The organism is Hylemonella sp. P2_B10, assembly GCF_056404875.1.
The window spans coordinates 279,658-336,954 of sequence record NZ_JBFUDE010000005.1 but is presented as its reverse complement, the minus strand read 5'-3'; the positions used below and the strand labels follow the sequence as shown (position 1 = coordinate 336,954).

Below are 57,297 nucleotides of genomic sequence, written 5' to 3'. Positions count from 1 at the left end.
CGAAACGCAGGCCCAGCCAGAGGCCGGCTGCGGTGTAGGCAACCGCCGCCACCAAGGGGATGAAGGCCGACACCTGCCGACCTGACACCGGCGCAAACACCACCAGCGCGCAAAAGATAAAACCAAACAGGGCCCCTGCCAGGCCCGCTATGCGCCAGCCGGCCCGCCTGTCCACGCGTAGGAACTGGCGCCGGGCAACCGCGACGGACAGCGCCACGCCTGCCGCATCGAGCAGCAACCACACCGGGCCGCGCCAGGCCGGCAGCAGGTCGCTCGCGCCATAACCCAGCAGCCACACGGCCGCCCATACAAAGAAGAACGGTGAGGCCTGTCTGTAGCGATAAAGCGAGGTGCTGTGCGCGGCAGCCTGCTCTATGCCTTGCAGGGCTGCCCGGGCCTGCTCGGGCGTCAATGGCGATGCAGTGTTATCGGTCGTTCCCATATTTAGAGTACTCTGTGTCGCAGAGTATATGGGTTTGTTCAGAATACGGCAACCCCGCCAGCCCACACGGACGCCCACCATGCAACCCCCAACTTCCGATCTGACGCTATATGGCGCGCAAGCCTCGGGCTCCACCGCCATAGAGGCGGCGCTGACGCTGCTGGCCATCCCCTACACCTTGGTCGAGGGCGCCACCTGGGCCGAGGCCGCTGCGCGGGAGCGCGTGGCCCCGGTGAATGCGATGCGGCAGATTCCCACGCTGGTGTTTCCCGGCGGCGAGGTAATGACGGAAAGCGCCGCCATCCTGATCTACCTGGCGGACCTGCACCCGCAGGCGCGGCTGGCCCCTCTGCCCAGCGATCCCTTGCGCCGGCCCTTCCTGCGCTGGATGGCCTATGTGTCGTCGGCCATCTATGCGCTGCACTGGATCAAGCCCGACGTGGCACGCATAGGCGCACCGCAGTCAGCCCGCGAAGCGGTGGTAGGCGCCGTGCATGACCGCATTGCCTTCTGCTGGAGCCACATGGACGCGCAGCTGGTGCCCGGCCGCTACCTGTTGGGCGACGCGTTGACGGTGCTGGACCTGTATGTCACCGTGGTGTCGCGCTTCGGCCCGTGGCGGCAGCGCTTTTACGAGGCCGCGCCGCGCATGGCACCGGTGGTGCGCCGCGTGGACGACGACGCGCGGCTCACCGAGTTCTGGCGCGCCCGCTACCCATTCGACTGAGTGGCAGATTCGGCGGGTGGCTCGACAAAATACATGTCAATTTCCCCTTTGCCCTTGGCCTCCACCTTGCCTCGGTACTCACAATTGAACTCGCCGCGGATCAGGTCATAGGTGTAGGCCGAAACATTGACTTTACCGATGCCACCCGAGCTTTCCATCCGAGCAGCCACATTGACCGTATCACCCCAGATGTCGAAGGCGTACTTACGCTTGCCAACGACACCGGCCACCACCGGCCCTGAATGGACGCCGACCCGCAGGGACCACTTGAACGCGGCTGACTGGTTGCGCCATTTCAGGTAATCCAGCATGCGCAAACTCATGCGCACGCAGCGTTGCGCATGGTCGGCACAGGATTTTGGAAGGCCTGCGACGGCCATATAAGCGTCGCCAATGGTTTTGATTTTTTCCACACCGCATTCGTCGGCGATGTCGTCAAACGCTGCGAAGATCTCATTGAGTTCGGCCACCATGCGGTCCGGCGGCACAGTCGCCACGACATTGGTAAAGCCGCTGAAATCAGTAAACAAGATGCTGACGGACTCATGACGTGCCGGACGCGCGCGACCTGTGGTGGACAGTTCCTCAGCCAGCTCTGCCGGAAGGATATTGTGCAGCAACTCCTTGGTGCGTGCCTGCTCCAGTTGTAGTTCCAGTGTGCGCTGGGCCACCTTGGCCTCAAGCTCTCTTTCAGATTGCTGCAGACCTTGCAGCAAAGCGTGCTGCGCGGCCCGCTTCTCAAGGCGCAATTGGTAAAAACGATCGGCGATAGCCAGGCTCATCACGATGCTCTCAAACGAACCAGCAAGCATCAGTGGCTCCATTCGCAGAAACCCCTCAGCTTGGGTTTGGTAGGCAGCATGCAGCGTCAGGATCAGGATGGGAAAGAACGCAACGGCGACAAATTTGGCTGTGCGGTTTCCGCCAAGAATGGCTGAGACTATCCCCCAAATGGTTGCCAAGTAAGCTACCCCAAAAGGCAGTGTCCCCAGGGCATAGGCTTTTTGCAGTGCAGCACCTTGACCGGGAAGTTGCAGCGCAGTGACGACAAGTTGAAATCCAATTGGGACAGCCGATACGACGATCGACCAGAAGATCACGCGCGTGGTTACAGGATTGCTCTTTGGCAATTCGAGCAATCGAATGATGAACGCCGTCGGAAAAATCAAGGCTGCGAATATTGAGGCAACCCAAGCGGTTTGCTCGAATACCGGCGCGTTGGGCCAGAATCTTTCGAATGCTGTGCCGTAGCCACCAAGGGAAGAGCACATCCCAAAGGTCCACGCCGCCAGGGACATGATGTAAAACAGATTGTTCACGTCCCGGTTGTATAGGCCCAGCATCAGATTAAATAGCCCCAGCGCCAGGGCTATGCCCAGCAACAGGAAAAACGTAGTCTCTTCGTTTCGCGCGTTCAGGCGAAATGCATCCGGCTGCCACAGCATCGGTCGAACGATGGCGCCCAGATACCCGGTGGAACGAACGCGCAGAAACACGTGAATGGTCTGGCTGGCCGGTAGCTCCAGCGGAAAGACAAAAGTGGAGGTTTGAAGGGGTCGCTCTGCAAAGCGCTTTGTTGACCCCGTCGACACATGCCGATAACGCCCCTGGGCATCGGGCCAGTACAGATCAACTTCCTGCAAAGTCCGGTTGCCGGTATCAAACCAGTAGGTTGCTGGGTTCGCCGAGGGGTTTTGAAGTGTGATGCGAATCCAGAATGCCGAAGGGGAAACACCTATGCTGGGTGATCCCGGCTTGAAACTGCCGGCGCCGCGGACATCCGCAAATGTCAGCGTTCCAGCGGGGTCCTCCAATAGCAGGGTTGCCGCCGACAGGTCAGTATGACTTGCGGCCAGATCAACGCGCACTGTTTCGGTTGCAGCCACAACGCGGGGAAAAGCCAAGGCGGCCAGGACCCCCAGGAGAAAGTACAGCAGCGAACGCCCCATGTTTCCTCCTCCCTGAGGCGGCAGCCTCAGCCCGCCCGCTTCGTCAGTATCTCGAAGGCCGGCAGCGTCTTGCCCTCAAGCACTTCCAGAAACGCCCCGCCGCCGGTGGAGATGTAACCCACCTGCTTCTCGATGCCGTATTTGGCGATGGCCGCCAGCGTGTCACCGCCGCCTGCAATGGAGAACGCACTCGACTCGGCAATTGCCTGCGCGATCGCCTTGGTGCCGCCCTCAAAGGCGGGGAACTCAAATACGCCCACCGGCCCGTTCCACACCACGGTGCCGGCCTGCTTCAACTGGGCAGCGAGCTGCTGCGCGGTTTGCGGGCCGATGTCCAGGATCATGTCGTCGTCGGCGACGTCGGTGGCGGCCTTGGTGGTGGCAGGCGCATCGGCGGCAAAGGTCTTGGCCGTCACCACGTCCACGGGAATAGGCACGGCGGCACCGCGCGCCTTCATGATGTCAATCACCGCCTTGGCCTCGCCCAGCAAGTCGGCTTCCGCCAGGCTCTTGCCAATTTTCAGGCCGCTGGCCAGCATGAAGGTGTTGGCAATGCCGCCACCCACGATCAGGCCGTCCACCTTTCCGGCCAGGCTCTTCAGGATGGTCAGCTTGGTGGACACCTTGGAGCCGGCCACGATGGCCAGCAAGGGGCGCCTGGGCGCCAACAAGGCCTTGCTGATGGCGTCCATCTCGGCCGCCAGCAACGGGCCGGCGCAGGCGATGGGGGCAAACTGCGCGATGCCGTAGGTGGAGGCCTCGGCGCGGTGCGCGGTGCCGAAGGCGTCGTGCACGAAGATGTCGCACAGCGTGGCCATCTTGCGCGCCAGGCCTTCGTCGTTCTTCTTCTCGCCCTTGTTGACGCGGCAGTTTTCCAGCAGCACCAACTGGCCCGGCGCCACCGTGACGCCGTCCACCCAGTTGGCCTGCAAGGGCACCGCGCGGCCCAGCAGCTCGGCCATGCGGGCGGCTACCGGGGCCAGCGAGTCCTCGGGTTTGAACTCACCCTCTGTGGGCCGGCCCAGGTGTGAAGTGACCATCACCGCAGCACCAGCGTCCAGCGCCATCTGTATGCAGGGGATGGAGGCGCGTATGCGCGTGTCCTCGGTGATGCGACCCGCATCGTCCTGCGGCACATTGAGGTCGGCGCGGATGAACACGCGTTTGCCGGCCACTTGGCCTTGGGCACACAGGTCTGCGAAGCGGATGAAGTTCATGGTGGTCTCAGGTTGGAATGAAATGCGGCGCAACCGTGCATTGTAAAAAAACGTCGCGTGGGGTTTTGATGGCGCACAATTGGCGCCTGTCCATGCCCTGGCGGCACAACACCTCGGTGACCCTCATGAGACTTTCCGCATTCATCGAAGTGAACCTTGAAGAAATTCTTCGCGAATGGGATTCATTTGCCAGGACACTCTTTCCGGCCAAAGACCGGTTGAGTGCGCTGCTTTTGCGTGACCATGCGCGCGAGATGCTGGTTGAGCTCATGCACGATATCCGAACGCCGCAGAGTCCACAGCAACAAATTGACAAATCACAGGGGAAGCCCTCGGCGTATCACCTGGATGAAAGCGCTGCGAGTATTCATGGCGCCTTGCGGCATGACGAGGGCTTCAGCGTTTCGCAGGTCGCCGCGGAATTCAGAGCGCTCAGAGCTGTGGTTCTTCGTCTGTGGTTGCCAGAAATTTCGGTCCTGCCCAAAGAAGTGGCCGATGACATCGTGCGATTCAATGAAGCCATTGATGAAGCACTCGCTGACTCCATCGTCACCTACCGGGAGTTCTCGGCGCCATGATCAGGATGGCATTGCCAGCAGCTGATTGATTTGCGTTGAGCGCTGGGTAGCGCACAGACGGCTGGCTGAAATCAGCGTAGCCTCATCCAGCATGGCCACCGCAAATTCAACACCCACTGAAGCACCCCCTGGACTGCCGCTTGATGTGGAGCCCGAAAAGTCCCTGACGGCGGTTTTAGGACAAGCCGAACATGTGAAAGAGCTGGTGGATCAAAGTGCGTTGGAGCTGTCGTCGGTCAATGACAAGCTTGCACACGAGGTGCAACAAGGCGCCGAGCCTTCCGGGGTGCGCCTCGCGCTGGAAAAGAGTCAGGCCGTTGAGAGCAAGGTACACGACGCGGCAGACAAGCTGTCCGTGGTGAATCTGGCCCTTGAAGCCGAAGTCAGCGCGCGCCATGCACTGGAGGCGCAATTGGCCACCGTTGTGCAAGACGAAGAAGTGGCACGCCATGCCGCTTTCCATGACCCGTTGACGGGCTTACCCAATCGCGCGCTGTTTGAAAATCGGCTGGAACACGGGTTGGCGCAGGCCAAACGCCATGGCAGAACGCTGGCCGTCATGTTCCTGGACCTCAACGACTTCAAGAAGATCAACGACACCCATGGTCACGATGCCGGCGACGCCGTACTGCGAACCATCGCGCATCGGCTGAAGGAAAACACGCGCGACGACGACACCATCAGCCGCTTTGGTGGCGACGAGTTCTTGTACTTGCTGACCGAGATCGAGGTAGATCAGGACGCCATCCTGATTGCGGCAAAAATCGCGGCCGCGATCAAAGTACCCTGTCAACTGGGCGCGGTCCAACTGGTCGTCACGCCGAGCATTGGCATCTCGCTCTTCCCGAAGGACGGGAGCTCGGCTGCGGCCCTCATCAAGAGTGCCGACGTGGCCATGTACAAGGCCAAACGAGGCAAGTCTGGCTACGCATTTGCGGATTGACGCCAGCAACCCGTGACGGGTGTGCGCTACCAGCCCAGCCCCAGATGCAACGGCAGGTACACCGCCAACCCCAGCACGATGGTGCCCAGCACCGCATGGCCGGCACCCTTGCGCCAGACGTAGAAGGCGGCGCCGGCTACCGCGGCATACAGCCGGGCATCGCGCCAGGTGTGGATCAGCTCACCCTGGGTCATGACGATTTCCGGCACCACCACCGCCGCCAGCGCGGCAATCGGCGCGTACTGCAGGCCGCGCTGGGCCCAATGCGGCAGGTGCCAGGGCTTTTCGGAAATGAAGAAGAAGCCGCGCGTGATGACGGTGACCGCCGTCAGCCCGACGATGACCAGCAAATGCCACCAGTTCAGCTCAGCCAGCATCAGGGTGCGCTCCGGTGCGCCAGCGGCGTCTTTTCCAGCAGCAGGCACACCACCACAGCGGCGGCGATGGCCGCCAGGATGTTCAGGCGCAACGGCAGCGCGAAGCAGGCCACGGCCGCCGCCGCGGCCACGATGGCCGAGATGGCGCGCAGCCGGCTGGAGGCCAGCGAGCACAGCAGGCCCGTCAGCGCCAGGATGCCGGCAAAGCCCAGGCCCCAATGCGTAGGGATGAAGTTGGCCAGCACCACGCCCACCACGCTGGCGCCCACCCAGGCGAACCAGTTCAGGCTGGTGTTGCCCAGCAGGTAGGCGATCTGGCCCACGCGCTCCTGTGCGTCCACGTCGTGCTTGGGGAAGCGCTTGACAAACATCACGTAGCTCAGGTCGCCACATAAATAGCCCAGCAACAGCCGGTCCGGCCGCGCCAGATGGATCAGGTAAGGCCGCATGTGGGCGCTGAAGACCACGAAGCGCAGGTTGACGCAAAACGCCGTGGCCAGGATCACCCACATGGGCGCGCCGGCCGCCAGCAGCGGGATGGCCGACAACTGCGCGCTGCCGGCGAACACCAGCACGCTCATCAGCAGCGCTTCCAGCGTACCCAGGCCGGCCTTGACCATGGTGACACCGGTCATCAGCCCCCAGGCGGCAATGCCGATGGCCACGCTGCTCATGTCCGCCACGCCCTCACGGAATCGCGGGTGGTGCGTGTGGGTGCGGTTGAACAGTTGCAGCATGGCTTGTTGCTCAGGCTCGCCGCGGCAGATCCAACGGCACGCCCGTCTGGCCCAGCAACGCCCCCGGCTGCAATCCAGCCACGCCGCGCACGAAATCAGCCACCGGCAAGCGCTTGCCGCCGGCGCGCTGCAGCCCGGTCAGCGTCAGCACGCCGTCGCCCGTCGCCACATCCAGGCCAGCCGGGCTGACGGACAGCACCTGACCCGGCTGCGCATTCGCCCGCCGGGTTGCATCGGCACTGGCGGCCCAGACCTTCAGCGCCTCATCGCCCAAGGTGGTGCTGGCACCGGGAAACGGATCGAACGCACGCACACGCCGTGCGATCTGCTCGGCGCCATCCTGCCAGTTGATCAGCCCCTCGTGCTTGTCGATCTTGTGCGCGTACGTCACGCCCTGCTCGGGTTGCGGCGTGGCCTTCAGGCCACCGCCGGCAGCCAGCACCAGCACGTCCACGATCATGCGGCCGCCCAGCGCGGCCAAACGGTCGTGCAGAGCGCCGGTGGTGTCCGTGGGGGCTATGGGCGTTGCCTCCACCAGCAGCATGTCACCGGTGTCCAGCCCGGCGTCCATCTGCATGATGGTGATGCCGGTGACGGCGTCGCCGGCCTCGATGGCCCGGTGAATGGGCGCGGCGCCGCGCCAGCGCGGCAGCAGCGAGGCGTGGATGTTCAGGCAACCCAGGCCGCTGACCGCGCTGCCCGGCTGGGGTTGGCGCATGGCGTCCAGCACCCACTGCGGCAGGATCAGGCCGTAAGCGGCCACCACCATCACGTCGGCACGCGCATCTATCAGCGCCTGGCGGGCGCAAACGGCATCCTCGGGGTATTTGCCGTCCAGCCGCAGGCTGCGCGGTTGCGCCACCGGGATGCCATGGCTCTGGGCAAACTGCTTCACCGCCGAGGCCTGCAGCTTCATGCCGCGCCCGCCGGGGCGGTCCGGCTGGGTCAGCACCAGGGGGATGTCGAAACCGGCGCTGTGCAGGCGCTCCAGCGCCACGCGGGCAAACTCAGGGGTGCCGGCAAACACCAGCCTCATCAAAGCGGCGTCCCGTGGTGGGCGTCGTCACGCTTGCTGCCGCGTTTGTCGTCCTCGCGCTGGGCTTTCAGCATCTTGGTCTTGATGCGGTTGCGCTTCAGCGGCGACAGGTATTCCACGAACACCTTGCCCAGCAAATGGTCCATTTCGTGCTGTACACAGATGGCCAAGGTGCCTTCGGCTTCAACCACGCGGGAATTGCCCTCGGCGTCCATTGCCTTGACCTTGACCTTCTCGAAACGCTCCACGCCGTCGTAGATGCCGGGCACCGACAGGCAGCCCTCCTCATTGAGCTTGCGCTCTGCGCTGGTCCAGACCAACTCGGGGTTGACCAGCACCAGCGGCTGGTTGCGGTCTTCCGAGATGTCGATGACGATCAGCCGCTCATGCACATCCACCTGGGTGGCGGCCAGGCCTATGCCATTGGCGTCGTACATGGTTTCCAGCATGTCGGCAGCCAGGGTCTTGATGCGCGCATCGACCTGGGCCACCGGCTTGGCGACCTTGTGCAAATTGGGATTGGGGTACTGAAGAATGGGAAGTAAAGCCATAGATTTCGCTCGCAGATGTCGTTATTTTCGCCACTTTTTCGGTTTGGGGCACGGGCGAAGCCTAGAAAACGTTGCCCAATCAAGGGCTTGAGCGCAAAATCGCCAGTGATTTATCAAGATTTCTGCCTGTCCAGCCGTACTGGCCGGCTGGCGGTCGCCCAACGCAACGGCAGCACCTATGACGATACACATGATGGCGAAATCCTCGATGGCAATGGCCCTGATGGCGTTGGTGGCGGTGGCTGCCGCGCCCGCCCAGGCCCAGAACTACCCGATTTCCGCTACCCAGAAGGCCACCGCCACCCAGGTGGCGCAAACCGGTGTGCCGCTGACCGACTTGGCACCCAATGCCCCCGACAACTACACCGTCAAGAGCGGTGACACGCTGTGGGCGATTTCCCGCCTGTTCCTGAAGAGCCCCTGGCGCTGGCCGGAACTGTGGGGCATGAACATGACGCAGATCCGCAACCCGCACCTGATCTACCCCGGCCAGATGCTGGTGCTGGAAAAGCGCGACGGCCGCGCCACGCTGCGCCTGGCCGGCGAGGGCATGCCGGGCGACCCACCCACCGTCAAGGTGTCGCCGCGCACCCGCTACGCCACGCTGAGCGACTCCGCGTTGCCGACGCTGAACACCAACCTGATTGAGCCTTTCCTGGCCGAGCCCATCGTGGTCGACCAAGCCGGCCTGAGCATGGCCCCGCGCATCGTGGCCACCCAGGAAGAGCGGGTGTTGCTGACCCGCGGCGACCGCGCCTATGCACGCGGCCCGGCCAACGCGCCGCTGGTGGACGCGCCCGGTCAGCCGCGCGACTTCCGCGTTTTCCGCGACGCCACGCCGCTGATCGATCCCTCCACCGGCGAGGTGCTGGGCTACGAGGCCCAGTACGTGGGCAAGGCCCAGCTGGTGCGCAGCGAAAGCGTGCAGCCCTCCACCGACAAGGACAGCAAGGACGGCAAGGACATCATCCCCGCCACCATAGACATCATGCTGGCCAAGGAAGAAATGCGGGTGGGCGACCGCATGCTGCCCGAGCCGCCACGGCAATTGCGCAACTACACGCCGCACGCACCCAGCGGGGCGGTGGACGGGCGCATTGTCTCGGTCTACGGCAGCGCTGTGGTCAACGCGGCGCAAAACCAGGTGGTGGCGATCAACCGCGGCACCCGCGATGGCGTGGACGTGGGCACGGTGCTGGCCATCCTGAAGGACGGCCCGCGCCTGGTGGACACCACCAATGGCGAACGCACCCGCATCAAGCTGCCCAACGAGCGCACCGGATTGCTGATGGTGTTTCGCACCTTCGAGCGCGTTTCCTACGCGCTGATCCTGGACATCAACGACGGCGTGAAAGTGGGCGACCGCCTGACCAGCCCCCGTTGAACACGGCGCCAGCCCATCGAGGCCTCGACGACAGCGCCATGGACCATGAAGAACTCGCCGGCTGGCTGCGTTTGACGCTGACGCCCGGCGTCGGCAACGAGACCGCCCGCAAGCTGCTGGCCGCCTTTGGCCTGCCGCCTGACATCTTCAAGCAATCGGCCACCGCGCTGGCGCAGGTGGCGAATGGGGCCCAGGTCAGCGCGCTGCTGCAAGAGCCCAGGGATTTTGCCGCCCAGCTGGAAACCACCTGGGACTGGCTGCACGCCGGCAGCGGCAGCGCGCGGCGCGACATCGTGGCGCTGGGCGACCCGGACTACCCGGCCTCGCTGCTGACCATCGACGACCCGCCCTTGCTGCTGTACCTGCTGGGCCGGCTGGACGGTCGCGGCGCCGACGGAGAGGCTGAGCCCTACGCTCCCTACCTGATCACCGGCGGCCTGGCCAATGGCATTGCCGTGGTGGGCAGCCGTAACCCGACACCGCAGGGTGCCACCAACGCCCGCCAGTTCGGCAAGGCGCTGAGCCAGGCCGGGCTGTGCGTGGTGTCGGGGCTGGCGATGGGTGTGGATGGGCAAGCCCATGAAGGCGCGCTGGAAGGTGCCCACGAACAGGCCCCCGGGCTGGTCACCATCGCCGTGGTCGGCACCGGGTTGGACCGGGTCTACCCGAAAAGCCACCTGGAGCTGGCGCACCGCATTGCCCAGCGCGGTTTGCTGGTCAGCGAGTTCCCGCTGGGTACGCCGCCATTGGCGGAAAACTTCCCCCGCCGCAACCGCATCATCGCCGGGCTGACGCGCGGCACGCTGGTGGTGGAAGCGGCGCTGAAATCGGGCTCGCTGATCACCGCGCGGCTGGCCGCCGAGCAGGGCAAGGAGGTGTTCGCCATTCCGGGCTCCATCCACTCGCCGCAGTCACGCGGCTGCCATGCATTGATCAAACAGGGCGCCAAGCTGGTGGAGTCCGCCCAGGACATTCTGGAAGAACTGAAGATCGACGTCGGCCTGCAAGACAGCCTGCTGCCGGCATCCGCCAGCGACGAGGACGACGAAGCCAGCGCCGAACTGGACGCGCTGCTGACGGCGCTGGGCTTCGACCCGGTGGGGCTGGATGCCCTGCAGGCGCGCACCGGGCTGGACACGGCCAGCCTGCAAGCCCAACTGATGGCACTCGAACTGGACGGCGAGGTGGCCCGCCTGCCCGGCGGTCTGTTCCAGCGCATGGGCATGGCATGAGTGTTGCCCCCACGGTCGCTCACTTCGTGTAGCTCCCTGCCCCCCAAGGGGGCCGCAAATCCCCTTGGGGCGGCCCGGCGGGGATTTGGCCTCGCTGGCGCCCATGAAATTGTGAAATAAGGTGGGTTTTTCACCACTTTGAACTGACCGGCGGGCAAACTTCTGCGCTATATTGAAGGACATGTTCGAAGTTCTTGTGTATGTGTACGAAAACTACTGGCGTGGCGATGCCTGTCCAGAACTGGAACACCTGGAACGCAAATTGAGTGCGGTCGGCTTCGAGGCCGACGAGATTCAAGATGCGTTGGTCTGGCTCAACGGCCTGAACCTCGCCGCCCAGGGCCTGCGCAGCGGCGGCGAAGACCAGCCGGTGCCGCAGCAGCCGCTGCAAGCCCCCGACAGCATGCGTGTGTACTCGGTGGCCGAGCAGGACCACCTGGGCTCACAATGCCTGGGCTTCATCAGTTTCCTTGAATCCAGCGGTGTGCTGCCCGCGTCCATGCGCGAACTGGTGGTGGACCGCGCCATGGCCACGCCCAGCGACCCGATATCGCTGGATGACCTGAAGATCATCGTGCTGATGGTCTACTGGAGCTTTGGCGAAGAGCCAGACGCGCTGATTCTCGACGAACTGTGCGAGGACACCGAAGGCCGCTTGGCGCACTGAACGGTCACAATCCCCAAAAAAACGGGCGCCCTTGGCGCCCAATTTTTTGTCCGCGGACCCTGTCACTCCAGCAGCCGCTCCGGATTGGCTTCCAGCTTGGCCAGCGCATCGCGCGTGGCGCGCACCGTCAGCGTCTCTTCCTCCTGCGGCAGCAACAGGCCGGCCTGCAGGTAGGCGGCCAGGCGCCCGGCCTGTATCAGGTAACTGTGGCCACTGCTGGCGGCAAACAGGTTCAGGTGCTTGCGATCGCTGCGCCAGGCAAACTGCACCGGCGTCACATGCGAATTGTGGTCCAGCGTGAACCAGGCGCCCAGTTGCAGCTCTTGCGCCCAGGACAGCATGGCCGGCGTGGGCTTGGAGCCGCCATCGGCGATGACGTCGATGGTGGAGGCCTCGATGCCCAGCATCATCTCTATGCTTTCGGCGTCCAGTGGCAGGTCACCCATGCCATCTTCGCTGACGAAATCTTCCAGGTTGGCCAGGCGCTTGGCCATGTCGTCGATCTGCGCCTGCGGGATGGCCTGGGTCTTGGACAGGAAGGCGTCGGCCAGCGTGTCGCTGACCGTCTTGATGTGGACTTCCTGCTCGGCGGGCGGCAAGCCCAGCAGCGTCATGCCCGAGCGCAGGCGCTGCAGCAGTTGCGGCAAATCCTGAATGACGCGGGCGCGGTCGGCCCGGTTGGGCTTGGCGCTGGCGGCCCACACCAGGTCGGAGGCTGATTTCTTCAGCGTCACGGTCTCGGCATGCTGCGGGCCCTTGCGCACCGCCGCCACCGCCAGCACCTCGGCCCAGACCTTGAACAGGAACTCGCGGATCTCCTCGCGCACGGGGATTTCCTTGAGCATGTTGCGCATCTCAATGGTGTACTGGATCGCCAGCGTTTCCTTCTGCTCCACCTGCTGCGCGACACTGACCACCTTCTGGGTGGCCTGTTTCTCGGTCAGGAAGGTGGCCAGGAATTTCTGGAACTCCTCATACACCAGCTGGTACACCCGCTTGCCGGTCTCGGGATACTGCTCGATGACCTGCACAATGCGTTTGACTTCCTTTTCCAGCGCGCCGCCGTGCACGCCGGAGGCATCAAAGCCAAGCACCACCGAGCCCATGCGGTCGATCAACTGGCGCGCCGGGTGGTCCAGGCTGCTGAAGAAGTCGGGTTCTTCCAGCGCCACCCGCAGCACCGGCATCTGCAGGCGCGAGAACCACACGCGTATGCCCGGCGGAATGCGCTCCTCGGTCAGGATGGCCTGGAACATCAGCGCGACGATCTCGATCGTCGCTTTCTCGTTCTTGGTCTCGGCCTTTTTCTTCAGCTCGGCGGTTTCCGCGCGCAGCCGTCCGGCCACCCGGGCCACGCCGGCCGGCGTGAAATCGTCCACCATGGTGCCGGCATCGGTGTCCGCATAGGCCACGCCCGCCACACCGCCACCGCCGCCCGCCGGCACGCCTTCGGGCCGGGGCCGCCGGGCAATGGCTGCCGCCAGCGCCGGAGAGGCCTGTTGGTACGACGTGGCCTCGAAATCGGCATCTACGCGCCCCACCAGCAGGCGCTTCAACTGCCCCAGCACACCTTGCGCGCGGCTGCGCGCGCGCGCCAGCGGCGTGCTGGAGGTCATCATGCGGGTTTCGTCCTGCGCGCCGTAGCCAGCCTGACCGCCCGACGGCGGGGCGTCGCCGCCCCAACCCAGGCGTCCACCGAAAGCGCCGGACGGGCGGCCACCTTGAGGGTTGCCACCTTGGTGACCGGCGCCGGGGTTGCCGCGATCGCTGCCCAGCGGGGCACGCCCACTGGTGTCACCGCTGCCGGAAGAGGGGTGTGCCAGCGGCCCCCGGCCGCTGGGTGCTGTGGGCGATGCGCGCTTGACGCGGTCCTTCAGCTCGATGGTGGGCATCACGCCCTGGCTGATCAGGTATTCATTGGCCTTGGTGTAGGCCGGCACCAGCCGCTCGGTCATCAGCTTGTGCACCGTGTCGTTGACCAGGCCCCAGGCGTCGCGCGGCATGCCGGCGCTGGCCCATTGCTCCACCATCAACAGGATCAGCACCTCAGGCTGCAGCACGTCGCCGCTCTCCAGCTCCTCGATGCTTTCCAGGAACTTGATGCGCAGGCGCAAGTCGTCGAGTTGGCCGCTGACCTTCTCCATCACGCTGAGCACCAGGCGTGAGGCCAGGATCTTGTTTTCCACCACCTCGGTGCCCACCAACTCGAAGCTGGCGTCGCCAAAGCCACTGCTGCCGCTGCTCTTGGCGACCGGCTCGGCTTTTTTCTTGGGGTCGGGTCGCAGCGCATTGCGCCACAGCTTCATGGTGCCGTCCACCCAGGCGGCACGCGCGCGCTGGTAGGTGGTCCAGACATCGCGCCGGTGCTGCATGTCGCGCGCCGAGGCCACCTCATTCATCAGGGCGGTCAGGCGCTCCTGCACGATCGCACCCAGATCGTTCATGGCGCGGCTGGCCTCGGCCACGAAACGCTCACGCGTTTCCTGTGCCAATCTCGCGCGCTGAGCGAAGGAGGGGGTGCTGGCCATGCGCAATTCTATGATGCCGGGGCTGGTTCAGTCAGACTGTAGCACCAGCGTTGGGATCGTTGGGGTCATCCGCCTTCTTGGCGCCGCCGTCCCCCTTGATCAGGTCCTCACGCTTGATGCCCAGCCACATGGCGATGGCGGCAGCCACGAACACCGACGAATAGATGCCAAACAGGATGCCGATGGTCAGGGCCATGGCGAAATAGTGCAGCGTCTCGCCACCAAACAGCAGCATGGAGACCACCATCAGCTGCGTGCAGAAGTGGGTGATGATGGTGCGGCTGATGGTGGCGGTAATGGCGTTGTCGATGATCTCGCGCGTGCTGAGCTTGCGCAGTCGGTGGAAGTTCTCGCGGATGCGGTCGAACACCACCACTGACTCGTTGACCGAATAACCCAGCACCGCCAGCACCGCCGCCAGCACCGGCAGTGAGAATTCCCACTGGAAGAAAGCAAAGAAGCCCAGGATGATGATGACGTCGTGCAGGTTGGCGATGATGGCGGCAACGGCGAATTTCCATTCGAAACGAATCGCCAGGTAGATCATGATGCCCACCACCACGAAGGCCAGCGCCTTCAGGCCATCGGTGGCCAGCTCGTCGCCCACCTGCGGACCGACGAACTCCTTGCGCCGCAGTTCGGCCGACGGGTCAGCCGCCTTCAGCGCCTTGATGACGTCGTCGCTCTGGCGGTCGGCGGTGCTGCCCTTGGGCGCCGGCATGCGAATCAGCACGTCCTTGGCGGTGCCGAAATTCTGCACCTGCACGTCGCCAATGCCCAGTTTGGTGACGGTGGCGCGCACGGCGTTCAGGTCGGCCGGCTGCGAATAGCTGACCTCCATCAGCGTGCCGCCGGTGAATTCCACCGAAAAGTGCAGGCCGCGCGAGAACAGGAAGAACACGGCGGCCAGAAAGGTCAGCAGCGAGACGGCGTTGAACACCAGCGCATGCCGCATGAACGGGATGTCACGGCGGATTTTGAAAAATTCCATTTGGCTCGTCCCTCTCTCAATCGGCCTTGGCCGGGCTGGCCGTGTTTGCGCCGGCTGGTCGCCACACCGTGCCTATCGACACACTCTTGAGCTTCTTTTTGCGACCGTACCACAGGTTGACCAGGCCGCGCGAGAAGAACACGCCGGAGAACATGCTGGTCAGAATGCCCAGGCAGTGCACCACGGCAAAGCCACGCACCGGACCCGAACCGAAAGCCAGCAGCGCCACACCGGCGATCAGCGTGGTGACGTTGGAGTCGATGATGGTGGCCCAGGCGCGGTCGTAGCCGTTGTGGATGGCCTCTTGCGGCGTCTTGCCGTTGCGCAGCTCTTCGCGCACGCGCTCATTGATCAGCACGTTGGCGTCGATCGCCATGCCCAGAACCAGGGCCATGGCGGCCATGCCAGGCAGCGTCAACGTGGCCTGCAGCATGGACAGCACCGCCACCAGCAGCAGCAGGTTGACCACCAGCGACAGGCTGGAGAACAGGCCGAACAGCATGTAGTACACACACATGAAGGCGGCCACGGCAACAAAGCCCCAGGTCACCGAGTCAAAGCCCTTCTGGATGTTCTCGGCGCCCAGGCTGGGGCCTATGGTGCGCTCCTCGATGATGGTCATGGGCGCGGCCAGCGCGCCGGCGCGCAGCAGCAGCGCCAGGTCGTTGGCCTCGGCCGGGCCCATGGAGCCGGAGATCTGGAAGCGGTTGCTCAGCTCGCCCTGGATCACCGCGTTGGAGATCACTTGGCCCTTGCCCTTCTCGAACAGCACGATGGCCATGTTCTTGTGGATGTTGTCGCGGCTGAAGTCCTTCATGATGCGCCCACCCTTGGCGTCCATGGTCAGGTCCACCTTGGGCTGCTGGGTCTGCGAATCGAAACCGGGCTGGGCGTCGGTCAGGGCCTCGCCGCCCACGATGACCTGCTTCTTGACGATCACCGGGCGGCCGTCCTTCTCCAGGAAGCGCTCGTCGCCGAACGGCACGGCGCCGGTGCCAGCGGCGGCGGCCGAGGCTTCGGCGCTCATGTCCACGGCACGGAATTCCAGCGTGGCGGTGCGGCCAATCAGGTCTTTCGCGCGCGTCACGTCCTGGATGCCGGCCAGCTGCACCACGATGCGGTCCAGGCCCTGCTGCTGTATCACCGGCTCGTTGACGCCCAGTTCGTTGATGCGGTTGTGCAGCGTGGTGATGTTCTGCTTGAGCGCCTGGTCCTGGATGCGGCGCGCCGCCTCCGGCTTGATGCTGGCGGTCATCTTGTAGTCAGTACCTTCGGGCACCTCCACCGTCTGCAGGTCGGCGAACTGGTCCTGGATGATGCGCTTGGCAGCCTCCATGGTGGCGGCGTCGCGGAAGCGGATTTCCACCGTCTGCTCCACCTTGTTGATGCCGCTGTGGCGCACGTTCTTCTCGCGCAGCACGGTGCGCAAGTCACCGGCCAGCGCATCGGCCTTCTTGGCCAGCGCGCCGGGCATGTCCACCTGCAGCATGAAGTGCACACCGCCGCGCAGGTCCAGGCCCAGGTACATGGGCCTCGAATAGAAGATGCTGGCCAGCCAGGCCGGCGAGCGCGACAGCAGGTTCAGCGCCACCACGTAGCCGGGGTCGCTCGGGTCGGTCACCAGCGCCTTTTCCACCGCGTCCTTGGCCTTCAACTGGTCGTCGGTGGAGGCAAAGCGGGCCTTGACGAAGGCGCCGTCCAGTGCCAATGCGTCAGGCGTCAGCTTGGCAGCTTTCAGCGTGGCGTCCACCCGGGCCAGCACGGCCGCGTCCACCTTGACGGTGGGCTTGGCCGACGACACCTGCACTGAAGGCGCCTGGCCAAAGAAATTGGGCAGGGTGTACAAAGCCCCCACCAACAAGGCGATCACGATGATCGCGTACTTCCACACCGGATAACGGTTCATGATCGCTTGCAGCCGTTACCGGCCGCCCGTGAAGGGGTCTTGATTACTTGATGCTGCCCTTGGGCAACACCTGCACGACGGCGCTGCGCTGCACCTGCAGCTCAACGCCGTCGGCCACTTCCAGGCCCAGATGGCTGTCACCCAGCTTGGTCACCTTGCCCAGCAGACCCCCGGCGGTGACCACCTCGTCGCCCTTGGCCAGCGCGTCCAGCATGGCGCGGGTTTCCTTGGCCTTCTTTTGCTGCGGCCGGATGATGAGGAAGTACATGGCCACCAGCATGATGACCAGCATGGGCAGCGGGCCGCCCAGCAAGGACGCCATGTCGGTACCGCCAGCGGCGGGAACGCTTTGCGCGAAGGCAGAAGAAATAATCACTGGCAGCTCCAGAACAAGATTCGAAATGGGAGAAATACGCGCACAACCATACCGGCTTGCGTCAGAGCAAGCCGCCATGCGGGCAGCCTAAGATTGTAAGCGGCTCCACGGCCTGCCAAAAACCCCAGCCGGCGAAGGTCAATTGGTGCCGCTCGCGGCCCAGTTCAAGGGCGACTCGGGGAAAACCCCGGCCGCCGTCGCCCCGCCTTCAACCGGTCCCAAGGCCACGCATGGCGCGTGATCAAGCCGCCTTTTGCAACGCGCCGGCGCGGAAGCGCTCCATGGCCTGCGCCCATTGGGCGCGCGCGGCCTTCAGGTGGCGCTCCTTCACGTGGCCAAAGCCGCGAATCTGCTCCGGGATGCGGGCCACGTCCAGCGCGGCCGACAGCTTGTCGGTGGAAAGCGTTGCCAGGATTTCTTCGATGGAAGCCTTGTACTCGCCAATCAGCGCGCGCTCGGTGCGGCGCTCATGCGTCATGCCAAACACGTCCAGCGGCGTACCGCGCAACACCTTCAGCGGCGCCAGCAGCTTGAACGCCAGGCCCATGGCCGGGCCGAATTGCTTCTTTTGCAGCTCGCCTTTTTCGTTCTTCTTGGCCAGCAGCGGCGGCGCCAGGTGGTAATTCAGCTTGAAGTCGCCTTCGAACATGCCGTTGACCTTGTCGCGGAAGGTCTTGTCGGTGTGCAGGCGGGCCACTTCGTACTCATCCTTGTAGGCCATCAGCTTGAACAGGTAGCGCGCCACGGCCTCGGCCAACGGCAAACCCTTTGCGCCACCCAGGGCCTCCTCGGCCTGTTTGACGCGCAGCACGAAGGCCTTGTAGGTGTCGGCATACGCGGCGTTCTGGTAGGCGGTGAGGAATTCCACGCGCTTGGCCAGCATGTCGTCCAGCGAGTCACGCTTCTTGAACGCCACCACCTGGCCGGGGTTCAGCAGCTTGGCCACGGCGGCGCCGTCGTGCGCGGCCTGGCGGCCCCACTCGAAGGCCGTCTTGTTCTGCTCCACGGCCACGCCGTTGAGCTCGATGGCGCGCAGGATGGAGGCGCGCTCCAGCGGCACCCAGCCGCGCTGCCAGGCGTAGCCCAGCATCATCGGGTTGGTGTAGATGCTGTCGCCCATCAGCTGCGTGGCCATGGCATCGGCGTTGAAGGCGCCAATGCCGGCGGCGCCGACGGCCTTGACGATTTCAGCGGTGCAGGCCTCAGCCGGGTTCTGCCAATTGGCATTGGTGACGAAAGCGGCGGTGGGCTGGGCGCTGCTGTTCAGCGCCACATGGGTGCGGCCCTCCCACATGCGCATCATGGTTTCCTTGCCGGCGGCGGTGATGGGGTCGCAGCCAATCACCAGGTCGGCGCCGGCCATGCCCACGCGGGTGGTGCGGATGTCGTCCTGGTTTGCGCCTATCAGCACATGGCTCCAGGTGGCGCCACCCTTTTGCGCCAGGCCACCGGCGTCCTGGGTGACGATGCCCTTGCCCTCCAGGTGCGCGGCCACGCCCAGCAGCTGGCCAATGGTGATGACGCCGGTGCCGCCGACACCGGCGACGATGATGCCCCACACATTGGCGGTGCTGTCGGTGCCCGCGCGCATGGACGGCAAGGTGGGCTCGGGCAGCGCGCCCAGGTCCAGCGGCGACGGCGCCTTGGCCTTGTCAGCCTTCCTCAGCTTGCCGCCCTCCACCGTGATGAAGCTGGGGCAGAAGCCCTTGACGCAACTGTAGTCCTTGTTGCAGCTGCTCTGGTTGATCTGGCGCTTGCGGCCGAACTCGGTCTCCAGCGGCTCCACGCTCAGGCAGTTGGACTGCACGCTGCAGTCGCCACAGCCCTCGCACACCAGCTCGTTGATGACCACGCGCTTGGCCGGGTCCACCATGCTGCCGCGCTTGCGGCGGCGACGCTTCTCGGTGGCGCAGGTCTGGTCGTAGATGATGATGCTGGTGCCCTTGAGCTCGCGGAACTCGCGCTGGATGGTGTCCAGCTCGTCGCGGTGGTGCACCGTGATGCCGGCGGGCAGCGTCACGTTCTCGTACTTGTCGGGGTCATCGGTGACCACCACGATCTTGACCGCGCCCTCGGCCTGCACCGAATGCGCGATCTGCACCACCGAGTGGCCTTCGGCCCGCTCACCGACCTGCTGGCCGCCGGTCATGGCGACGGCGTCGTTGTACAGGATCTTGTAGGTGATGTTGACGCCGGCCGCAATGGACTGGCGTATCGCCAGCAGGCCGCTGTGGAAGTAGGTGCCGTCACCCAGGTTGGCGAAAATGTGTTGGTCATTGCAGAAAGGCTGCTGGCCCACCCACGGCACGCCCTCGCCGCCCATCTGTGTGAAGGCGAAGGTGGAGCGGTCCATCCAGATCGTCATGTAGTGGCAGCCGATGCCAGCCATGGCGCGCGAGCCCTCGGGCACGCGGGTGGACGTGTTGTGCGGGCAGCCGGAGCAAAACCACGGCTGGCGCTCGGCCTTGACCTCCAGCACCTGCATGGAGCGCTCCTTGGCCTCCAGGATGGCCAGCTGGGTGTCGATGCGGGCCGCCATGTCGCTGTCCAAGCCCAGCTTCTTCACCCGCTGGGCCAGCGCGCGCGCGATCATGGCCGGCGACAGGTCGGCCTTGGCGCGCAACAGCGTGTTGGCGGTGGGGTTGGGGGTGGACCATTCGCCGCCGGAGAAATCGCCCTCGCCCTCGGTGAACTTGCCATACACATTGGGCCGCACATCGCTGCGCCAGTTGTACAGCTCTTCCTTGATCTGGTATTCGATGACCTGGCGCTTTTCCTCCACCACCAGGATTTCTTGCAGGCCGGTGGCGAACTCGCGCGTCAGCTGCGCCTCCAGCGGCCACACCACGCCGACCTTGTGCAAGCGTATGCCCAGCTGGCGGCAGGTGTCGTCGTCCAGGCCCAGGTCCATCAGCGCCTGGCGGGTGTCGCTGTAGGCCTTGCCGCTGGCAATGACGCCAAAACGGTCGTTCTTGCCTTCGATGACGTTGTGGTTCAGCTTGTTGGCGCGGATGTAGGCCAGCGCGGCGTACCACTTGTAGTCGAACAGGCGGGCTTCCTGCTCCAGCGGCACGTCCGGCCAGCGGATGTGCACGCCGCCAGGCGGCATGGCGAAATCCTCGGGGATGACGATGTTGACGCGCTCGGGGTCGATCATCGTGGTGGCACTGGACTCGACGATCTCCTGGATCGTCTTCATGCCGGTCCAGACGCCAGAAAAGCGGCTCATGGCAAAGGCATGGATGCCCAGGTCCAGGATCTCCTGCACCGTGGCCGGGAAGAACACCGGCAGGCCACAGGCCTTGAAGATGTGGTCGCTCTGGTGGGCGGCGGTGGAACTCTTGGCCACGTGGTCGTCACCCGCGATGGCGATCACGCCACCCAGCGGCGAGGTGCCGGCCATGTTGGCATGCTTGAAAACATCGGAGCAACGGTCCACGCCCGGGCCCTTGCCGTACCAGATGCCGAACACGCCGTCGAACTTATTGCTGCCAGGCGGCGCAAAGCCCAGCTGCTGTGTGCCCCACACCGCCGTGGCGGCCAGCTCTTCGTTGACGCCGGGCTGGAACACAATGTTGCGCTGCTTCAAATATTTCGACGCCTTGACCAGCGCCTGGTCATAGCCGCCCAGCGGCGAGCCACGGTAGCCGCTGATGAAGCCGGCGGTGTTCTTGCCCATGCGTTGGTCGCGCAGTTGCTGCAGCATGGGCAGCTTGACCAGGGCCTGTACCCCGCTCATGAAGGCGCGGCCGTAATCCAAGGAATATTTGTCATCCAGCGTGACGGTTTCCAGCGCTTTGCGGATGTGCTCGGGCAGCGGTGCATTCATGTGTGCGTGTCTCTCTCTTTGATGGGGGCCGAAGTGCCTTGTGGGCGCAGTGACGGACGAAAGCCACCCGGGGTAAGGGCGGCCTCCTTTTGACCGCAAAGTGTATGCGGAGTTTCCCGACAGGTGTTTGCTTTGTTTGTTCAGAGATTGCCGTATTGAGCAAGAATCTTGCTAAAATTTGCCAATCTTGGAAACACTCGACAAGTTTGACCTGGCCATCCTGGCAGAACTGCAGGCCAATGCCCGCCTGACCAACGCCGAACTGGCCCAGCGCGTGGGCCTGTCGGCTGCGCCCTGCTGGCGCCGCACCCGGGCGCTGGAGGAGCAGGGCTTCATCAAGGGCTACCACGCCGAGATCGACCGGCAGAAGATTGGCCTGGGCGTGCTGGCCTTCGTGCGGCTGGACGCCGACCGCAACACCGGCAACGTGACGCGCGAGCTGGAAGAAGCCATTCGCAAGATCCCGGACGTGGTGTCCTGCCACTACATCAGCGGCGCCGGCACCTTCGAGCTGCAGGTGGTGTGCCGCGACCTGGACACGTTTTCACACCTGGCGCGCGAGGTGCTGATCAACCTGCCCAATGTGAAGGATTTGCACACCAGCTTTTCGCTCGGCGAGGTGAAAGCCAGCAGCGCTTTACCGCTGGGGCATCTGCAAAAGGCTGTGGGCGGCTAACTATGGCTGGCCGGGCAATGGCGCCAGAAAGTCCGCCACCGGTTCCAGCACGATCTCCGGCAGGCTTTCGGCAATGGCGTCGCGCAATTGCTGCCAGGCTTGCGGATCGACTGAAGGGCGCGCCAGGCCGTCTGCCTTGGCCTGCGCCGATGGCCACTGCGTGTAGCTGTACCAGATGCCGTCCGGCCCCCGGTGCAGGCGCGACCCCAGCGAGCCGCGCTGTTCGCGCAACAACTGCGTCACCCGTGTCCAGGCGCGCACGAAACTGTCTTCGGAACCGGGATGCAGGCGCCAGCGGTAGATGGCGCAGAAGGGTGTGTTGGCGACGTCAGTCATGCTTGATCGGTTGGGGACAGAGCTCCGCTGCGCTCCGGTCTGTCCCCAAGGTTATTGGTTTCTGGGCCACAACACCCACATGCGCAGCGGCTGGCGCAGCCGCCCGGCCACCTCGGCCGCCTGCGGGCCCCAACCGGTGAAGTAATCGGCCCGCACACCGCCGCTGATGGCGCCGCCGGTGTCCTGCGCCAGCACCAGCTTTTGCAGGCTGAGCAGCGGGCCGCTGGAGCTGATCCACACCGGCGTGCCCACCGGCACGCTGCCGGCATCCACTGCGATGGAGCGCCCAGGCGTCAACGGCACGCCCTGGGTGCCGCGCGGGCCGAACGCGGCCGCGAATTCGTCCAGCAGTTCTTCGCGAAAGAACACGATGCGCGGGTTGGACCACAGCAGGTCGTTGACGCGGCCGGGGTTTTGCGCCGCCCACTGCTTGATGGCCGGCCAGGAGCCGTCGCGCAGCGCGCCCTGGTCCAGCAGCCAACGGCCGGCGCTTTTGAACGGTTGGTCGTTCGACCCGGCATAGGACAGGCGCACCAGCCGTTGCGAACCGTCGGGCTCGGTGATGCGCAGCCGCCCCGACCCCTGGGTCTGCAGAATCAACACGTCCACGGGGTTGTCCAGGTAGGCGATCTCACGCCCGCGCAACGCCGCCTGGGCGGCGGACAGCGTGTCGGCCTCCTGCCGGGTGTACCAGGGCTTGCGCCGGGCCAACTGAGCCGGCGTCTGGTACAGCGGGTAGGTGAATTTGCCGCCCGCAGTGCGAGAGGCGTCCAGTTGCGGCTCGAAGTAGCCGGTGAGCACGCCCTCGTCGCCACCTTGCAGCGACTCCACCCGGTACGGCTGCAGCCGGCTGGTCAGCCATTGCAGCCGCTCTTCCAGCGGCGCAATGCTCAGGCGTCGCACGTCCTTGCACAGGGGCGCGAACACCGGAGCCGGCCGCTCACAGCTCTTCAGCCAGGCGTTCCAGGCTTCGGGCAGCGGGTCGTCGTTCAGGCCGGGCAAGTCGGACCAGCGCACCGGCGTCCAGCGGCTGCGCGGCTGGGCCATCACTGGCCCCAGCGGGGCGCTGTCAGACAGCAGTTGGCCGATAGGGTCCGGTGCAGGCGTGGCCGACGCTGGCGTGGGTGCCGGCACGGGTGAGACTGCCGGGGTGGCGGGCTGCGCCACTGCCGCTGGCTGCTCGCGCGGCGGCACCGGCGTGGTGGTGCAGGCGGCCAAGCTTCCTACAATCAGGCTGCACAGCGCGTGGCGCAGGAGGTTGGGGTTCATGGGTGTGATTATTCTGGAGGCCTTGGGCGCCATGCTGTTGCTGGTGCTGATCGTCTGGTGGACGATGTTCTCTGGCCGCAAGGGAGGTGAGCTGGACAAGCCGCGCGACGAGGAAGGGCAGCCGCCCGCCAAACCGGATACCCCCGACCAGAAGCCCTGACCGGCCGGCATCACAGCAGCCGGTGGGTCAGCGCCGGCAACTGGCCGCGCCGCTCCAACAGGCTGGCCCGCTCCAATTCGTGCAACACCACGCCGGCACCGGTGGGCAACTGCGCCAGCACTTGGCCCCAGGGGTCGGCCAGCAGCGACTGGCCCCAGGTCTTGCGGCCGTTGTCATGCGAGCCACCTTGCGCCGCCGCGGCAACGAAGGCCAGGTTTTCGATCGCGCGGGCGCGCAGCAACACCTCCCAATGCGCCTGGCCTGTCGTGTGGGTGAAGGCGCTGGGCACCAACAGCAGGTCAGCCCCTTGCGCGGCGTAGCCCCGGTACAACTCCGGAAAGCGCAGGTCGTAGCACACGCTCATGCCCACGCGCCACACCTGGGCATCACGCGCCGTCAACTCAAACAGCACCGGCGTGCTGCCACGCTGCAACACCGCTGACTCGTCATAGCGCTCACGGCCGTTGTCGTAGCGGAACAGGTGCATCTTGTCGTAGCGCGCCACACACTGGCCCTGCGGCGAAAACACCAGCGAACTGTTGTACACCCGCCGACCGGCGTCCCCACCAGCCGGCAGTTCAGCCACCGGCACCGTCAGCGGCAGCGTGCCGCCCACCAGCCACAGACCCAGCGTGCGGGCGCAATCGGCCAGGAAGTCCTGGATGGGGCCGCTGCCGAAGGGCTCCTGGATGCCCAGCTTGTCGGTGTCACGCTGGCCCAACAGGCAGAAGTACTCGGGCAGCAGCGCCAGCTCAGCCCCCTGACCGGCCGCCTGCGCCAGCAGTTCGCGTGCCGTCTCCAGGTTGGCCTGCAGCTGGGTGCCCGACACCATTTGAATGGCAGCCACTTTCATCGCACGGTCTCCGGTTTGTCGACGCTGGCGGCCTTTTCGGCGGGCGCCTTGCTGTGGTCCACCTCGGTGAACTTGGGGTCGGCCCAGGTGCCGGCGATATGGAATTCCTTGGTGTTGGCCTCGATCAGCGGCTTGCGCAGGAACAACTGGCCCAGGAAGGTGGTGAGACCCACGGCCGGGTTGATCCAGGTGGCGATCAACGATGCTGTTCCAGCGTTGATCTCGGGGATGACCACCACCTTGATGTCCTGGGTTTCCTTGGCGATGTCGGTGCGGCCGTCCATGAACACCACGCCGTTGACGCCCTTCATCTGCAGGTTGTTGGTCTTGGCGATGCCTTGCTCGATGGCCACGTCGCCGCCAAACAAATCGAACGCAAAGCCCTCGCTGAAGACGTCCTTGAAGTCCAGCGTCAGGCGACGCGGCAGTGACTGCAGGCTGAGCACGCCCAGCAGCTTGGCCAGGCCCGGCGGCGGGTTCTTCAGGAACTGGCCGGACTCCACCTTGACGTTGAAGCTGCCGGCCATGGAAGGGTAGTCCGGCGACAGCGGCGAGCCCACCCAGGCCAGCTGCCCCTCCATGTTGCCCTTGCCCCGGCGCACCACGTCCTTCATGCCAAAGCGGGTCAGCAAGGCCCCGGCATCGGCAATGTCCAGCTTGAAATTCAGCACCGTGCGGCGGCGCTCGCCCTGGCCGCGCGGCAGGGCTGTGGTGCCGGCGGACTGGCCCTGGGCATTGAGCGTCGCCCAGTTGCCGCTGCCGGTGAACTGCGCCTCGGGCGTGCTGATGTTGAACTTGTTCAGCCGCCACTCGCGTGGCGCGCCATCGCGCGCGGCACCGGCACCGGCGCCCCGGTTGACGGCATCAATTTCGATGCGGCCCAGCTTCTTGCCGCTGAACTCAAAATCATCCACCACGACGTCAAATGCCGGGATGCTGGCCGGCTGCTCGTCCAGCTGGTTTTCCACCTCTGCCTCGCTGGAGGGGCTCAGCGTGGCGCGGGCCAGCCGCAGGTAGACGCGGCCGGGGTTGTTGCCGGCGGACTGGCGGTATTCGGCGTAGCCGCTGAGCTCCCTGGCGTCGATGTTGGCGCGCCAGGTCAGGCCCTCACGCGAGCCACCCGCCACCACGTTGCTGAACTTGTGACCACCACCGGTCAACTCCTTGGCGCGCACGGCCAGGTTGTTGGGCAGGTAGCCGAGCACCAGGTTCGCTTCCGGGCTGGCACGGGTGCTGCCCACGGGCGCCACCAGCGTGCCCAAGGAGGCGCCGCCCAGTTCGGACACCACGGCGCCCCAGGCGTCCAGGTTCACGTTGCCGACGATGGCATTGGCGAACACGCCCTCGTCGGGCAGCACCTGCGGCTCTTCCATGGCCGCGCCCAGCCGCAGACTACCGCGCAGCACACGCGCCTCGGCGCCCGACAGGTCGCGCACATAGGTGGCCGAAGCCACCCGCCCCAACTCCAGCGCCAACTGGTCCTGCAAGTGCATGGCGCCGCCGGGCAGCACCTGCAGCGATTCTTTCAACACGGTCTTTTCCACCCTCAACGGCAGCGCGCTGTCAGCCGCCTTGGCCAGCGGCGCCGGCAGGTTCAGCCCCAGGCCCTGCAGATTGCTCAGCACCGTCAATTCCATCTCGCCACCCTTGAAGCCCAGCAGGCCGGTGTAGGCGGCACCGCCACTGGCGCGTTGCGCCAGCTTGGCCACCAGCCCCAACTCCTTGGCCTGGCGCAGGCCCTCGGCGGTGGCCGTGCCCTGCAGCTTCAGCAAAATGCCGTCCTTGGTCTGGCCGCCTTCCACGCGCACGTCGCCGCCCAACGCACGGGCCTGGCCGCCGACGATGGCAAAGCCGGCCTCGGTGAAGTTGATGTTGCCGCGCGCGCGCTGCATGCGCGGCGTGTCCGGGCGCATCTGCACGTCGTTGTTGTTCAGCAGCACCGAGCCCTGCACGGTGCTTTTTTCCAGGTTGGCCAGCGGCAGGTTCAGCTTCAGCCGGTAGTCGGCGGTGCCGCTGGCGGTGGCCTTGGACAGCACCTTGTTGATCATGGTGTCCACCGGCGAACTGGCCAGCGCCAACAGCAGTTCGTTCAACGGCCCCTTGAAGTCGGCGGCCACCTGCACCACGCCATGGCGCACGTCGGCGATGGTGGCATCCACCTTGGTGATCTGCAGGCCCGGGCCAGGGCCGATGCGACCGCGCACGTTCTTCAGCTGCAGCTGCACCCGGTCCATCACAAACTCGCCGGTCAGCTGGTTCAGCGTCGGCCACGGCGGCTCGGCGGCGGGCTGCAGGTTGCGTGGCACATAGGTGTAGTTGACGTTCTGGACGTTGGCCGTGATGCGGAACTCGCCCAGCTTGGGATCCGCGAACGGCATGTCGTTCAGGTCCCCCTTCAGCTTGAACTTGACACCGCTGACGGTACCTGTGGTGACGGCGTTGTGCACATAGTCGCGCGCGTCACGCCCCAGCACCAGCGGCAGGTAGCGCCACACCCGGGCGCCATCGCCACGGCTTAAGCTGCCCTGCAGATCCAGCACGCCGGGAAAGCGCGGCTTGCCAGCGGCACCCTCGGCAGTCTTCCAGTCAACCAGGGCTTCGCCCTGCGCATCGTCGTTGCTGAATTTCAGGCTGGGCACGCGCACGCTGATGCGCTGGCCGTCCACCTTCCACTGAGCGTCGGCGCTCAGGCTGGCAAAAGGCAGCACCGGCTCCTCGAACACGCCGGGGAAATCCACCGCGCCATTGACCAGCGCGATGCTGGCGCGGCCCCCGGTCTCGGTCAGGTCAAACTCCACATTGGCGTTGCGCACACCCGGCGTGCCGGTGTGGTGGCCGTCGCCAGGGTCGCCGGCCACGGGCTGCGCCGCAATGGCCAACTGCGTCACGCGGCCCTGGGCGGCAAATTTCAGCTTGGCGTCCGCGCTGCCTTCCCAACTGGCATGCAGCCGCTCCACCAGGCCTTTGGGCGCGTAGGCCGTCAGCGCTGCATGCGCCTTAGCGCCCACCGGCAGGCGGTTGGTGATCTGCGACAACGCCGCCAGGTCCATCTTGTCGGCCCAAACCTCTGTGCGCACCGGTGACTGGTTTTTGTCCAGCTGGTAGACCACGCGAAGATTGCCACCCGGCCAGTGCACGCCATCACTGGTGTCGAACTGCAGGCCGCGGGTGCTGAACTCGCCACCCTTGTCGTTGAGCCGCAACTCCAGCCGCCCCACCAGCGAGCGCAGGTCCAGCGGCTGCAGGCCCGCCCCCAGCGTGACGCTGACCTCGCCCAGGCCCAGGTCGGCGGTGGCGCCGGTGACGCGGCCACGGCTCCAATCCACCCAGCCGCGCATGGCACCGTTGCCCTGGGCCACGTCCACGCCGAGGTCGGCATAGCGGCGCAGTTGCGACACATCCACCCGCGCCGCCGCCGCATAGACCTGGCCGTCCCATTCGCGCCAATTGCCGTTGCGGGTCGACAGCAGCGGCTGGCGGAAGCTCCCCATCAGCGTGAAACGCTCGCCCCAGGCCGGCGGCGGCGTGGCATCCAGTCGCATGCCGTGCTGCAGGCGGCCGTTGCGCAGCACCAGGTCCACCTGCTGCAGGGCCAGGGTGGGCACGTCGCGCTTCTCGTCGGTCCAGCGCACGCTGCCGTTGCGGATAGCGAACTCGGTTTGCGAGAAGAACCAATCCACCGCACCGGTGTCGGCTTCAGCGCCGTGGGAAAAGTCCAGGCCGGCGACGAGGATTTTGCCGTCCTTGGTGCGACGCAGGTCCAGTTCGGGGCTGTCGATGTACAGCTGCTCGAAGCCCAGGTTCAGCAGCGAGCGCGGCGACAAGGCCACCAGCACCCGGGGCAGGCGCAGGGCCGGGCGGCCGGCGGGGTCGAACAACTGCACGTCGCTGAGCTCGAAGGACGGCACCATGCCGGCTGAGCGCGCCTGCACCGCGCCTATGCGCACCGGAACCCCCAGCCTACGGGAAGTCCATGACTCCAGCTCCGGGCGAAGTTCGCTGATTCGCGGCACAATCACAGCATGCAAGGCACCCCAAGCCAACACCAGCAACAAGGTGACCGCCAACAACAGCCAGAGTGAGCCTTTCAACAGGCTCGCCAGTGTCTTGCGCCAAGGCAGAGGAAAAGATGTCAAGTCATTCATTGAGGACCGGTACCGAGCAAGAATTATCACCGGGCTTGACCTTTGAGCAGAAACCACGCGCCACGTGCCGCAGCTGATGCAACCAACTGTTTCCTGCGACCCCACGCCGGACACGGCCCAGCCGGAAGTCCTGGACGCGCGCGCCTTCTCCAGCCACTCGCGCTACGCTGAGCGCATACGCCGCCGTTACGCCGCTGAGCTGGCGCTGTTGCCCCCCGGTGTGCCGGTGCGCGCCGCCATGGAGGCGTGCGCGGCGCAATTGCGCGCGCGGGGCTTTGAAGCCGGCGCTGCGCTGCGCATCTGCCGCCAGCTGGTGCTGGAGCGGCTGGCCGTGCTGGACTGCGACCAGGGCGCCGATTTGAGGGTGGTGACCCAGGCCATGACCGAACTGGCCGAGTTTGCGCTGGACCAGGCCTGCGACCAGGTGCTGGCCACACTGGACGCGCAGCACGGCGCCCCGCTTGGACCGGACGGCCAGCGCAGCGCCTTCTGGGTGGTGGGCATGGGCAAGCTGGGCGCGCGCGAGCTCAATGTCTCCAGCGACATCGACCTGATTTACCTGTATGGGGAAGACGGCGAGACCGCCGGCACGGCCGAGCAGCGCGGACGGATTTCCAACCAGGAGTATTTCGCCAAGGCGGTGCGCGGCATTTATGCGCTGGTGGGTGAACCCACCGAGCACGGCTTTGTGTTCCGGCTGGACCTGGCGCTGCGGCCCAACGGCAATTCCGGCCCGCCGGCGATCTCGCTCGGTGCGCTGGAAGAATACTTCCACATCCAGGGCCGCGAATGGGAGCGCTTTGCCTGGCTGAAGAGCCGCATCATCGCGCCCTCGCGCAGCGTGCTGGACGGCAGCGCCGCCGGCCTGCGCAACACCGTGCTGCCCTTCGTGTTCCGCAAGTACCTGGACTACAACGTGTTCGAGTCGCTGCGCACGCTGCACCGCCAGATACGCGAAAACGCCACCCGCCGCAGCACCGGGCGGCCCGAGCGCGCCAACGACGTCAAGCTGTCGCGCGGCGGCATACGTGAGATCGAATTCATCGTGCAACTGCTGCAGGTGGTGCGCGGTGGCCAGTTCCCCGAGTTGCGCACCCGCCCCACCTGCGGCGCGCTGCCCCGGCTGGCCCGCGCCGGGCTGATGCCAGCCGAATCGGCCCAGGCGCTGGAGCAGGCCTATGTGTTCCTGCGCCGGGTGGAGCACCGCATCCAGTACCTGGACGACCAGCAGACCCACGTGCTGCCCACCGACGACGCCGACCTGGACTGGCTGGCCCACAGCCTGGGGTTCGAGAGCACCTGCGCCTTCCTGTGCCAGCTGGACATGCACCGCGAGGTGGTGGCCCAAGAGTTCGACAAGCTGCTGGGCGGCGCGGGCGATGGCAGCTGCAAGGGCAAGGGCTGCAACGGCGGTAAACCCCAGCCAGCCCCGGCGCACACCGATATCGACGACCTGCTGGCGCAGATGCCCGAAGGGCTGCGCGCCCGGGTGACGGCCTGGCGCGACCACCCGCGCGTGCTGGCGCTGCGCGACGAGTCGCGCGCCCGCCTGCTGCGCCTGCTGGCGCGCACCGCCCAGTGGCTGAGCGAGGGACGCGCCAGCGAAGAGGCCGCGATACGCCTGACCGACTGGATAGAAGCGCTGCTGCGCCGTGAAAGCTACCTGGCCCTGCTGCTGGAACGCCCCTCCGTGCACGAGCGGCTGCTGCGCCTGCTGGGCGCGGCCCGCTGGCCGGCACGCTACCTGCAACTGCACCCCGGCGTCATCGATGAGCTGGCCAACAGCGCCATGCTGGGCGAGCGCTTTGTGGCGCGGGACTTCGAGCGCGACCTGACACAACGCCGCACCTCGTTGCACATCACCGGTGAGGATGATGACGAAGCGCTGCTGAACCTGCTGCGCCGTGCCCACCATGCAGAAGTGTTTCGCACGCTGGCGCGCGACCTGGAAGGCCGCCTGACGGTGGAGCAGGTGGCCGACGACCTGAGCGCCTTGGCCGACACCGTGCTGTGCATCACCACACGCTGGTGCTGGGAGCGGCTGAAGAACCGCCACCGCGACGAGCCGCAACTGGCCATCATCGGCTACGGCAAGCTGGGCGGCAAGGAGCTGGGCTACGGCAGCGACCTGGACATCGTGTTCGCCTATGCCGACGAGGACGAGCGCGCCCCCGAGGTGTATGCCGCCCTGGTGCGCAAGCTGATCAACTGGCTGACGGTGAAGACCGGCGAGGGCGACCTCTATGAGATCGACACCGCGCTGCGGCCCAACGGCGGCTCGGGCCTGCTGATCACCAGCTTCGAGGCCTATGCCAACTACCAGCAGCAGCGCGGCAGCAACACCGCCTGGGTGTGGGAACATCAGGCCATGACGCGCGCCCGCCTGGTGCTGGGCGACGACACGCTGCGCCAGCGCTTCGACGCCATCCGCAAATCAGTGATCGTGGCGCCACGCAACGCCGACGACCTGCGCCATGAGATCACCGCCATGCGCGACAAGGTGCGCGCCGCCCGCCCAGTCAAGGGCGACCAGTTCGACGTCAAGCACAGCCCCGGCGGCATGGTGGACGTGGAGTTTGCCGTGCAGTATCTGGTGCTGGCGCATGGGGCCGAACATCCCGAGCTGATCGACAACGTGGGCAACATCGCGCTGCTGCTACGTGCAGAAGCTGCTGGCCTGCTGCCCGAGGGCGTGGGCCATGCGGCGGCCGATGCTTATCGCCGGCTGCGGCAGATTCAGCACAAGGCGCGGCTGGATGAGGCGCCTACGCAAGTGCTGCCGGACAGTGTGGTGCATGAGCGCGAAGCGGTGTTGGCGCTTTGGGCGCATGTGTTGCAACCCGTGACGGCCTGAGCAGCCGACCTTCTGCGGTTGCCGACGCCGCTGGGGCGCGTGGCTACGGGAATGTCCCCCGGGCCTGCGGCCCTCCTCCTTGATTTCCCTCCGCCACACGCCCCAGCGACATCGGGTCAATTGGCACGCGCAGCGCCGGCACGCCAGCCAGGTTGGCAAGATCAGGTCGATGCGGCGCTCGGCGCAGCGGCATCAAGGAGGAGGGCCGTAGGCCCGGGGGACAGCCGCGGAGCCGAGTGCCGCTTCGGCCTGAGCCCCAAGCCAAAGAACCACGAAGAAAAATCACCCCGCCTTGATCTTCCGCACCAGAGCGGTAGTGGAGTAGCCACTGACAAAAGGCAGTGCCAGGGCTTTACCGCCATACGACTGCACCACCTGCGACTCGGCCAGCTTCTGCATGTCGTAGTCGCCGCCCTTGACCAGCACATCGGGCCGCAGCTCGCTGATGACCTCCAGCGGCGTGTCCTCGTCGAACCAGGTCACCAGGCTCACCGAGGCCAAAGCCGCCATCATGACGGCGCGGTCGTCCTGGTTGTTCAGCGGCCGGTCCGGCGCCTTGCCCAGACGGCGGGCCGAGGCGTCGGTGTTCAGCGCCACCACCAGACTGGCGCCCTGCGCACGGGCCTGCGCCAGGTAGGTGACGTGGCCGCGGTGCAACACGTCGAACACGCCGTTGGTGAACACCAGCGGCCGGGGCAGGCTGGCCACGCGCGCCACGGCCTGCTCACGCGTGCAAATCTTGGCCAGGAAATCGGGCAACTCTGGGGCTGGGGCGGTCATGGCGTCAACGGCTTGCAACGGGGCGGTAAATGGGCGGAAAATTAGGCTGCGAATACCCCGCATTATCAAGTGTGCCAATTTGGCGACAAATTGCATAATTTGCAGGCATGAACCTTGTCACGCTCAACATGGACTCGATTCGCATCGGGCACCCGCTTCCGTTTGCCTTGCGCAATCAGGAAGGCGTGTTGCTGGCGCACAAGGGTTTCGTGGTGGAGTCGCGCGACTACCTGAACGCCGTGCTGGGGCGGGGCTCCAGCTTCTTCATCGACGTTGAAGAATCCGATTCCGCCCACCGCGCCTACATGGGCAAGCTGTATGGCCTGGTGCGGGAAGAAAAATCCCTGGGCGCCATCGCCAGCACGCAGATCGCCTCCAGCGACCTGCACACCTTGCGCGACGACGGTGACGACAGCCCCGACTGGCTGGACCTGCAAATCCAGGCCAACACGCTGCTGCGCGACAACCACCCGGAGCATTTCCGCCAGCGGCTGGACAAACTGACGCGCAAGCTGAGCCGCTACGTCACGCGCAACCCCGACGGCACCCTGTTCGCCTTGATCTACCTGTCGGCCACCGAATTGCGGCTGTACAGCGCCACCCACAGCATGCTGACGATGGTGATGTGCACGCTGGCCGCGCGCGAGGTGCTGGACTGGCCGGCGCATGACGTGGAAACGCTGGGCAACGCCGCGCTGACCATGAACCTGGGCATGACCGACCTGCAAGACCGTCTGGCGCAGCAGGACGAGCCGCCCAACCCCAGCCAGCGGCGCCAGATTGACGAACACGCCGACCGCTCGGCCCACATGCTGTGGCAGCTGGGCATCACCGACCCGCTGTGGCTGGAAGCGGTGCGCGAACACCACACCCCGGTGCCCGGCGCCTTGAAGGGGCGCACGGACAGCCTGCGGCTGGCACGCCTGATACAACGCGCCGACATGTTCTCGGCCCGGCTGGCCCCGCGCGGTTCGCGTGTGCCCACGGCACCCGCCACGGCCATGCAGGCCTGCTATTTTGACGAGGAGCGCAAGATCGACGAGGCTGGCGCGGCGCTGATCAAGGCGGTGGGCATCTACTCACCCGGCTCCTTCGTCAAACTGGCCAACAACGAGATCGCGATCGTGATACGCCGGGGCGCCAACACCACCACGCCGCGCGTGGCCATCCTGGTGAACCGCTCGGGCATGCCCACGGGCGAGCTGATCGTGCGCGACACCGGACAGCGCGATTACCGCATCACCGCCAGCGTGCCGCACCGCGACGTGAAGGTGAAGATCACCCTTGACCGCCTGCTGGCGCTCACGGGCACGACAGCCTCAGACCGTTACTGGTGAGGAGCCGCCTGCGGGGCCGTTGGCCGTGCCGTTGCCCACCAGCGTGGCGCTGAGCTCGCGGCCCAGCTCCTTGCGGTAGCGGTTAAGTTCTTGCACGGTGGTGAAGCTGCGGTCCATCAACAGGCTCATGTTGTGCAGGATGCGCTCGACCACCTTGTTTTCCCACACGCCGTCGAAGTTGATCTGCTTGTCCAGCCAGTGCTCCAGCCATTCCGGGTTGGGCAGGCGGCTTTGGATGGTGTCGCGCGGGAACAGCGACTTGTTGACGTGCAGGTTGGTCGGGTGCAGGGCCTGGGCGGTGCGCTTGGCGCTGGCCATCAGCACGCCCACCTTGGCAAAGGCCGATTTGGCCTCCAGGCCGAAGTTGCCGATGGCGCGCTTCATGTAGCGCAGGTAGGCGCCGCCGTGGCGCGCTTCGTCCTGGCTCAAGCGGGTGTAGATGTTCTTGATCACCGGCTCGGTGTGCCATTCGCTGGCGCGGCGGTACCAGTGGTTCAGGCGGATTTCGCCGCAGAAGTGCAGCATCAGCGTTTCCAGCACCGGGGCCGGGTCGAACTCAAAGCGCACATTCTGCAACTCGGCTTCTGACGGTGCCAGCTCCGGGCGGAAGCGGCGCAGGTACTCCATCAGCACCAGCGAATGCTTCTGCTCCTCAAAGAACCAGATCGACATGAAGGCGGAAAAATCGCTGTCGTCGCGGTTGTCGCGCAGGAACATCTCGGTGGCGGGCAGGGCCGACCACTCGGTGATGGCGTTCATCTTGATGGTCTGGGCCTGCTCATCGGACAGCTTGGAGGCATCGAAACTGGCCCAGGGAATGTCTTTGTCCATGTCCCAGCGGACGGACTCCAGTTGCTTGAAAAGCTCAGGGTACAACATGATGGTCTTTCGGATGACTGGCGCGATTTTATGATGTTCGCGTGACCCCGGGCTGACGATTGCGTGTCAGCCGCTTGACGGCAGGCTGTATAAAACACCAAGCGGGCGGTGCCGCCTGCACCCGCTCAGGCCGGCACGGTGTCGATGAAGCTTTGCCGCTGCATCAGTTTTTCCTGCAACTTGGCCAGGTTGGCGTAGTCGGCACGCCAATCAATCTGCGGGAAGCGGAAATCCAGGTAACCCAGCGCGCAACCGACGGCAATATCGGCCAGGCTGAGGTGAATGCCGGTGCAATAGGGTTTGTCGCCCAGGCCGCGGCTCATGGCGCTCAGCGCCGCATGCATCTTGCCCAGTTGGCGGTCTATCCAGGCCTGGCTGCGCTGGGTTTTGTTGCGCCCCTCCCAGGTGGCTTCCAGCCGGGCCAGCAGGGCGGCGTCCAGAATGCCGTCGGCCAGCGCCTCCCAGGTCTTGACCTCGGCACGCTCACGGCCCATGCTGGGGATCAGCTTGCCCACGGGCGACAGGGTGTCCAGGTATTCGACGATGACGCGCGAATCAAACAGCGCCTCGGCGCCTTCCATGATCAGGCAAGGCACCTTGCCCAGGGGGTTGGAGTCGCCGATGCGGGTGTCGGGGCTCCAGACGTTGTCGGTCTCGAACTGGAAATCCAGCTTCTTTTCGGCCATGACCACCCGAACTTTGCGGACGTAGGGGCTGGACGTGGAACCTATGAGTTTCATGGAAAGCGTATGTGTAGGGGGAAACTCATTCTAGCGGGGCATCCCTCACCGACCGGCGGCCGCACTGTCCCGCAGGGGCAAGTGTCTCGCGCCACCTACAATTGAGGCATGAGCTTTTCCACCATCTCCGCGCTGTCCCCGCTGGACGGCCGCTACGCCGCCAAGCTGGCCAAACTGCGCCCGCTGATGAGCGAACAGGGCTACATGCACCGCCGTGTGCAGGTGGAGGTGGCCTGGTTCATTGCCCTCAGCGACGCCGGCTTTGCCGAGTTCAAGCCACTGACACCCGGAGCGCGCACTTACTTGTTGGGCCTGGTGAAGAATTTTTCCGAAGCTGACGGAAACGCCATCAAGGACATCGAGAAAACCACCAACCACGACGTCAAGGCGGTGGAATACTGGGTCAAGTCCAAGTTCGATTCGCGGCCGGAGCTGGTCAAGGCGGGTGAGTTCGTGCACTTTGCATGCACCAGCGAAGACATCAACAACACCAGCCACGCACTGCAACTGAAAGCGGCGCGCGACCAGGTGCTGCTGCCGGCGCTGGACGCGGTGATCGCCAAACTGCGCGAATTGGCGCATGCGTACGCTGAGGTGCCGATGCTCAGCCGCACCCACGGCCAGACCGCCAGCCCCACCACGGTGGGCAAGGAAGTGGCCAATGTGGTGGTGCGGCTGAAGGCCGCGCGCGAGCAGCTGGTGGGCATTGCCATACTGGCCAAGATGAACGGCGCCGTGGGCAACTACAACGCCCATCTGTCGGCCTGGCCGGACTTTGACTGGGAGGCTTTTGCCCGCCGCGTGGTGGAAACGCCAGAGCCGCTGGGCCTGGGCCTGAGCTTCCAGCCCTACAGCATTCAGATCGAGCCGCACGACTACATGGCGCAGTTCTTCGACGCCGTGGCACGGGTCAACACCATCCTGGTGGACTGGTCGCGCGACGTCTGGGGCTACATCAGCCTGGGCTACTTCAAGCAACGGCTGAAGGACGGCGAAGTGGGCTCGTCCACCATGCCGCACAAGGTCAACCCGATTGATTTTGAAAACGCCGAGGGCAACCTGGGCCTGGCCAATGCGCTGTTGCGCCACCTGAGCGAAAAGCTGCCCGTCAGCCGCTGGCAGCGTGATTTGACGGACTCCACCGTGCTGCGCAACATGGGCGTGGCGCTGGGCTATGCCGTGTTGGCCTACCAGTCGCTGGGCACCGGCCTGGCCAAGCTGGAATTGAACGAGGCAGCGCTGGCTGCCGACCTGGACAATGCCTGGGAAGTGATGGCCGAGCCGGTGCAGACGGTGATGCGCCGCTACGGCCTGCCGCAACCCTATGAGCAGCTGAAAAAGTTCACCCGCGGCGAGCCGGTGACCAAGGCGCTGATGCAAGGCTTCATTGCCAAGCTGGACATTCCCGAGGCGGAAAAGCAGCGCCTGCTGGCGATGACGCCAGCCAGTTACGTCGGCAAAGCCGCCGAGTTGGCCAGGCGGGTGTGACGCCCGCGCCTTGGGGCGGCCCGGCGGCGCCCCTACCCCGATAAATTATGGCCATCAAATCCACGATCTTCAAGGCCAACCTGACGGTGGCCGACATCGACCACAACCACTATGCCGACCACGCGCTGACGTTGGCACGCCACCCGAGCGAGACCGATGAACGCATGATGATGCGCCTGGTGGCGCTGGCCTTCAATGCTCATCAGCTGCAAACGCTGTGCAACGGCGACGGCACGCTGGCCTTTGGCGCCGGCTTGAGCGACCCCGACGAGCCTGACGTGTGGCTGCGCGACTTCACCGGCCAATGCCGGCTGTGGATCGAGGTCGGCCAGCCGGAAGACAAACCGCTGCTGAAGGCCTGCAACAAGGCTGACGCGGTGGTGCTGTACACCTATGGCCCGGCTGCTGAGGTGTGGTGGCGCGGCATGGAAGGCAAGCTGATCAAGGCGCACAAGCTCAGCGTCTGGCGCGTCCCCAGCGACACCGCACAAAGCCTGGCTGCGCTGGCCGAGCGCAGCATGCAGCTGCAGGCCACGATCCAGGAAGGCCACCTGATGCTCAGCGATGACCAGCGCACGGTCGAAGTAGAACCTATCAAGTGGAAATGACCCGTGGAGGGCCCTAGCGCCCCTCCACCGCCCGCTCCGCATAGCGCGTGAAGCGCAAGGAATCCGCCGCCAGCGTGATGCGCCGCCAGGTCTGGCGCTTTTGCGCCGGGCGCATTTCGGTCCAGTGCTGCACCTCGTCGAAGCTGCGGCCACAGCCCTTGCAGATGTCGTCACCCTGGCTGGTGGAGCAGATGGCGATGCAGGGCGTGTCGGGCATGCTGTCGTACCAGGCCATCCAGGCTTCCAGCGCCGGCGGCGGGATGGTGTGTTCGTCGGCCTCGGTCTCGTGGTAGAACACCATCAGCGCATACACCTCGGCCAGCGCGCGCGTCTCATCCGCCAGCGAAAAACCGTCGGGCGAGGGCTTCTTGTCGCGCCAGTAATTGATGGCCGACTCGATGTCGGTGATGTGTATGCCTGCCATGCTTTGCCAAAACGGGGAAGGCGATGATAGCCCGCTGCGCTGCCCCCTCGCAATGCCCGGGTTTGGCCGGTGCTATGCTGACAGGCATGACCAAATTGATCATCAAATGGCTGCTTTTGGCCGCTGCCCTGGTGCTGGTGGCCCATGTCTACCCCGGGGTGGAGGTGAAGAGCTTTGGCACCGCGCTGATCGCCGCCTTCGTCATTGGCCTGTTCAACGTGGTGCTGCGGCCGGTGCTGGTGGTGCTGACGCTGCCGGTGACGCTGGTGACGCTGGGCCTGTTCCTGTTCATCATCAACGCGCTGATGTTCTGGGCTGCCGCCGAGGTGCTCAGCGGCTTCCAAGTGCACGGCTTCTGGGCCGCGCTGCTGGGCTCGCTGATCTACTCGGTGCTGGGCATGGTGATCGACTCAGCGCTCGAGCGACTTGTCGCTTGATTGTTCCTTCAGCAGCAAAGCCACCGCGCGTGCGCGGCTGTCGATGATGGAGGCCTCGAAATGGTCGGCGGTGCCGCGCGAGGCGGCAATGCGCACCTGCTCCTGCGCGGCACGGAAGCGGTTCATGGCGCCGGCGTAGTCCAGCTGCGCCACATGCACCTCGGCGCCTGCGCGTATGGCGCGCAGCGTCAGCCCCTGGGCGGTGTAGGCCGCTGACAGCATCTGCCAGGCGGTGGCATCGCGCGGGTGCAGCGCCACCCAGGCCTGCAGGCCGGCGGCCGGCTGTTGCGGCTGGTTGAGTGCCAGCAGGGCCTGGTAGGCCAGCAACATATCGGGCCGGCCACTGAAGCCGCCGCCTTCCTTGGCCAATGGGTGCAGCGCCTCCAGCGCGCGCGCGGGTTCGCTCTGGGCCAGCGCGAGTTCGGCCTGCAGCAGCCGGACCTGGCGGGCGGCGGGCGCGTCGTCACGCGTCAGCGCCTGCAAGCGCTGGATGTAGCTGTTGGCCACCGCGAAGTCGCGCAGTTTCAGGCTGGCCAGCGTGGCCCCGTACAACACGCCGGCCAGGCGCGGCGGCGGCAGCGCGGCCGCAGTGGTGGCGGAGGCCTCGGCCACCAGCGCGCGCAGCGCGTCCACCCCCGGCTGGGCGAGCACGCGGGCGCGCGCCGTCACCATGAAGTGGTCCAGGGCCGGCCTTGCGTTGGCGCCGGTGCTTTGCATCAGCTGCTGGCGCGCCTGCATGTCGGCGATGCGCTCGGTGGTCAGCGGGTGGCTGCGCAGGTAGGGAAAATTGCCGCTGTCGTTCAGGCGCGCACCCTGCTGCAGCTTGTCGAACATGGTGACGAAGCCCTGCGGGTCGAAACCGGCCTGCGTCATGACGCCATAGCCCAGGCGGTCGGCTTCGCGCTCCATGTCGCGCGAGAAGTTCAGCTGGTTCTGCATGGCGGCGGCCTGGCCGCCCATGATCATGGCGTTGGCGGCGTCGGGGTTGCGGCCCGCCACCAGCACGCCCAACAGCATGGCGCCCATCACCCAGGGCGCCTGGGCACTCTGCTTGGCGATGATGCGCGAGATGTGGCGCTGGGTGACGTGGCTCAATTCATGCCCCAGCACCGAGGCCAGCTCGTCACGGCTGCTGACCACGGCGATCAGCCCCAGGTTGACGCCCAGGTAGCCGCCGGGCAGCGCGAAGGCGTTGATGTCGCGCTCGCGGTCCAGCATGACCTCCCAGGCCAGCCGCTCACCCAGCTCGTCGGTCAGGTCGCCGCGCGCGCGCGCCGCCGTCAGCAGCGGCTGCCAGATGCCGCTGATGTACTCGACCAGCACCGGATCGTCCATGTAGTCCGGGTCGCGGTAGATTTCGCGCGCGATACGGTCGCCCATGCGCCGTTCGACGTTCAGGGTCATGTCGCCGGCGTCGCCCAGGGTGGGGAGCTGGGCGTGCGACAAGGCCAGCGGCGCGGCCAGGCCAGCCAGCAGTGCCAGGCGCACCAGGCGCCTGGCTGGCGACGCGCGTTGTCGGCGTTGAAACAGGGCTTTCAAAATGAATCCAGTGGCAAAAAGGCCAGGGGTTGCGCCGTGGCCGGGTCCAACAATACGGTCCAATAGGTCTTGCGGCCTATCATGGGCAGGTAGACCAGGTCATCGGCCCGGCGACCCACAGCGCCGGCCGCCTGATCGATCTGCGCTGTTTGAGCCGCGAACCGGCCTTTTAGTTTCGCTACCGGAGCAGCCGCGCGCAAGACCCGGGCCTGTGCGGCCTCATAAGGCTGCCACAGGTCGGGCCGCGCACTCAACGCCAGCCCCTGCAAGGCCGCCATCGTGAATTCGGTTTTTTCCCCCTCGTCGCGGAAGTCCCTCAGCGACAACACACTGGGCCCGAGCAAGGGCATGGCATTCAGCCGAGGCGGCGCCTTGCCCAGCAGGTCGGCGGGAACGTCTACCGCATGCACCACACGGAAGCGGTCGTACTCGAACACCAGATGCACCGGCCGGGCGATGAACACCGTCCACAGGCCATAGGTCAGCGCCAGCAGCTGAATCAGCACCACCAATCCCAGGTCTTTGCGCAGTTCAGAACGCTTCTTGGCCCGGTTAAAAATCACCAGCGTGACCAGCGGCCCGAGCACCACGTCGACACTGACGACGATGAGAAACAGCTCCCGGCCCCCGGAGATATCGCGGTACGGATAGGGGTACCAGAGGCCAAACACCAGCAGGCCCGCCAATGCCGCCACCAGCAGGCTCAGGCCCAGGTGGATGGCGCAGGCCTTCAGCCGGTCTTTCCAGAACGTCAGTGGGCGCGCGGCCATGGTTTCATCATGCATGACTTCGGTGAACGTTTGGTAAAGTGGTAGCCCTCCACCCCCAGAAGGCCAGATGGCAGGATTTTGCATGAGCCCGCTCACCCATTTTGACACCCAGGGCCAGGCCCACATGGTGGACGTGGCCGGTAAGCCGGCCACTCGCCGCACGGCCGTGGCCTGCGGGCGCATCGACATGCTGCCGGCGACCCTGGCCATCATCGAAGGCGGCACGGCCAAAAAAGGCGATGTACTGGGCGTGGCCCGCATCGCCGGTATACAGGCGGCCAAGAAGACCAGCGACCTGATCCCGCTGTGCCACCCGCTGGCGCTGACGCGCGTGGCCCTGGTGCTGACCACCCATGCGGCTGAGGCCAGTACCCCAGCGCATGTACGCTGCGTGGCGACAGTGGAGACCATCGGCCCCACCGGCGTTGAAATGGAAGCCCTGGCAGCGGTGCAGGTGGCCTTGCTGACGGTCTACGACATGTGCAAGGCGGTTGATCGCGGCATGTGCATCAATGCTGTGCGGCTATTGGAAAAACACGGGGGCCAATCCGGCAGCTACATCAGCGCGCCTTGACCGGGGCCTGGCGCGCCTGGAGGGCGCCGTGCCCGGGCTTCAGTCTGCCGCTGGCGTGGCACCGGCACTTCGGGCGCGCAAGTCGGCGCTCCAGCGCGCATAGTCCTGCGGGAAAGCGGTGCGAAAGCGCGCCAGGAAATAAACTGCCTCTTCCTTTCGTCCCAGCAGCGTGGCGCTTTCGATGAGCTTTTCCACCACCCTGGATTCGGGCGAGAAATGCAGCATTTCCAGCGCCATCGCGTGAACCTGTTCGGCATTGTCCCGGCTGAGCGGCGTGGTGGTGAGTTCTGCGAACACCACTTGGTCGTGGAACAGCCGCGACCCGCGGATTTTCTCCAGCGTGTTGTCCTGGTACCCGGCCATGCGTTCCTCAGGCGGCACGTAGATCTGGCTGATGCGGGTATAGTCCCAGGCCACATAGGCCACGGCGGCCACCAGCAGGCAAGCCACGGCCAACACCACGCGTCTGCGCGCGGGCGAAGACCCGCTGCCGCCGTCCGCGGCGAGTACCGCCGCCGGTCGCCGCCACAGCACGAACAGGCCCAAGCCGAACGCCATCTGGAACGGCCCGTACCACAATGGGTACTCCAGCATGCTGTGCAACAGGATGACCGCCAGCGCGCCCCAGGCCATCTGGCGGCCGGCATCCCGTTCCACCCAGGGCCGCCCCTTCTTCACCAGGAAGACCGCCAGCGCGATGGACAATGCCGCCACGGGAATGCCCAACTCCACCGCCAGGTGCAGCGGCAGGTTGTGCGCATTGTCCAGAATGTCACAAAAACGGGCGCCCTGGTACAAGGTCGTGAAGTGCGCGAAGTCCAGTTCGCCCCAGCCCCAGCCCCACCACGGTTTTTGGCCGATCAGGCTCAGCACATTGGCCCACAAGGTCAAGCGGCTGGTGCATGCCGGCATGTTGGCATTGAAGCGCCCCAGGATGCCCTGGCTCAGCGGATCCACGCCCGACGCCCAAGGCAGAATCAGCGCACCCACTGCGTAGCCCGTCACAGCGGTCAGCAGCACCCACCGGGGCCCGGCCTGCCGCCACACCCGCCAAATCAGACCCAGGCCAACAACGAAAACCAATTGCATCAGACCGGTCCGCGACGAGGAGGCGGCATTGCCGAGTGACAACAGAACGGCTGCGGCCGCCAGACTCAGGGCTTCACCCGCAGAGGGTGCCGGTCGCCGGGCGGCCAGATACAGCAGGGCCAGCAAGCCCAGATTGGTCAAGGTACCGAACTGGTTGCGCTGGCGCAAATTGGCGTAAGCCTGGCCCAGGGTCGTGGCATTGATCCAGGGTGAAGCCGGTTCACTCAGGCCAAAGTATTGCAACAGACCCATGGCACTGCTGAGCAAGGCGGCCAGCAGCCAGGCCACAGCCACCAAACGGGCCAGGTCCGGCTTGTAGTGCCGCAGTTGCGTGACCGAAAGCACCAGGGCGAGCCCCAGCCAGGTGAACAGCCCTTGCACGACTGCAGGCGATGGCCCCGGGGCGAAAGGGTTCAGCCAAGGCAAGGCAATGCCCAGCACAAGCAGGGCACTGGCGCCCAGCCGCAGCGGCCGGCTCGTAACGGAATCTGGGACCGATACCACAGGTGCCACGACATGGCCATCGGGTTTGCTTGACTGATGCATCTGTCTGGGCGCCGCGTCAAGGATGGACTGGGCCAGGCGCGACAGGCAGCGGCGCCATGACAATCGCCTGCCTGACACCGCGGGCATGCTGCGCCCAGATGCGGTCGTACAGCCGCTCCAGATCACGAGTGAAGCCAGAAGTGTCGAACAAAGGTGCATTCATGCGGTTTTCCAACAGTTTTCTGCGCAGCGCCACCAACCGGGAGGGGTCATTCGCCAGTGCCTTGGCCAGGGCGAAATAGGCCTCCCAGTCGCGCGTCACCAGCTCGGACAAGCCCACCGCATGCAGCATGCTGGCGGCCACTCGGCTGGCAAAGGTGTCGCCCATGCGGGTGACCAGCGGCACGCCGGCCCACAGTGCGTCGCTGCCAGTGGTGTGCGAATTGTAGGGAAAGGTGTCCAGTGCCAAGTCGGCAAGCTGCAGGCGCCCCAAATGACGCTCTGGCGACAACACCCGGGCGAACACCAGGCGGTCGCCGGCGACACCGTGCGCCTGCGCCTCACGCCGCAGATTATCCGACGCCGCCGGCGAGGACTGCAGCAACCACAGCACACTGCCGGGCACGGCGTGCAGCAGGCGGCACCAGACGCTCAAGCCGCCCGGCGTGACCTTGTAGCTTTGGTTGAAGCTGCAAAAGACAAAACCCGACGCCGGCAGGCCTTCTTCCTCCCGGCTGGGCCTGGCGCCTATGACGCGCTGCCGGTCGTTGGGCTGGTAGCAGTGTGGCATCAGGGCCAGGGTCTCGCTGAAATGCGCGGCATGCTCCAGCGGTGTGACAACAGGGTCGCCGACGATGTAGTCCGCCAGCGCGGGATGGCCCAGGGTGCCGGGATAACCCAACCAGCTGACCGTCACCGGTGCCGGGCGCTGCGCAGACAAAGCCATGCGGGTATGTTGGGTGAAGCCCTTGAGGTCCACCAGGATGTCTGTGCCATCGCTCGCAATCGCCCGCGCGGCCTCGTCATCGGCGCTGGCGGCGAGGTCGCGAAAGACATCGCAACAGGCCGCGACACGGCGGGTTACCGCATCCTCGGTTGGACCATAGGAATAGGCATGAATGGCATACCTGGAACGGTCGTGCGCGGCCAGCACGCCCTGCAACAGATGCATGGTCGCGTGGTCATGGAAATCCGCCGACAGATAACCTATGCGCAAACGCTCGCCCGGCTGCGTTGGCGCGGTCACTCGCCCCAGGTAAGCACTCAGCGTGTGTTCGGCAAAGCGCAAGCTGGCCTGCCGTTGCAGCAATGCCATCTGGTCATCGGCCGGCTCCATGCTCAGAATGTCAAACGGCGCGATGCCAGCCACGCCCCGCGCCAACATGCCGCCCAACGCCTGGGTGTCGGCATCGCGCTGGGACCAGTCGCACAACTGGTTGGCGCCATGAAAGGCGCGGGAGAGCGCCGCGCCAAAGTCCGGCCGGACCGCCACGGCCTGGCGCAAAGCACGCTGCGCCGCCTCCGGCTGCCCCAGGTCCTGCAGCACCAAGCCCAGCACCTGGTGGGCTTCGGCCAATTGCGGATCCAATTCCAGCGCGCACCTGCAGCTCAGCGCGGCGGCGTCGAGCTGTCCGAGCTTGCGCAGCACGCCAGCCAGATTGGCGTGCACCTGCGCATAACCAGGCTGCAGTTGCAAGGCACGCCTGTAGCTTTGCGCGGCCGGCTCATGCTGGAGCAAGTCATCCAGCGTGTTGCCCAGGGCCACTTCGGCATCGGCGAAATCCGGCTGCAGCGCCAGCGCCTGCCTGTAACAGGCCATGGCGGCACGCGGGCGTTGCAAACGGGCGTTGGCATTGCCCATGTTGTAGTGTGCAGCGGCATAGGCGGGATGGAACGACAAGGCCTGCCCGTAGCCATCCAGCGCCGCTTGGGCGTCGCCCATGGCCAACCGCAGATTGCCCAGGTTCAAATGCGCGCGCGCCAGATTGGGCGCCAGCTCCAGGGCCTGCAGGTAGCACTGCTCGGCCTGTGCGGAGATTCCGGCGTCCGTCAATGCGTTCCCCTGGTCAACCAGGGCCGATGCCCGCGCGAGGGCGTCGCCGGGCTCGTCGCCGGTGCCGCTCAAGATGATGGGTTGCCTGACGCCGCTGCCATGCTGCTCCCAGATTCGGCGGTACAGCCGCTCCAGATCCCGGGTAAAGCGCTCGGTGTCAAACAACGGCAGCTGCGCGCGCGTCTCAACAAGTTGGCGGCGCAGCGCCTGCAGACGCGGCGGGTCCAACGCCAATGACTTGGCCAGCGCCAGGTAGCCATCCCAGTCCTGGGTGACCAGTTCCTGCAGGTTGACGGCGTGCAGCAGGCTGGCGGCAACCCGGCTGGCAAACGTGTTCCCCATTCGGGCCACCAGCGGCACGCCCACCCAAAGCGCATCGCTGCCGGTGGTGTGGGAGTTGTACGGGAAGCTGTCCAGCGCCAGATCCGCCAATTGCAGCCGCGCCAGATGCGTTGACGGCGGCACCGGCGGCGCAAACACCAGGCGCGAAGGCGCCACGCCGCGTGCCTGTGCCTCGCGCTGCAGGTTGGCCACGGCTGCCGGCGATGTGGACAGCAACCACAGCACGCTGCCCGGCACTTCCGTCAGCAGGCGACACCAGACGTCAAAGCTCTCGGGGTTGAATTTGGCAACCTGGTTGAAATTGCAGAAGACCAGGCCCTCAGGCGGCAGGCCGACCTGGGTCCGGCTGGGCGCTTCACCCACCGCGCGCTGGCGGTCGTTGGGCTGGTAGCAGTGAGGCAGCAAGGCCAGAGTTTCGCTGAAATGCGCGGCATGCGCCAACGGTGTGACGATGGCGTCACCGATGATGTAGTCCGCCAGCGCCGGATGCCCCAAGGTGCCCGGGTAGCCCAGCCAGGCGACGCACACCGGCGCCGGGCGCTGCGCCTGGATGGCCGGGCGCGTGCCCTTGGTGTAGCCCTTGAGGTCGATCAACAGGTCAATGCCGTCATCGGCAATCAAACGCGCCGCATCCGCGTCAGACAGGCCGGTCAGGTCCCGGAAGGCTTCGCACAGGGCTTGCACCTGGCGAGTGACCCCGTCCTTCACCAGCCCGTAGGAATAAGCATGAACCTTGAACTGCCGGTGGTCATGTGCCGCCAGCACGCCACGCAGCAGCTGCATGGTGGCATGTTCATGGAAGTCAGCCGACAGGTAACCTATGCGCAAGCGCCCTTGCGCCACGGCCGCTCTGGCCGGCATGGGGACGGAATCGGCCAGCACTGGCCCCAGCGTCAGCTCCGCGTAACGCCGGCCGGCGCGCAGTTGCAGCAGCGCGTGGTCCACACCAGACTGCTCCAGGCCCAGCAAGCTGAACGGGCGAATCGCGCCACCACCGCCATACACGCTGTCGCACAGCGCACGCTGATCGGCGGATCGCCGCGACCAGTCCCCCAGCAGGCTGGCGCAGGCATAAGCACCTTCCCGAGAGGCATCCAACTCCGGGCGGATCGCCAGCGCTTCGCGATAGGATGCATGCGCCTCCAGCCAGCGCCCCTGCTCCTGCAGCACCACGCCAAGGTTGTGGTGCGCGTTGGCGGATCCCGGATCGATGGCCAGCGCCCACCCACACGCTTCTACGGCGGCGTCCAGTCGGCCCATGCGCACCAGCACGCTGACCAGCCGCTCACAGACTTCCGCATGGCTGGGCTCCAGGCGCAAGATGGCGCGATAGCTGCGCACAGCATCGTCAAATCTCTGCAAGCGCTCCTGCAACGTGCCCAGCTGGTACAGCAGCAATACGTTGTCCGGGTCCTGAGCCAACGCGGCCGAGTAGTGACCCATGGCCGCCTGCGGCTGGCCCTGCGCCTCTTGCAGCCGGCCTTGCGCGAGCAGTTGATCTCCCTCGGCCACGCGGCGCGCCGCCTGCGCGGCTGCACCGCCATCCGGCTGCAAGGGTTGCGCCGGCGCAACCCTGGCGCGCAATTTTTCCCAAAGATTCATGGCGTTGTGTGTGCGCAAGTCCAATCCGCATGTGCCGGCCGGGCGACGGCAAATCCGACCGCCAGGAGCACAATACCAGTTCGGATTGTGCAAAAAACCGTCGGCGGCCCGGCGGCCCCGATTTTCACCATGACCATGCCCATGCTCAGTCATCGCCAGGCCCGCAGGGGCAGACCATGCTGAAGCGCCTTCAAACGCTATGGCGCGGGCCCGGCGGAGCTCCAGCTTCCCCCGCGGCGGCGCGCGCGGATGCCCACGCCGGCCAACGATCCGACCCGCAGGCACTGCGCAAGCAGGGCAATGTGTGCCTGGCACAGGGCGACCTCGTCGGCGCTGTCAACCAGTACGAAGCCGCCATCGCGGCCAATCCCGATGACGCCGATGTCCACATTGCCCTGGGCTTCACGCTGTCGCGCCAGACGCGCTGGAATGACGCCCGGCATTGCCTGGAACGCGCCGTGTTGCTGGCGCCGGGGGAGCCCGAGGCCCATTACCTGCTGGGCGTCAGCTTGCTGCAGCTTGATCGCGTGGAAGAGGCGAGCGCCAGCCTGCAGCGTGCACTGGCGCTCAACCCCGGCTTCGCTGAAGCACACCATTCGCTGGCCATGCTATTGCGCGGCCAAGGCCGGTGGGACGAGTCCCTGCGCCACTTCGACCGCGCGCTGGCGTTGGCCCCCGACGCGGCCGAGACGCGCCTGGGCAAGGCCTTGGTGCTGTTGCTGCGGGGTCAATTTGCCGAGGGTCTGGACCTGTTTGAAAGTCGTCTGGATCAGCCTTCGGCGCCTGCGGTCGCCAGCTGGCTGAGCCTGTTGGCCCGGCGCCCGGACAAGCCCTTCTGGAACGGCGAGCCGCTGCACGGCCGTCGGCTGCTGGTATGGGTGGAGGAAGGCTTGGGCGACTGCCTGATGATGATGCGCTACCTGCCACTGCTGGCACAGCGCGGTGCTCACGGTCTCGTCATACTGGCTGATCCATCGCTGGAGCGCCTGATGCAAGCCGTGCCCAACGTGGCGCGGGTCGTCCATTCAGCCGGCCCGCAGCTGCTGGATGACTTTGATGTGCATTGCGCCATCATGAGTCTGCCCAGGCTGTTTGGAACCCGCGCGGACAGCATTCCCGCCACGGTGCCCTATCTGGCCCAGCCACCTGCCAAGTTGATCGAACGGCTGGCCAGGCCGGCGGCCATCGGCATGCTGCAGGTGGGGCTGGTGTGGGCCGGCAACCAGGCCTTCAGCAAGGACCGGCTGCGCAGCCTGACGTTGTCACAGCTGCAGCCCTTGATGCGGGTGCCCGGCGTGCAGTTTGTCAGCTTGCAAAAAGGCCCCGCCGCAGCCGAGGCTGGCGCGCTGGGCTGGCCGCTGCTGGACTGCATGGATGATTGCGCAGACTTCCTCGACACCGCCGCGCTGGTGTCGCAGCTGGACCTGGTGATCAGCGTCGACACGGCCGTAGCTCACCTGGCCGGCGCCCTGGGTAAACCGGTGTGGCTGTTCAACCGCTGGGGCAGCGAATGGCGCTGGCAGCTCGACCGCGAGGATTCGCCCTGGTACCCCAGCATGCGCCTGTTCAACCAGGCGGCGCCGGGCGACTGGACGCCAACCATCGCGGGGATGGCGCAAGCCCTCGCGCAACTGGCCGGCCCGCAACCGGACCCTGATCGCTGTGCCGGGCGTGTACAACTACCGGATCCGCGTTGATTTCACTGGTGAATCGGGTAAAAATGGGCCGCGGCGGTCAAGGCCCGGTTAAAGTGCGAACTGCGAGCAGTTTTTCCAAAGGAAGATGTGATGATCGGCTGGTTGAACGCAAGGCGGGCGGGGGAATTTGGCGCCTCGCTGGCACAGAACTTCATTGACAAGATGCCGCCCGGCGCAATGCTGAATGAAAGCAAACTGGCGTCCAAAACCGAATACCTGCTGACCAAGATGCAAGCGCAAATCAAGGCCTTTAAGCAGGAGGAAGCGTTGAATTTTTACAAGAAGGCAAAACTGAGCAATGCCTTCAAGTGGAAGCTGAAAGATGCCGGCTATGACGACGCATTCATTGAAAAGCTGATGGAGTGGCTGGTTCTCCACGTTTAGTCAGGCTAGAGTCATGCTTTTGACAAGGATACTCAAGGACATCACCAGCAAGCCCCGGGCGCACAACAACCTGGCCGCGTTGCTGACGGACGCGTCCGTGCGCAAGGTGCTCAACGTGGGTGGCGGCTCGACGACCATTGGCATTCCCGAACATTACCGGGATTGGCGGCAGTTGATGCTGGACATTGATCCAAAATCCGGCGCCCAGATCGTGATGGACGCGCGCAAACTGATGTCGCTGCCCGACAGCGTGGTGGACGCGGTGTATTGCTCACACAACCTGGAGCACTACTACCTGCACGACGTCAAAAAGGTGCTGGCCGGTTTCCTGCATGTGCTCAAGCCTGACGGCTTTGCCGAGATTCACGTGCCCGACATCGAAGGCGTGATGACACGGTTCGTGACGGAGCGCATGGACATACACGATACGCTCTACCAATCCCCCAGGGGGCCTATCACGGTGCACGATGTCGTCTATGGGCACGGCGAGGAAATCGAGCACTCCGGTGTTGATTTCTACGCGCACAAGACCGGGTTCACCAAGGCGACCCTGGAAGCCGCGCTGCTGAAGGCCGGGTTCACGCAGGTGTACATGGGGCAGTCAGAGGACAACCTCGCCATCGGCGCGATGGCGTTTCGCAGCAAGCCCACTGCGGCCCAGTGCGCGCTACTGCAACTGGAGCCTGCTTGAGCCAGGTTGCGCTTGAGGGCGGCCACCGAAAGCCCGCGCCTATCAGGGCGACACCGGGCAAGCGTCGCGGCCATGTTCGCTAGTCTGAAAAAACTGTTGCCGCGCCGCCCCGACCAGATAGGCCCGGCGGCGCCCGCTGCGGTGACCGCCGATGACACCAGCGCACATAAGCAAGCCCGCGCCCAAGGCAACACACTGGTGCAGCAAGGTCGCTACGTCGAGGCAGAACACCACTACCGGCTGGCGCTGCAACACCGGCCTGATGAAGTCAGAACATTGGGCGGCCTCGGTTTTTCGCTCAGGGAACAAGGGCGCTTGCAGGAGGCAACCGGCTACTTGCAGCAGGCCTTGGCCTTGGACAGTGCCAGCCCACTGGCCGTCGACAACCATTACCTCTGCGGCCTCATCGCCGAGGAGCTGGGCGAGCTAGAACAAGCCCGCAAGCACATGGCGCTAGCGCTGGCGCTGAAGCCGGACTTCACACTGGCCAGCCGCGACCTGTGCCGACTGCTGTCCCTGACGGGCGATTTGAGTGGTGCACAGGACGTGCTGCACAAGGGCATGGCCCTGGATTCGGCATTCGGGGATTTCCACTTTTACCAGGGCAACCTGCATTTCGAGAACAACGCCCCGGAACTCGCTGTGCAAAGCTACCAGCGGGCCCTGTCCCTGGGCGCCGCCTGGGCCGACGTGTACTGCGGCCTGGGCACGGCCTACTACAAGCTGGGCAACAGCGCACAAGCGGCGGAAAGCTTCGCGCAGGCAGCGCGGCTGGACCCAGGCACGGTGGTACGGGGTATGCGCGAGTCCGGCTTCAACCATTTCCGCTATGGCGAACACTTGCAGGCGGTGGATGATCTGGAAAAAGCCGTGGCACGGGACCCCGAATTCCTGGAAGCCCAGTCCACGCTGCTGTTCTGCCTCAACCTGCTGCCGGAGCTGGCGCCGCGCTACCGGGCCTGTGCGCAACGCTTTGCATCGGTCGTGATGGCCAAGGCCAATCCGGTGGCACTGCCGCGCGCGCCAGCCCGGCCCGAGGGTGAACCGCTGCGCCTGGGTTTCGTGTCGGCGGACTTTCGCAACCATCCGGTGGGCTTTTTCATGGAAAGCATCCTCGGCCAGTTTGATCGCAGCCGCTTCTCGTTGTTTGCGTATTCCAACAATGCCCGCAATGACCACGTGACCGCGCGCTTGCGCCCCCATTTCGACACCTGGCGGGTGATCCGCGACCTGAAAGACGAGCAGGTAGCGCGCACCATCTCCAATGACGGCATTGACATCCTGGTGGATCTGGGAGGGCACACCAGCGAAAACCGGCTGGCGGTATTCGCCTGGCGGCCGGCGCCGCTGCAATTGACCTGGCTGGGCTACTTCGCCACCACCGGCATGGCCGACATCGACTACATCGTGGCAGACGATCAATGCGTCCCGCCGCAGGCAGACGAGTACTTCAGCGAAAAGGTTTGGCGCCTGCCCGACACCCGCCTGTGCATGACCCCGCCGGTGACCGCCCCGCTCCTGCCCGTGGCTCCGTTGCCGGCGCTGAGCGCGGGCCATGTCACGTTCGGCTCGTTCCAGGCGCGCACCAAGATCACGTCTGGCGTCTTGTCTGTGTGGGCCAGGGTGCTGGCAGCCGTGCCGGGTGCGCGCCTGCGGCTGCAGATCCCCACCACCGACGTCGCCTCCATACGTGAGGAGTTCCTGCGCCAGCTTGACGCCGCCGGTCTGGACCGGCAGCGGGTTTCACTGACGGCCGGGACCGGTTGGGAAGCGTACTTGGCCAGCTACCAGCACGTGGACATGGTGTTGGACACGTTTCCGTACCCCGGCGGAACCACCACCGCGGACGCCTCGTGGATGGGTGTGCCGACCCTGACGATGGCGGGCAGCACCATGCTGTCGCGCCAGGGTGCAGGCATGATGCATTGTCTGGGGCTGGACAACTGGATCGCCAACAGCGAAGACGCCTACGTGGCCAAGGCCGCCGCGTTCGCCTCGGACCTGCCGGCGCTTGCGGGGCTGCGCGCCGGTCTGCGTGACAGGGCGGCCCGGTCACCGCTGTTTGATGCGCGCCGCTTCACCGCCAATTTGCAGGATGCCTTTGAAGGCATGTATCGGATCACCTGCCGCTGACATCGACGCTATGTTTGAACGACTGAAGAACCGGTTGACCGGCAAGAGTCCCGTCACCGATCTCGCGGCGCAACCGGGCGAGCGGCTGCGCCAGGATGGCGATGCCTTGCTGGCCAGCGGCAATCTGGACGGCGCCGAGCTGTGCTACCGCCAAGCAGTCGCCAGCGATCCGCGCAACGCGGCCAGCCGCGTGGGCTTGGGCCGTGCACTGGCACAGCTGCAGCGGGACGATGCCGCGTGGCGCGAACTCGAAGCAGCCATCGGCCTGGACGCCCGCCAGGCCGATGCCCACGAGTTGTTGGCCAGCCTGGCTGAGCGGCAGTCAGACTGGCGCACCGCGGCGCGCCATTACCGGACGGCTTTCGAGCTGAAACCAGAATCCGCGTTGGCTTGCCTCGGCGCTTTCCGTATGCTGATGCTGCTGGGCGAGATGGCCGATGCCCGCGCCTTTCTCGCCCAAGGCGTTGCCTTGCACCCGACGGTGGCCGACTTCCATTTCTACGAGGGCAACATGCTGCTGGCCGGCGGCGATGCCGAATGGGCCATCGACAGCTACCAGCGGGCCCTGGAACTGGGTGCGGACCATGCCGCGCTGCACGGCCGCATGGGTGGCGCCCTGCTGAAGCTCAACAGGCTGGAAAAGGCCCGAGAGCACCTGGCGCGCGCCGTCGCACTGGACCCGGCCAACATGGAAGCCCGCCATGACCTGGGCGTGGTGCTCCACCACCTGGGCCAGATCGACGAAGCCATACAGCAGCAGCAGATCACCATCACGCATGAACCCCAACAACTCGGCGCACACAGCTGCTTGTTGTTCGCGCTGTGCTTTTCCGACACATGTACGACATCGCAGTACCTGGTGCATGCCCAGCAGTTCGCCGAGCAGGCGCGCAGGGGCGCCCAGCGACTGACGCCACCCCATCCGACGCAGGCGCGGCACACGGAGGAAGCGCGGCGGCGCCTGCGCATCGGCTGGGTGTCGGGCGACCTGAGAAAGCATGTGAACATGGCTTTCTTCAAGCACATCCTGGCGCGGTTGGCCGAAGAGCCGCTGGACCTGGTTGCATTCTCCAACAATCCCTATGACGACGCGGTCACGCATCAGCTTCGCGCGGCGATGACGGAGTGGCATGACATCACGCCCCTCAGCGACCAGGACGCCGCCCGGCTGATTCACGGCTGCCGCATCGACGTCCTGGTGGACCTGTCGGGCCACACCGCCCACAACCGGCTGCCGGTGTTTGCCTGGCGGCCCGCGCCGGTCCAGGCCACCTGGCTGGGCTTCGCCGCCACCACCGGCTTGTCCGAAATGGACTACCTGCTAGCCGACCCGGTGTCCGTGCCGCCAGCGTCGAGCGCGGATTTCAGTGAGCGCATCCTGTACTTGCCGCACACCCGGCTGTGCATGGCGCCGCCCGCCAGCGCCGAACGATGGCCCGTCAGCCCGCTGCCCGTGCAGCGCCAGGGCTTCATCACCTTTGGCTGTTTCCAGCAGGTTGGGAAGATCAACGACCGTGTGCTGACCGCCTGGCAGAAAATTTTGGCTGCGATGCCCGATGCCCGGCTACGGCTGCAGATCCGCTACCTGGACTTGGCAAGCGTGCGCGGGGACCTGGAACGCCGACTGGCCGCGTCAGGCATCGCGGCGAACCGGGTCAGCCTGCACGAAGGCACATCGACGGACGACTACTTGGCCGCCCACCATGAGGTGGACATGATCCTCGATACATTTCCCTATCCTGGCGGCACCACCACCGCCGAAGCGCTCTGGATGGGCGTGCCCACAGTGACGCTGCTCGGCGCTTCACTGCTGGCACGCCAGGGCGCCAGCATGTTGCACACTGCCGGGCTGTCCGACTGGGTGGCGGAAAACGAAGAGGCGTATGTGGAACGGGCGCTGAAGTTTGCCCGCGACACCGAGGCGCTGGCCGGCTTGCGCCAACGGCTGCGGGCCCAGGCCACGCGGTCACCGCTGTTCGACAGCCATGGCTTCGCCCGGGACCTGGCGCAGGCCCTGCGCGCCATGCACCAGCAGCAGCAGCAGCAGAGCGTCACGGAAAGCTGAGCGCGCGCAACTCTGGGTGTTGCGTGGCCTTGTCGCGCCACATGTCACTGGCGGCCAGGTAGTAGCGCTCGCCGTACAAGCCGCGCAAGGTGGCCATCATGTGGCGGGCGCCGGCGGGGTCGCCGTTGAGAGCCAACGCCATGGCGTAGTTCAGCGTCAGGCTGCCGGTGGGAAAGCGCCAGGCGACCTGGCGCAACGCCTCCAGCCGCTGCGCATCGGTGTGCGCCACGGGCTGGTAGCGCACCGCGCTTTCCATCGCCGCCATCTGCGTCAGCAAATGGATGCGCGGCATGCGATAGCTGGTTTCGGTCGCCCCCACGCGCAGGTTCTCGAAACGCGTGACGCGCAGGTCCTCCTCCACCAGCAGGTATTCGCGGCAGATGGCGACGCCGACAACGCTCCAGGCCGCCAGCGCCAGGCCAAAGGCCAGCCGGCGCACCCGCCACCCATGGTGCAAGGCCAGACTGGCTTCCACCACCCCCATCATCAGCCCGGCCGTCAGCAGGAAGTAGGCATAGGCAAACGGATACTCCACCAGGCTGTGGACCACGATGGGCAACAGGCAGGCCATGGCATAACCACCGCTCAGGTTGGTCACGCGCCACAGCCGGGTGCAAAACCAGTAGCCGGCCAGGCCGATCAGCAACACGCCCAGCGGCACACCGTTCCAGGCCAGCAGATCGAGCAGCACGTTGTGCGCGTAGGTGGCCGGCGTGCGCGCCGGATGCGCCGCCGCACCGGCCATGGTGGCGGTGACGGTCTGGTTCCAACCGTATCCGAGCCAGGGTGCCTGGGAGATGCCGTCCGCCACCTGTTGCCAAATGACGACGCGGTCGTTCACCGTCGTCAGCGACGCGCGTGGCGTGGCAAAGGCCACGGCGGCGTCGATGCGCGGGAACAGCACGGTCGCGCCGAAGAACAACACAACCCATGCCACCACGTGACTCAGGCGCAGGCGCGAAGCCATGCGCGAGCGCTTCCACACTAGGAAACACGCGACCGCCAACGCGCCCAGCATGCCGGCGCGCGACTGCGTCATCACCAGCACGGCTGTCATCAAGCCCACACCCAGCGCATAGGCGAGCCAACCAAAAGTGCGGCGCTCGAAAGCGTGGCTATAAGCCAGCAAACCCACCAGCAGGAATGTGGCCAACTGGTTGGGCTGCGCCAGGTTGCCCATGGCACGGTCACCAGGATCGGTCTGCGTGGCAAAGATGCCCAAACTCGGCTCCAGCTTCAGCCATTGCACCAGACCCACGGCTGCCGAGAGCAGGGCTGCCGGCCACAGCGCGTGCATCAGCGCGGCCACGCCAGACGCGTCATCTACCCGGGTGAGCTGGTAACCGATGGCGATGGCCAGGGCCCAAGCCACCAGGTAGTACGAGCTCATCAAGGCATCGCCGGCGAACGCGTTGACGCCAGCCGTCCATTGCAACCAGGGCAGGATGGCCAGCGCGGCAACGCTGCAGGCCAGCACCGGCCAGCGCGACTGCGCCGCTGGCACCAGCCAGGCCAGCGCCAGCAACGCCACCGCGGCCAGCGCCAGCGTCTCGGAGTGAAAATTGAGCCAGGGAGGGTAGTGGTTCGGCAGCAGCCAGCACAGCGACAACAACCCCCAGCCCATCAGCTTCAACAGGGCGGGGCGAAATAAAAAAACGCTCCCGAAGGAGCGTTTTTCTGGGTGCAACCCGCTTGCCAAGTTCAGCCCTTGCAGGAGCCAGGCAGGAACTTCGCAGCCAGCGTGGTGCCGTCCGTGGTGCTGCCGCAGCGCCACGAGGTGACGGCCTTGCCGCCATCGGTGGACGTGGCGGTGGCGGTGCCCATCATGGGCTGCAGGGACACCAGCTTGGTGTCGATGGCGCCATCGTTGAAACCTTGCGCAGTGACCCGGATCTGGCCGCCGTCGCTGGTCGTGACCAGCTGCACGTACTTGCTGCCGGATGCGGTATTGGTCACCTCGCAGCCCCAGCCATTGGCGCCGGCGCCCACCGTGGTGCTGGTGGACGACTGGAAGGCTTCGGTGATGGACGTGCGGCAGCCAGAAGCAGCCAGAATCACTTCAGAAACCTTGGCTTTTTTGGTGTAGTCAGAGTACGCAGGCAAGGCAACAGCCGCCAGAATACCGATGATCGCCACCACGATCATCAATTCAATCAGGGTGAAGCCCTGCTGAAGAGAACGTTTCATTTGAAACTCCTTGGGTTGAACAGAAAAAAAGAAACCACTCGGGCCAACTCTTCAAGCACTTTTCAGGCCAGGCAGTTCAAGGTCCTCGAATCGCGATTTTGCAGGATATTTTGGCCTCTCGGGCCAAAATTTGACGCTTTTCCTCGACAGCAATGGAAGCTTACGACAATTTTGTCAACCCGAGACGCTGATATGGCGCCGCAGACCGTCCCTGCCACCGCTCAGGACAATGCCAGCAAGCGATTGCCCAGCGCCAGGATACAGTCGCGGTCATCGAGCAAAGACTGGCTGCGCCGGGCCAACTGCTGGCGCAAGTGATCACGCAGCGCAGCGTCATCGCACAATTGGCGCACCCTGTCGACATACTCACCGGCGGTGCCAGCCACCCACTGCGCCAAACCGGCTTCGCGCAGAATGCCGCTCGCGAACCGCCCGCGCATGAACTCACCCTCCCAGGCCACCACCGGCAGCCTGCGCTCCAAGGCTTGCATGGTGGTGTTGAAGCCCGAAAAGTCGGGGCTGTCCAACAGCACGTGCGCCCGGTCCAGCACGCCGAAAAATTCGGCCTGCGACTGCCACGGGATGAAGCACACGGACTCGTCAAAGCTCTCGCCGGCCTGCTCGAAGGCGCGGCGCAGCCGCTGCTCCAGCAGTCCGGACAGCGCGTCGGGCCGGGCACGAAAGAACACCAGTTTGCAAGGCCGGCAGCGCCGGGCGATGTCCACCAGCCACGCGTCCCCTTCGGGCGCGTACTTGAAGGGAGTGCCAGCACAGACCAGCACCCGGTCCTGCGGCCGCACACCCCAGCCGGCCAGGTCGACCGCGGCGGCGGCTGTGCCGAACGGCTGGTAGCAGCAGCCCAGCCGGGGCAGCGTCAGCAATGGCTCGGTGTAGTGTGCCTGGGCGTCGGCCGGCTCAAAGGCCGCCGCGCTGACGAAGCCGTCCATCGTGGGCAGGCCGGTGGTGATGGGATGCCCCCAACTGGCCAGTTGCAGAGGCGCCAGGCGCAGTGCGGACAGGCGTGCGGTGGTGGCGTCCATGCCGATTTCCGGGTACAGCAATGCATCGAAGCGTTCGGCGGCGACGTGCCCGGCCCAATCGGCCCAGTCCCCCGACCGTTGGTGCACTGCCTTCACCCGTTGCGCGGCCCATTGCAACTGGTCGCTGCTTCGACCGCCAAGGTGCAGCAGGTGCAGTTCAAACCGCGCCGGGTCCAGGTGCTGAAGCCA

Annotated in this window: 46 protein-coding genes (2 of these 46 cut by a window edge); 19 read left to right on the top strand and 27 right to left on the bottom strand. The window is 65.5% G+C overall.

The window, feature by feature from the left end; translation table 11 throughout:
- Nucleotides 1–442 carry the 5' portion of a hypothetical protein gene (locus AC1DX2_RS22680; protein WP_477198684.1) on the bottom strand. 134 nt of this gene lie to the left of the window's left edge, so the window shows 442 of its 576 coding nt (coding positions 1–442); it begins with the start codon at nucleotides 440–442; its stop codon lies beyond the left edge, outside the window.
- 79 nt (nucleotides 443–521) lie between these two features.
- On the opposite strand from AC1DX2_RS22680, the gene AC1DX2_RS22675 reads away from it, so the two are divergent.
- Complete coding sequence (locus AC1DX2_RS22675; protein ID WP_477198683.1) at nucleotides 522–1,169, top strand: glutathione S-transferase family protein; 648 nt, start codon at nucleotides 522–524, stop codon at nucleotides 1,167–1,169.
- On the opposite strand, the gene AC1DX2_RS22670 is transcribed toward AC1DX2_RS22675, so the two are convergent.
- A complete protein-coding gene (locus tag AC1DX2_RS22670; RefSeq protein ID WP_477198682.1) occupies nucleotides 1,154–3,118 on the bottom strand; it encodes an adenylate/guanylate cyclase domain-containing protein in 1,965 nt (654 codons plus the stop codon). The genes AC1DX2_RS22675 and AC1DX2_RS22670 overlap by 16 nt on opposite strands.
- A gap of 26 nt (nucleotides 3,119–3,144) precedes the next feature.
- Entirely contained in the window at nucleotides 3,145–4,335 is a 1,191-nt protein-coding gene (locus AC1DX2_RS22665) for a phosphoglycerate kinase (RefSeq protein ID WP_477198681.1), read from the bottom strand.
- Nucleotides 4,336–4,460: 125 nt separating this feature from the next.
- Between AC1DX2_RS22665 and AC1DX2_RS22660 the strand changes: the two genes are divergently transcribed.
- Nucleotides 4,461–4,913 (top strand): RsbRD N-terminal domain-containing protein, encoded by a 453-nt coding sequence (locus AC1DX2_RS22660; RefSeq protein WP_477198680.1) that lies wholly within the window; start codon nucleotides 4,461–4,463, stop codon nucleotides 4,911–4,913.
- Nucleotides 4,914–5,004: 91 nt separating this feature from the next.
- Complete coding sequence (locus tag AC1DX2_RS22655; RefSeq protein ID WP_477198679.1) at nucleotides 5,005–5,856, top strand: diguanylate cyclase domain-containing protein; 852 nt, start codon at nucleotides 5,005–5,007, stop codon at nucleotides 5,854–5,856.
- 26 nt (nucleotides 5,857–5,882) lie between these two features.
- Here AC1DX2_RS22655 and AC1DX2_RS22650 read toward each other — a convergent pair whose 3' ends face one another.
- The 4 genes from AC1DX2_RS22650 to def are packed head-to-tail and all read right to left on the bottom strand — an operon-like array spanning nucleotide 5,883 to nucleotide 8,557.
- Nucleotides 5,883–6,233: an AzlD domain-containing protein gene (locus AC1DX2_RS22650; RefSeq protein WP_477198678.1), complete on the bottom strand. Its 351-nt coding sequence runs from the start codon at nucleotides 6,231–6,233 to the stop codon at nucleotides 5,883–5,885.
- Entirely contained in the window at nucleotides 6,233–6,970 is a 738-nt protein-coding gene (locus AC1DX2_RS22645; protein WP_477198677.1) for an AzlC family ABC transporter permease, read from the bottom strand. Before AC1DX2_RS22645 ends, AC1DX2_RS22650 begins: the two co-directional genes overlap by 1 nt.
- Before the next feature lie 10 nt (nucleotides 6,971–6,980).
- Nucleotides 6,981–8,006 (bottom strand): methionyl-tRNA formyltransferase, encoded by a 1,026-nt coding sequence (gene fmt / locus AC1DX2_RS22640; RefSeq protein ID WP_477198676.1) that lies wholly within the window; start codon nucleotides 8,004–8,006, stop codon nucleotides 6,981–6,983.
- A complete protein-coding gene (def, locus tag AC1DX2_RS22635) occupies nucleotides 8,006–8,557 on the bottom strand; it encodes a peptide deformylase (protein WP_477198675.1) in 552 nt (183 codons plus the stop codon). Before def ends, fmt begins: the two co-directional genes overlap by 1 nt.
- Nucleotides 8,558–8,735: 178 nt before the next feature.
- On the opposite strand from def, the gene AC1DX2_RS22630 reads away from it, so the two are divergent.
- From AC1DX2_RS22630 to AC1DX2_RS22620, 3 genes are all read left to right on the top strand, one after another.
- Complete coding sequence (locus tag AC1DX2_RS22630) at nucleotides 8,736–9,941, top strand: LysM peptidoglycan-binding domain-containing protein (protein WP_477198674.1); 1,206 nt, start codon at nucleotides 8,736–8,738, stop codon at nucleotides 9,939–9,941.
- A 38-nt stretch (nucleotides 9,942–9,979) separates the two neighbouring features.
- Nucleotides 9,980–11,173, top strand: coding sequence for a DNA-processing protein DprA (gene dprA, locus AC1DX2_RS22625; RefSeq protein ID WP_477198673.1), 1,194 nt, complete (start codon nucleotides 9,980–9,982; stop codon nucleotides 11,171–11,173).
- A 181-nt stretch (nucleotides 11,174–11,354) separates the two neighbouring features.
- Nucleotides 11,355–11,840: a Smg family protein gene (locus AC1DX2_RS22620; RefSeq protein WP_477198672.1), complete on the top strand. Its 486-nt coding sequence runs from the start codon at nucleotides 11,355–11,357 to the stop codon at nucleotides 11,838–11,840.
- A gap of 62 nt (nucleotides 11,841–11,902) precedes the next feature.
- Here the strand turns inward: AC1DX2_RS22620 and AC1DX2_RS22615 are convergent, their stop codons facing one another.
- From AC1DX2_RS22615 to AC1DX2_RS22595, 5 genes are all read right to left on the bottom strand, one after another.
- The gene (locus tag AC1DX2_RS22615; protein WP_477198671.1) at nucleotides 11,903–14,368 is read right to left on the bottom strand and encodes a DUF1631 family protein; all 2,466 of its coding nucleotides are present in this window, start codon (nucleotides 14,366–14,368) and stop codon (nucleotides 11,903–11,905) included.
- Nucleotides 14,369–14,399: 31 nt separating this feature from the next.
- Nucleotides 14,400–15,359, bottom strand: a complete 960-nt coding sequence (secF, locus tag AC1DX2_RS22610; protein WP_477198670.1) for a protein translocase subunit SecF — start codon at nucleotides 15,357–15,359, stop codon at nucleotides 14,400–14,402.
- Nucleotides 15,360–15,375: 16 nt separating this feature from the next.
- The gene (gene secD / locus AC1DX2_RS22605; RefSeq protein ID WP_477198669.1) at nucleotides 15,376–17,265 is read right to left on the bottom strand and encodes a protein translocase subunit SecD; all 1,890 of its coding nucleotides are present in this window, start codon (nucleotides 17,263–17,265) and stop codon (nucleotides 15,376–15,378) included.
- A gap of 43 nt (nucleotides 17,266–17,308) precedes the next feature.
- A complete protein-coding gene (yajC, locus tag AC1DX2_RS22600) occupies nucleotides 17,309–17,641 on the bottom strand; it encodes a preprotein translocase subunit YajC (protein WP_477198668.1) in 333 nt (110 codons plus the stop codon).
- Between the two features lie 241 nt (nucleotides 17,642–17,882).
- The gene (locus AC1DX2_RS22595; RefSeq protein WP_477198667.1) at nucleotides 17,883–21,470 is read right to left on the bottom strand and encodes an indolepyruvate ferredoxin oxidoreductase family protein; all 3,588 of its coding nucleotides are present in this window, start codon (nucleotides 21,468–21,470) and stop codon (nucleotides 17,883–17,885) included.
- A gap of 187 nt (nucleotides 21,471–21,657) precedes the next feature.
- Here AC1DX2_RS22595 and AC1DX2_RS22590 point away from each other — a divergent pair, with 187 nt between their 5' ends.
- Nucleotides 21,658–22,146, top strand: coding sequence for an Lrp/AsnC family transcriptional regulator (locus tag AC1DX2_RS22590; RefSeq protein WP_477198666.1), 489 nt, complete (start codon nucleotides 21,658–21,660; stop codon nucleotides 22,144–22,146).
- Here the strand turns inward: AC1DX2_RS22590 and AC1DX2_RS22585 are convergent, their stop codons facing one another.
- Both AC1DX2_RS22585 and mltA read right to left on the bottom strand, forming a co-directional pair.
- Nucleotides 22,147–22,482, bottom strand: a complete 336-nt coding sequence (locus AC1DX2_RS22585) for an antibiotic biosynthesis monooxygenase family protein (RefSeq protein WP_477198665.1) — start codon at nucleotides 22,480–22,482, stop codon at nucleotides 22,147–22,149.
- Nucleotides 22,483–22,533: 51 nt separating this feature from the next.
- Nucleotides 22,534–23,817 carry a murein transglycosylase A gene (gene mltA, locus AC1DX2_RS22580; protein ID WP_477198714.1) on the bottom strand — a complete coding sequence of 428 codons (1,284 nt, stop codon included), beginning with the start codon at nucleotides 23,815–23,817 and terminating at the stop codon, nucleotides 22,534–22,536.
- Here mltA and AC1DX2_RS22575 point away from each other — a divergent pair.
- A complete protein-coding gene (locus tag AC1DX2_RS22575; protein WP_477198664.1) occupies nucleotides 23,750–23,911 on the top strand; it encodes a hypothetical protein in 162 nt (53 codons plus the stop codon). The genes mltA and AC1DX2_RS22575 overlap by 68 nt on opposite strands.
- A 10-nt stretch (nucleotides 23,912–23,921) precedes the next feature.
- On the opposite strand, the gene AC1DX2_RS22570 is transcribed toward AC1DX2_RS22575, so the two are convergent.
- Nucleotides 23,922–24,764 carry a carbon-nitrogen hydrolase family protein gene (locus AC1DX2_RS22570; RefSeq protein WP_477198663.1) on the bottom strand — a complete coding sequence of 281 codons (843 nt, stop codon included), beginning with the start codon at nucleotides 24,762–24,764 and terminating at the stop codon, nucleotides 23,922–23,924.
- Nucleotides 24,761–28,855 carry a YhdP family protein gene (locus AC1DX2_RS22565; RefSeq protein ID WP_477198662.1) on the bottom strand — a complete coding sequence of 1,365 codons (4,095 nt, stop codon included), beginning with the start codon at nucleotides 28,853–28,855 and terminating at the stop codon, nucleotides 24,761–24,763. The genes AC1DX2_RS22570 and AC1DX2_RS22565 overlap by 4 nt, the downstream gene beginning before the upstream one ends.
- 130 nt (nucleotides 28,856–28,985) lie before the next feature.
- Between AC1DX2_RS22565 and glnE the strand changes: the two genes are divergently transcribed.
- Entirely contained in the window at nucleotides 28,986–31,763 is a 2,778-nt protein-coding gene (gene glnE, locus AC1DX2_RS22560) for a bifunctional [glutamate--ammonia ligase]-adenylyl-L-tyrosine phosphorylase/[glutamate--ammonia-ligase] adenylyltransferase (protein WP_477198661.1), read from the top strand.
- 282 nt (nucleotides 31,764–32,045) lie between these two features.
- Here glnE and rfaE2 read toward each other — a convergent pair whose 3' ends face one another.
- Entirely contained in the window at nucleotides 32,046–32,543 is a 498-nt protein-coding gene (gene rfaE2 / locus AC1DX2_RS22555; RefSeq protein ID WP_477198660.1) for a D-glycero-beta-D-manno-heptose 1-phosphate adenylyltransferase, read from the bottom strand.
- Nucleotides 32,544–32,650: 107 nt separating this feature from the next.
- Here rfaE2 and AC1DX2_RS22550 point away from each other — a divergent pair, with 107 nt between their 5' ends.
- Nucleotides 32,651–33,880, top strand: coding sequence for an HD-GYP domain-containing protein (locus tag AC1DX2_RS22550; protein WP_477198659.1), 1,230 nt, complete (start codon nucleotides 32,651–32,653; stop codon nucleotides 33,878–33,880).
- On the opposite strand, the gene AC1DX2_RS22545 is transcribed toward AC1DX2_RS22550, so the two are convergent.
- Both AC1DX2_RS22545 and AC1DX2_RS22540 read right to left on the bottom strand, forming a co-directional pair.
- Nucleotides 33,863–34,759, bottom strand: a complete 897-nt coding sequence (locus AC1DX2_RS22545) for a ferritin family protein (protein ID WP_477198658.1) — start codon at nucleotides 34,757–34,759, stop codon at nucleotides 33,863–33,865. The genes AC1DX2_RS22550 and AC1DX2_RS22545 overlap by 18 nt on opposite strands.
- A 125-nt stretch (nucleotides 34,760–34,884) precedes the next feature.
- Nucleotides 34,885–35,499: a glutathione S-transferase C-terminal domain-containing protein gene (locus AC1DX2_RS22540; protein WP_477198657.1), complete on the bottom strand. Its 615-nt coding sequence runs from the start codon at nucleotides 35,497–35,499 to the stop codon at nucleotides 34,885–34,887.
- A 108-nt stretch (nucleotides 35,500–35,607) separates the two neighbouring features.
- Here AC1DX2_RS22540 and purB point away from each other — a divergent pair, with 108 nt between their 5' ends.
- Together purB and AC1DX2_RS22530 are read left to right on the top strand one after the other, a co-directional pair.
- Nucleotides 35,608–36,987 (top strand): adenylosuccinate lyase, encoded by a 1,380-nt coding sequence (gene purB / locus AC1DX2_RS22535; RefSeq protein WP_477198656.1) that lies wholly within the window; start codon nucleotides 35,608–35,610, stop codon nucleotides 36,985–36,987.
- Nucleotides 36,988–37,034: 47 nt separating this feature from the next.
- Nucleotides 37,035–37,595: a YaeQ family protein gene (locus AC1DX2_RS22530; protein ID WP_477198655.1), complete on the top strand. Its 561-nt coding sequence runs from the start codon at nucleotides 37,035–37,037 to the stop codon at nucleotides 37,593–37,595.
- Nucleotides 37,596–37,608: 13 nt separating this feature from the next.
- Here AC1DX2_RS22530 and AC1DX2_RS22525 read toward each other — a convergent pair whose 3' ends face one another.
- Nucleotides 37,609–38,019, bottom strand: coding sequence for a DUF3717 domain-containing protein (locus AC1DX2_RS22525; protein ID WP_477198654.1), 411 nt, complete (start codon nucleotides 38,017–38,019; stop codon nucleotides 37,609–37,611).
- An 86-nt stretch (nucleotides 38,020–38,105) separates the two neighbouring features.
- Between AC1DX2_RS22525 and AC1DX2_RS22520 the strand changes: the two genes are divergently transcribed.
- Complete coding sequence (locus tag AC1DX2_RS22520) at nucleotides 38,106–38,456, top strand: phage holin family protein (RefSeq protein ID WP_477198653.1); 351 nt, start codon at nucleotides 38,106–38,108, stop codon at nucleotides 38,454–38,456.
- Here the strand turns inward: AC1DX2_RS22520 and AC1DX2_RS22515 are convergent.
- Nucleotides 38,430–39,995 carry a M48 family metalloprotease gene (locus AC1DX2_RS22515; protein WP_477198652.1) on the bottom strand — a complete coding sequence of 522 codons (1,566 nt, stop codon included), beginning with the start codon at nucleotides 39,993–39,995 and terminating at the stop codon, nucleotides 38,430–38,432. The two genes, AC1DX2_RS22520 and AC1DX2_RS22515, sit on opposite strands and share 27 nt — an antisense overlap.
- Nucleotides 39,992–40,849, bottom strand: coding sequence for a TfpX/TfpZ family type IV pilin accessory protein (gene tfpZ / locus AC1DX2_RS22510; protein WP_477198651.1), 858 nt, complete (start codon nucleotides 40,847–40,849; stop codon nucleotides 39,992–39,994). Before tfpZ ends, AC1DX2_RS22515 begins: the two co-directional genes overlap by 4 nt.
- On the opposite strand from tfpZ, the gene moaC reads away from it, so the two are divergent.
- A complete protein-coding gene (moaC, locus tag AC1DX2_RS22505) occupies nucleotides 40,848–41,339 on the top strand; it encodes a cyclic pyranopterin monophosphate synthase MoaC (RefSeq protein ID WP_477198650.1) in 492 nt (163 codons plus the stop codon). The genes tfpZ and moaC overlap by 2 nt on opposite strands.
- Nucleotides 41,340–41,378: 39 nt before the next feature.
- On the opposite strand, the gene AC1DX2_RS22500 is transcribed toward moaC, so the two are convergent.
- Nucleotides 41,379–42,809, bottom strand: coding sequence for a PglL family O-oligosaccharyltransferase (locus AC1DX2_RS22500; RefSeq protein WP_477198649.1), 1,431 nt, complete (start codon nucleotides 42,807–42,809; stop codon nucleotides 41,379–41,381).
- Between the two features lie 181 nt (nucleotides 42,810–42,990).
- Complete coding sequence (locus AC1DX2_RS22495; protein ID WP_477198648.1) at nucleotides 42,991–46,911, bottom strand: O-linked N-acetylglucosamine transferase, SPINDLY family protein; 3,921 nt, start codon at nucleotides 46,909–46,911, stop codon at nucleotides 42,991–42,993.
- A gap of 176 nt (nucleotides 46,912–47,087) precedes the next feature.
- Here AC1DX2_RS22495 and AC1DX2_RS22490 point away from each other — a divergent pair, with 176 nt between their 5' ends.
- From AC1DX2_RS22490 to AC1DX2_RS22470, 5 genes are all read left to right on the top strand, one after another.
- The gene (locus AC1DX2_RS22490) at nucleotides 47,088–48,608 is read left to right on the top strand and encodes a tetratricopeptide repeat protein (protein WP_477198647.1); all 1,521 of its coding nucleotides are present in this window, start codon (nucleotides 47,088–47,090) and stop codon (nucleotides 48,606–48,608) included.
- Nucleotides 48,609–48,698: 90 nt separating this feature from the next.
- Complete coding sequence (locus tag AC1DX2_RS22485; protein ID WP_477198646.1) at nucleotides 48,699–48,992, top strand: hypothetical protein; 294 nt, start codon at nucleotides 48,699–48,701, stop codon at nucleotides 48,990–48,992.
- Nucleotides 48,993–49,005: 13 nt separating this feature from the next.
- The gene (locus AC1DX2_RS22480) at nucleotides 49,006–49,683 is read left to right on the top strand and encodes a class I SAM-dependent methyltransferase (protein WP_477198645.1); all 678 of its coding nucleotides are present in this window, start codon (nucleotides 49,006–49,008) and stop codon (nucleotides 49,681–49,683) included.
- 72 nt (nucleotides 49,684–49,755) lie between these two features.
- A complete protein-coding gene (locus tag AC1DX2_RS22475) occupies nucleotides 49,756–51,816 on the top strand; it encodes an O-linked N-acetylglucosamine transferase, SPINDLY family protein (protein ID WP_477198644.1) in 2,061 nt (686 codons plus the stop codon).
- Nucleotides 51,817–51,826: 10 nt separating this feature from the next.
- Nucleotides 51,827–53,881, top strand: coding sequence for an O-linked N-acetylglucosamine transferase, SPINDLY family protein (locus AC1DX2_RS22470; protein ID WP_477198643.1), 2,055 nt, complete (start codon nucleotides 51,827–51,829; stop codon nucleotides 53,879–53,881).
- Here AC1DX2_RS22470 and AC1DX2_RS22465 read toward each other — a convergent pair.
- The 3 genes from AC1DX2_RS22465 to AC1DX2_RS22455 form a co-directional block, all read right to left on the bottom strand.
- Entirely contained in the window at nucleotides 53,868–55,505 is a 1,638-nt protein-coding gene (locus AC1DX2_RS22465; RefSeq protein ID WP_477198713.1) for a PglL family O-oligosaccharyltransferase, read from the bottom strand. The two genes, AC1DX2_RS22470 and AC1DX2_RS22465, sit on opposite strands and share 14 nt — an antisense overlap.
- A gap of 77 nt (nucleotides 55,506–55,582) precedes the next feature.
- Nucleotides 55,583–56,068: a pilin gene (locus AC1DX2_RS22460; RefSeq protein WP_477198642.1), complete on the bottom strand. Its 486-nt coding sequence runs from the start codon at nucleotides 56,066–56,068 to the stop codon at nucleotides 55,583–55,585.
- Nucleotides 56,069–56,289: 221 nt separating this feature from the next.
- Nucleotides 56,290–57,297 carry the 3' portion of a tetratricopeptide repeat protein gene (locus AC1DX2_RS22455; protein WP_477198641.1) on the bottom strand. The gene runs 1,278 nt beyond the window's last position, so only the last 1,008 of its 2,286 coding nucleotides appear in the window; the start codon falls outside the window, past its right edge — the gene reads right to left on this strand; the stop codon is at nucleotides 56,290–56,292.

Coding starts and splice junctions, on each gene's coding strand:
- AC1DX2_RS22675 (WP_477198683.1), top strand. CDS start 522: ATGCAACCCCCAACTTCCGATCTGACGCTATATGGCGCGCAAGCCTCG.
- AC1DX2_RS22670 (WP_477198682.1), bottom strand. CDS start 3,118: ATGGGGCGTTCGCTGCTGTACTTTCTCCTGGGGGTCCTGGCCGCCTTG.
- AC1DX2_RS22665 (WP_477198681.1), bottom strand. CDS start 4,335: ATGAACTTCATCCGCTTCGCAGACCTGTGTGCCCAAGGCCAAGTGGCC.
- AC1DX2_RS22660 (WP_477198680.1), top strand. CDS start 4,461: ATGAGACTTTCCGCATTCATCGAAGTGAACCTTGAAGAAATTCTTCGC.
- AC1DX2_RS22655 (WP_477198679.1), top strand. CDS start 5,005: ATGGCCACCGCAAATTCAACACCCACTGAAGCACCCCCTGGACTGCCG.
- AC1DX2_RS22650 (WP_477198678.1), bottom strand. CDS start 6,233: ATGCTGGCTGAGCTGAACTGGTGGCATTTGCTGGTCATCGTCGGGCTG.
- AC1DX2_RS22645 (WP_477198677.1), bottom strand. CDS start 6,970: ATGCTGCAACTGTTCAACCGCACCCACACGCACCACCCGCGATTCCGT.
- fmt (WP_477198676.1), bottom strand. CDS start 8,006: ATGAGGCTGGTGTTTGCCGGCACCCCTGAGTTTGCCCGCGTGGCGCTG.
- def (WP_477198675.1), bottom strand. CDS start 8,557: ATGGCTTTACTTCCCATTCTTCAGTACCCCAATCCCAATTTGCACAAG.
- AC1DX2_RS22630 (WP_477198674.1), top strand. CDS start 8,736: ATGACGATACACATGATGGCGAAATCCTCGATGGCAATGGCCCTGATG.
- dprA (WP_477198673.1), top strand. CDS start 9,980: ATGGACCATGAAGAACTCGCCGGCTGGCTGCGTTTGACGCTGACGCCC.
- AC1DX2_RS22620 (WP_477198672.1), top strand. CDS start 11,355: ATGTTCGAAGTTCTTGTGTATGTGTACGAAAACTACTGGCGTGGCGAT.
- AC1DX2_RS22615 (WP_477198671.1), bottom strand. CDS start 14,368: ATGGCCAGCACCCCCTCCTTCGCTCAGCGCGCGAGATTGGCACAGGAA.
- secF (WP_477198670.1), bottom strand. CDS start 15,359: ATGGAATTTTTCAAAATCCGCCGTGACATCCCGTTCATGCGGCATGCG.
- secD (WP_477198669.1), bottom strand. CDS start 17,265: ATGAACCGTTATCCGGTGTGGAAGTACGCGATCATCGTGATCGCCTTG.
- AC1DX2_RS22595 (WP_477198667.1), bottom strand. CDS start 21,470: ATGAATGCACCGCTGCCCGAGCACATCCGCAAAGCGCTGGAAACCGTC.
- AC1DX2_RS22585 (WP_477198665.1), bottom strand. CDS start 22,482: ATGACTGACGTCGCCAACACACCCTTCTGCGCCATCTACCGCTGGCGC.
- AC1DX2_RS22575 (WP_477198664.1), top strand. CDS start 23,750: ATGGGTGTGATTATTCTGGAGGCCTTGGGCGCCATGCTGTTGCTGGTG.
- AC1DX2_RS22570 (WP_477198663.1), bottom strand. CDS start 24,764: ATGAAAGTGGCTGCCATTCAAATGGTGTCGGGCACCCAGCTGCAGGCC.
- glnE (WP_477198661.1), top strand. CDS start 28,986: ATGCAACCAACTGTTTCCTGCGACCCCACGCCGGACACGGCCCAGCCG.
- rfaE2 (WP_477198660.1), bottom strand. CDS start 32,543: ATGACCGCCCCAGCCCCAGAGTTGCCCGATTTCCTGGCCAAGATTTGC.
- AC1DX2_RS22550 (WP_477198659.1), top strand. CDS start 32,651: ATGAACCTTGTCACGCTCAACATGGACTCGATTCGCATCGGGCACCCG.
- AC1DX2_RS22545 (WP_477198658.1), bottom strand. CDS start 34,759: ATGTTGTACCCTGAGCTTTTCAAGCAACTGGAGTCCGTCCGCTGGGAC.
- AC1DX2_RS22540 (WP_477198657.1), bottom strand. CDS start 35,499: ATGAAACTCATAGGTTCCACGTCCAGCCCCTACGTCCGCAAAGTTCGG.
- purB (WP_477198656.1), top strand. CDS start 35,608: ATGAGCTTTTCCACCATCTCCGCGCTGTCCCCGCTGGACGGCCGCTAC.
- AC1DX2_RS22530 (WP_477198655.1), top strand. CDS start 37,035: ATGGCCATCAAATCCACGATCTTCAAGGCCAACCTGACGGTGGCCGAC.
- AC1DX2_RS22525 (WP_477198654.1), bottom strand. CDS start 38,019: ATGGCAGGCATACACATCACCGACATCGAGTCGGCCATCAATTACTGG.
- AC1DX2_RS22520 (WP_477198653.1), top strand. CDS start 38,106: ATGACCAAATTGATCATCAAATGGCTGCTTTTGGCCGCTGCCCTGGTG.
- moaC (WP_477198650.1), top strand. CDS start 40,848: ATGAGCCCGCTCACCCATTTTGACACCCAGGGCCAGGCCCACATGGTG.
- tfpZ (WP_477198651.1), bottom strand. CDS start 40,849: ATGCAAAATCCTGCCATCTGGCCTTCTGGGGGTGGAGGGCTACCACTT.
- AC1DX2_RS22495 (WP_477198648.1), bottom strand. CDS start 46,911: ATGAATCTTTGGGAAAAATTGCGCGCCAGGGTTGCGCCGGCGCAACCC.
- AC1DX2_RS22490 (WP_477198647.1), top strand. CDS start 47,088: ATGCTGAAGCGCCTTCAAACGCTATGGCGCGGGCCCGGCGGAGCTCCA.
- AC1DX2_RS22485 (WP_477198646.1), top strand. CDS start 48,699: ATGATCGGCTGGTTGAACGCAAGGCGGGCGGGGGAATTTGGCGCCTCG.
- AC1DX2_RS22480 (WP_477198645.1), top strand. CDS start 49,006: ATGCTTTTGACAAGGATACTCAAGGACATCACCAGCAAGCCCCGGGCG.
- AC1DX2_RS22475 (WP_477198644.1), top strand. CDS start 49,756: ATGTTCGCTAGTCTGAAAAAACTGTTGCCGCGCCGCCCCGACCAGATA.
- AC1DX2_RS22470 (WP_477198643.1), top strand. CDS start 51,827: ATGTTTGAACGACTGAAGAACCGGTTGACCGGCAAGAGTCCCGTCACC.
- AC1DX2_RS22465 (WP_477198713.1), bottom strand. CDS start 55,505: ATGGGCTGGGGGTTGTTGTCGCTGTGCTGGCTGCTGCCGAACCACTAC.
- AC1DX2_RS22460 (WP_477198642.1), bottom strand. CDS start 56,068: ATGAAACGTTCTCTTCAGCAGGGCTTCACCCTGATTGAATTGATGATC.